Below are 57671 nucleotides of genomic sequence, written 5' to 3' on the forward strand. Positions count from 1 at the left end.
TTTATGCTTTAGAGGCTGAGGGAAAGCTCAATTCTTTATTACAAGGCATATGATATTTGTAAATTACATATTCTTAAGACCGTTTTGCAAGAAGGAGATAGTTAACGCCCATGTCTTTTGAGCGATTCCAGCTGTCGTTTAATGGGTTATAAGTAATACCTATCTCATCAACGACAGTCAGAGCGTTTTTTGATAAGAAATTTTTAAGTTCTAGAGGTTTTAGGAATTTTTTATAATCATGGGTTCCTTTAGGAAGCCAACGTAGAATATATTCAGCGCCTACAATAGCAAGCCCCCATGCTTTCCATGTGCGGTTGAGTGTTGAGACAAACATCACCCCTTGTGGTTTCAGCATTTTTGCTGTAGCTTCTATGAAGAGATTAACGTCAGCGACATGTTCAACAACTTCCATATTAAGGATGATATCAAATTTTTCTCCTTCATTGGCAAGTACTTCTGCTGTCGTCGTGCGGTAATCAATGGAAAGATCATTTTGGGCTGCATGGGTTTTTGCGACTTCAATATTCGTTTGTGAAGCATCAACGCCTACAACTATAGCACCAAGACGTGCCATTGGTTCAGATAACAAGCCTCCTCCACAGCCAATATCAAGAATTTTCAAATTGTGAAAGGGCGTAAGTGAAGAAGGGTCACGATTAAACTCTAAACAGATTTTTTCTCTGATGTAAGCAAGGCGCGTTGGGTTAAATTGGTGAAGAGGTCGAAATTTTCCTTGTGGATTCCACCATTCTGTAGCAATACGTGAAAAATGATCAATTTCACTTTGATCAATAGTTGTTTGTGTTTCATCGATCATGTTGCCTTCCTTTATTTTTAATGATCAGGTCAAGTAGATTTTATACAAAGTCAAGAGAAATTAATATAATCATAATGAAACTTGCACAAATGATAGATATTCGCTATGTCGAGAAAATGGTTAGTTGATACAGCATCTAATTCTCATTACTGTTTGAGATAAGAGATGTAAAGGTAAGAGTGTTATTAATGGCGCGCATTGTCATGAAATTTGGTGGAACGTCTGTAGCAAACATTGAATGTATTCATAATGTTGCAAGGCATGTCAAAAGAGAGGTTGATGCAGGCAATGAGGTTGCCGTTGTCGTATCTGCGATGGCTGGTAAAACGAATGAACTTGTTCAGTGGACAAGTGATGCTTCCTCTATGCATAGAGATGCTCGTGAATATGATGTTGTGGTTGCTTCTGGTGAACAGGTTACGTCAGGTTTGTTGGCTTTGACACTTCAAGAAATGGGGGTGAATGCACGTTCATGGCTTGGTTGGCAAATTCCTATTCATACAGACAATGCGCATGGCCGTGCACGTATTACTAATATTGATGGATCTTTTTTAATCGAGTGTTTTCAGGAAGGTCAGGTTGCCGTTATTGCTGGTTTTCAGGGGTTATCTCCGGATAACCGGATTTCTACCTTAGGGCGTGGGGGATCAGATACAAGTGCTGTTGCTATAGCCGCTGCTGTACAAGCTGATCGCTGTGATATTTATACGGATGTGGATGGTGTTTATACAACGGATCCACGTATAGAGCCGAAAGCGCGTCGTTTACCAAAAGTAGCTTTTGAAGAAATGCTAGAAATGGCTTCTCTTGGTGCAAAGGTTTTACAGGTTCGTTCTGTTGAATTGGCAATGGTTCATAAGGTTCGTACCTTTGTGCGTTCAAGTTTTGAGGATCCTGATGCGTTAGGCATGGAGGATCCAATGAGTTCTTCTGGAACACTTATTTGCGATGAGGATGAAATTGTGGAACAACAAAATGTTACTGGTATTGCTTTTGCTAAGGATGAAGCACAAATTTCCCTTCGTCGGCTTGCCGATCGTCCAGGGATTTCGGCAGCAATTTTTGGTCCCTTGGCTGAAGAAAGCATTAATGTTGATATGATTGTGCAAAATATTTCTGAAGATGGCTCAAAAACTGATATGACTTTTACTGTACCATCATCAGATGTAGAAAAAGCCGTTACACTTCTTGAAAAGAATCGCAAAGAAATTGGATTTGATGTTCTCCAGTTTGAAAGCGATCTCGCCAAGGTATCTGTGATTGGTATTGGAATGCGTAGCCATGCAGGTGTTGCCGCTACAGCATTTAAGGCTTTGGCTGAAAAGGGTATTAACATTCAAGCAATTACGACCTCAGAAATTAAAATTTCTATTTTGATTGATAGTGCTTACACTGAACTTGCGGTTAGAACATTACATGCTGTTTATGCACTTGATAAGGGATAAGTATTTTTTAGTTTCAACAGAGTTTCAATAACGTAAAGCTTTAATATATATTAATAATTTTTGTTAAGGATATTTATATTTTAACTTAAATGGAATATTTAATACAGCAGGACTCTCTCATTTTAAACTTGTTCATGATGAATTTAAAATGGTCACTTATACATTACAAGAGAAAGATGTTTGGGTAAAAAACTGTTTAAGAAGGGATATAAAATATGCCGTCTATAAACGTTTTAGAGCCTATAGAGTGAGATGGAGAAGACTTTACGATAAGCCTTAATAGAACTAAGGAACAATGCACTGCGTTTATTCAAAGAATGCATGTTACATGAGGGACAGCCTCGTGAATACAGATTTAATATTATAAATCTTAGAGAAATGGGAGCTCATTGGATTAGTGACGGAATTACCAAAATAGAATTGATGATGTATTTTCTAGAGATGTTTAGTTTGTCATCAAATGATTGTTTATGACTTTATGTATATCTTGAAAATTTAATTTTTTCCGTATTACGAGGCAATAAAAAATATATCTCTATAGATAATATTTATGTTGCACTATAAGTTATAAAATTACCATGTCTTATGCGTTTATAGCTTCTTCAGAAGTACTTTTCATAAAATAATGATAATGTTACAGTGTGTTTCTTTTATGATTTTATTACTTAAATTTTTTTCATGTCTATTTCTCTTTTTTGAATTATGATTAAGATTTTCAAAGTTTTTGATACCTCCATATGTTCTTTAGGTTAACTTTCTTCCCTTAACTACTCTATTATAAGTATTTTCTGTGTCATACTGCCAATCACACATGAAATACATTCTTTCGTTTTTGCAGTATATTGTGCTAGTTTCTTATCATGTTTACATATTTTGCAAATGGTGGTCTTTGTAAGTAAAGCTCTTCTTGTGAGAAATATAGCCATATTATTTTACCCTTCTTGTATTTTATGTGGCGTTGTACAATTTGAAAGTCTCGGAAATATTGCTTTTTAAATTATCTATGAAGAGTATTTTATGATATCAAGAAATATAGAGCGTGCTCTTTAAACAAAAAGAAAATAAATATCAAATAAGAGCGGAAAAAGGGGAGAACAACGATATATATGCTCTATTTTTCCACCAATCATATGTTTTAGAATAGTCTAAATGACTAGGATTTTCTTTTTTTCCGCGAGTTAATTACGTAAACTAGAGTGCTCCCTATGGAAGCATGCTTCAAGTTTAATTCTTTCATGGAGTGAGACAAGCGATGTGTCGATGATAAAAAACGGGAATATTTTTCCACTCCATTGTCAATTTAATAGTGATGTTATGACGTTGTTATTCCAAATAAATCTTTTGTTTTTTGTTACCTGTATCAATATCTAATGTCAGAGCAGATGCATATTTGATGGTATATTGAGACGGATAAGGGGCCTACGAGCAACTCCTGTTTTTGTATGCCAGATAGGAATAAGGATGTTGCGTATACCTGGTGGGGTAATTTCTGAAATGGAGATAAAACCTAATTGGGTGAGAATATGAAGCCATAAAAGTGAAAACCAACTTCCATTTTACAACTTCCTTTTAATTCTGCTTTACAATTTTCAAAGGTATTGACAGCAATATCTTTTAAATAATGGATATTACACATTGGTTCACGTTTTTGTTTATTGCGTTATTTAAATCGTATATACCTTTCACGTAAAACAAAACGCTATTATAGTGCCAATTTACGTGCTTGTTTTGAAAAAATATCTCTCAAGTCCATTTCACGGCACCGACCATGAATGGTATAACGGTAAAGCCATTGTGCGCCCCATCTCCTTCTTAGATCAAAGGTGTCAGTTGGCCGTCATCATTTAATTTTTAGTTTTTGTGTTGAACAACTCTTGTATGGATATGGTGAAGCAGTCTTCTTTCTTCAAATAATCCATATTTCTCATCGGCTTGTGACGTGTAAGAGAATAGTCTTGATTGATTTATCATGTACAGATTTGAAATGAAGAAATCATACGATATTTGAACTCCATTCAAGATTTATAATGATAAATTAAATATTTTTTATCCAAAAATAATGTGCTTTTAAGCAGATAAAAATTAAAGTTATTTAGAATACCGCAATAAAATCAGTAACGAGGAGGGTGGTTTATTGAAAAAAAATAAACCATGGAATTACTTAACTGATTATTGAATTTTGCTTATTCTTATCTGTTTCGTATGATTAAACATAAGATATTGATTCATAATAATTAATTTTTTTATAGTGAATAATAGTCCTGACGAAAGGCAGCTTTTCTGAAACCACGAAGCCTTTTATATTGAAACAATTAAAATCATTTCTGTGCATATCATGAGTGGAGCTGGTGCATGAGTAAAAGAATATTGAAGAAAGGAATAAAAATATCTCTTATAAGTCTTTTTAAGAGTCAAAGGTGTTGTAACATTAGAGGCTCGTAAATAGTATGATGATGTTAGTTTTCTCCTTCATAAGTGTAAAGATGAGGCGAGACAACAGCTTTTACATTAAATATCGTCCGAACCCAACAAATGAGCGAAATCGCTTTTTAAAAGTTCTGCATAAAAATGTATTTTCAGTTAGTTTGTTAGGAACTATGAGAAATTCCTTTATTGCGCTTAATATAAATAAATCCATATCCCAGACCGATAAGGGCAGATAAACCTGAGCCACAAAGGACCCCAATTTTTGCCGCATCAAGCAGAATAATATCTTTAAAAGCGAGCATTGAAACAAAAATAGACATTGTAAAGCCAATTCCTGCTAAAAAACCAATGAGTAAAACACCTGTCCAGGTCATATGAGGGGGTAGGCGGCATAGTCCTGATTTTACAGCTATATAACTGGCAGTGATAATACCAAGAGGCTTACCGATGAAAAGACCAATGACAACACCCAGAACAATCAAGAATGATTTGTCAGAAGAAAGATCAAAGTTTGCAAAACTTACTCCTGCATTTGCGAAGGCAAAAACTGGCATGATACCGTATGCAACCCATGGATGCAATGCTTTTTGAACACGTGTTACTGGGGCAATCATGGCCCGTTGTCCTTTGCGCATCTTTTTCAATGCTGTTGAAATATGATGCAGATCTGTTTTTGTATTTTTTTCTTGAAGAATTTGCATAGCGTTACTGAGCATGGTGAGTGGCGCTACAAGAGTACGGGTAGGAAGAACGGGAGTCATCATCCCTAAGATTACACCAGCAAGCGATGGGTGAACACCTGTTACCATTAAACCCCACCAAATGATTGCACCAGGTAAAATGTAAAGCCATGCTGATGCAAGCCCGATCCACTGAAAAAATAGTACCAAAGCAATACCTACTCCTGCAATCATTAAACCGCTAGGATCAATGTTTGTTGAGTAGAAAAAAGCAATAATAAGAACAGCGATAATATCGTCAATAATTGCTAATGATAGAAGAATAATATGAAGATTAGAAGGAATTTTTTTTCCTAGAAGAGCAAGAATACCTAGAGCAAAGGCAATATCTGTTGCTGTTGGCACAGCCCAACCGCGGATATGTCCCTCGTTAAAATTGAAGATAAAGTAAATAATTGCAGGAACACAAACGCCCCCTATTGCAGCAACAATTGGTAAGATTGCTTGTTTAAAATCGGCAAGAGCACCTTCATGAATTTCGCGTCGAATTTCCATTCCTGCGACGAGAAAGAAAATAGTCATAAGGGCATCATTAACCCAGAAATGTAAATCCCATGAAAGAGTGAAATGACCCAAATTAAAGCCAAGAGGTGTATGCCAAAAAGATTCATAGAAAGCAGCATATTTAGAATTGGCAAAAATAAGTGCAGCAGCAGCAGCTAATAAAAGAACAACACCACTAAGAGCTTCAATATGGAGAAAACGCTCGATAGCAGAAAGCGCTTGATTGGTGACACGAGAAGCGCGATTAGGCAGGCGATTTGAAGATAAATCAGACATGAACAACTCCAAGAATCGACAATTTTAGATTCTATATTCTCTGTATAAATGACTCTGTGTGATACCCTCTGTATCATATAAAAGAAAAAAGAGGAATAAAGTTCTTAATTTATAGGTAAGATCATCATGTTTAAAGCACAAAATGTTTAAGGTGATGTTTCATTTTTAATAGTGAGATGTACTTTGCTTAAAGCCTTGGATAGATCATTTTGTAGAGCAGATTCGAGATCAACTATTGCGAGACCTTTATTATCGTTTGCTTTAATTTTAACGATCAATGTTTGTGAATTTTTAGCAAATTCTCCTAAGGATTTTGAAATTTTTTCTGCTTCGTCATGATTTTTTATCAGAATTTTTGGGGTCTGCGTCATCATTAGATAGAAATCGTCATAAAGTTCCTTTTTTAGATCATGTTGGCTGTCATTAAGGTTTTGCGCAAGATAAGAAAAAAGCTTATCAATGAAACCTGCATCCGTATATTGTATATTAATTTCATTGATGCCAAGGTCTTGAGACGCAGCAATCATTATATTTTTCTGACCAGAAAAAAGCTTTTCATCAACATCAATAACCTTAGCAGATATGTTCCCAGATCCAACGTTTTTCATATTGAAAGACATTGTATCAAGAAAGAGCATACGTTTTTTTTCATCGTAAGAAATATCAATTTTTCCTGAAACATTAAAGCGCTCAAGATTGATTTTTTTAAGCAAATTTAAGTCTTTTTCATTCATTTTTTTAGGTAAAACGGAAAGGTTATTGAGAGAAAGAAAAAGCTTTTTAGGGATAGGCTGTTTCCACAAACTTGGTTTGAATTGGAATGATTCGAGCGTTGCTTTCAACTGCGGTATATCAACAGTGATATTATCAACTTTGGCATCCGCTGAGGTAATGGCGAGCAGTATGTTTAGAAGAAGACCATTTTGTGCTACTTTTTCAGCGATTTTATTATTCTCTTTTCTTGCATTAAGATAAGCTTTGATTAATTTTTCAGGAGTTTGTTCAAGCGGTTTCATCTTTAAACCAGATGTTTTAAACTGTCCAAGGAAGAAAGAGCTGTTTTTTTCTGCCTCTTCAAAAATATCGACACTTATATTATTCAAAGAAATGGGGCCAGTAACGGTTTTACCTTGATTGAGAGCATTGTTTTTTCCAAAAATGATAGAGTAGGCATAGTTGATATCGATATCATGGGCTTTTATTGTATCACTTTTAGCCATAAGTTGCATCTGTTTGGCACCATTTGCTACGACCGTTTTAAGATCCATATTTTTGATACTAACTGAATGGATATGGTTATTTCTAAAATCAGAAAGCTGGAAATTCTTGATTTCAACCGTTTCTGTTCGGTTATTTTTATTTTCTATAGAAAGTTGTATATTGGGAGCAATAATTGAGGAAAGCTCAATACGCATCATTGATTGTAAAAGACGTGATGTTATCGTTCTATCCTTTTCTTTTAAGGATACATTCCGAAGAGAAATTTGGGGAATTTGCACATGAATATTATTATGCTTTAAATCAACATTATAAAATGTAAAAGTTCCGGGAATAAAGGAAAGAGGAGGACGGGCAGAAATGGCACCAATTTTAAGTGATGTACCAGCTGGAACAGGTAATGTCACATTCTTCAAATTGATTTTACCTAGAATGCTTACTTCAGATGTTTTGGCTTTTATGGAATGACGGGCTATTTCTTTTCTTACAAAACTGTCAAGATAGGGTTTTGCAATATAAAATCCACCAACAATTATAATTGCCAAGATAGCAACAAATCCAATAATGCAAGTGAGCCAATATCTGAGGTTACTTTGATACCCACTATTAAGATTGACCATTCTTTCTTCTTTCATTTTTACCACTCTTTGAATTGAGAGTGAAGATAAATTCTTTTAAGCAACGACAAAGGTTTAAATATAGCGTGTACCAGTTTCAACAATTATCTACTCTCTATATTAGAGTTATTCTCATCTTTTTTACAATATAGCTTTATCAACTTTTATCAATTTTCTTTGGGTTCAGCACTTTATAGAAAAGCACGCATAATAAGGAGAGGCAAGTTTATGCGCATCATAATTTTTTATCACTTTAAAATTATCCTAAAATATTTCGATGTCTGCTTTTATCTTGCTGCTGTTTATAGGAATATTTAAAACATAAAAAATATGTTCTTGTTCATTATAATTTAATGGGGAGAGGTAAGTGTTATGACAGAAAATCAAATAATGGCTTTTTCGATCATTGGTCTCATGATGGTTGTTTTTATTTGGGATCGATTTCGTTATGATCTTGTTGCTATTTGTACTTTATTAATAGCTTGTGCCCTTGGTCTTGTCAGTCCGAAGGAAGCTTTTAGCGGTTTTAGTAATGATATCGTTATTATCGTGGGGAGTGTGTTTGTTGTCAGTACTGCTGTATCTCGCTCTGGTATAATGGAATTTATTATCCAACGGATATGGCCAGACGTGAAATCGGTGCGTCTTCAATTAGCTTTTTTGGTTCTTTCTGTTGTCGTATTATCAATGTTTGTTAAAAACATTGGTGCTTTGGCGATTATGCTTCCGATAGCTTTTCAGTTTGCACGTCGTTCTCAGGTTTCTCCTTCTGTCTTTTTGATGCCCATGGCCTTTGGTTCTTTGTTGGGGGGGCTTATGACACAGATAGGAACATCTCCCAATGTTGTTATTTCAGCGATGCAAGAACGTTTAGTAGGAACACCTTTTACTATGTTTGATTTTACACCAGTTGGTGCGGTTGTTGCGACGGCTGGTGTTGTATATTTGGTCTGTTTTTATTGGCTTTTGCCTGTGCGTGTGCGTTCAGGTGTATCGTTTGATGATGCCATTGATATTCGTAATTATGTTGCAGAAGTACATATTCCAATAAATTCACCGATTGTGGGAAAAAATATTGTTGATTTGGTTAAGCCATCAAGTGGTGATGTTATGGTGATTCAAATCATCAGAAACAAAGTATCTATTTCACCATTACCAGATTTTGTTTTGTCTGAAAATGATATTATTTTGCTGGAAGGATCACATACAGGGTTAGATAGCGTGATGAACTCTGCTCGTTTAGAGTTTTTTAAGGGGGGAACTATTGTTGCAGGTGATAAGGACAGTGATATTATTGAAGCAGTCATTACCCATAATTCACCTCTTATCGGTATTAGTGCGAAAGAGTTTTCTTTATTTGATCGCTATAATGTAAATTTGCTTGCGTTAAGTCGTCAACATGAAAGGGTGCGGGGAAGACTTGATGATATTATTTTCCATCTTGGAGATGTGATTGTTTTGCAAGGACAGGATGCAGTTATTCCAAATTTATTAAGAGAATTGAAATGCTTGCCCCTAGCAAAACGAAATATTGTGTTTGGAAATTTACGACATGGTTTCATCTCTTTAGCTGTTTTATTTATAGCAATTATTTTTACAGCTTTTCATATTGTTCCAGTTGCTTTTTCTTTCTTTTCTGCTGCTGCTGCAATGGTGATCTTTCGTGTTTTGCCCGCGCGTGATCTGTATCAGGCATTAGATGGCCCAATATTAGTGCTATTAGCGGCTCTTATTCCAGTGAGTGAAGCGTTAGAGAAAACAGGATGTACGGATCTCATTGGTCAATGGCTGAGCCAATTGGCAATATTTTTCCCGCCATCCGGTGCTTTAGCGCTTATGTTGGTGACAGCTATGTTGGTCACGCCATTTTTGAATAATGCAGCAACAGTGATGATGGTAGCACCAATTGCGTCAAGTTTTGCTCATTCCCTTCATTATAAGCCTGAAGCTTTTTTGATGGCTGTTGCAATTGGTGCGGGCTGTGAGTTTCTTACACCTATTGGACATCAAAGTAATATGCTCGTGATGGCGCCAGGAGGATATCGTTTTAGTGATTATCCACGTTTAGGTGCTCCATTGGCGGTGTTGATCGTTATTATTGCTGTTCCAATGCTTATGTGGGTTTGGCCTTTACAATAGGATATTTTTAGAAACTTTAAGAATCAATTATAAAAGGTTGTTAATCGTATGAAGATAAGTTGAAGGGATATACTTTATATAAAGAGCTTTAACTGAAGATTTGGAATTATACCACACTGTAATCATGGCGCTTCGGTATTTTTGATACAGATAAAAATTTATCTATTTGGTTTTAGTAGATATTCATGGAAATTTACTGTTTATTCAAGTTTTTTCAAGAATTGGTTTTTCTATTATAATTGTATAATCCAATACAACCAACGATTGCGGTTGAAGACTTTAAAAGATTATTCCTCTATATAATGGAGAGAAAGTTCGCTTGAGATGATAGGCAATCATGATAAATATTAAGGCAGTGAATTTTTCATAATATGTAAAAGCTGTAATGTGAACAAATAGGGTGCTTACATCATTTTCGATTAAGACTGTTGCAAAAATCTGATTGAATTGGCTACATATTGATTTAAAATAAATAAACGAGCAATTTAAAGATTTTTAGTTAATTAGGGCTACCATCTTTATCCATTTATGCGTAAAAGCACAGGTGAAGTAACTTTTTTCAGGGTATGATATATGTCGTATGATAGTTTTATTGCTGAAGTGAATGCAGAATTTCGTCAGGAAAAGGCGCTTGCTTTTTGGAGACGGTATGGTTTTTCAATTATTGGAGCGGCTGTTCTTTTTATATTCATGATAGTTGCTTATCAAGTTTATCATCATACACAAATAAAGAAAGCTGGTTATATTGGTGATGCATTTGTAAAGAGTCTTGATCTTGCGGATACACGTGATTTTGATAAAGCGATAAAGCAATTAGAAACTGTTAAAACCTCTCATTTTGGGGGGTATCCTTTTCTTGCTCGTTTACGTGAGGCTTCTTTACTCATGGAGAAAGGTGATATTATTAAGTCAGTGGAGATCTTTGATTCTGTTGCAGCGGATGAGAAAGCACCGCAGATTTTGCAGAAAGTTGCAAAAATTCGGGCGGCTTATATTCTGGTTGATACAGGGACATTAGCTGATGTTGAAAAGCGCATCAAAGATATGGCAAGTGATACCGATCCTATGCGTATGTCTGCAAGAGAAGCTTTAGGCTTAGCTGCTTATAAGGCGGATAAAATGGATGAGGCGGTTTATTATTTTAAGAAAATTTCTGAAGAAGGTTCTTTGGGTTTAAAAATAACAGATCGGGCTCGAATGATGCTTGAGCTTATACAAGCTGAGGGCAAGGCAAATAAGGAATAAATCGATGAGCCTTACCATTGCTATCGTTGGTCGTCCCAATGTTGGGAAGTCAACACTATTTAATCGTTTGGTTGGGCAAAAATTGGCTTTGGTTGATGATAAGCCTGGTGTAACACGTGATCGGCGTATTCATGCGGCAAAACTTCAAGATCTACGTTTTGATGTGATTGATACGGCTGGGCTGGAAGAAGCAGGTGATCATACACTTGAGGGGCGTATGCGTTCTCATACAAAAGTTGCAATTGATGAAGCGGATCTTATTTTATTTGTATTTGATGCAAAGAGCGGAATAACACCAAGTGATTTAAATTTTTCTTCATTGGTTCGCAAATCAGGAAAGCCAATTGTGCTTGTTGCCAATAAGTCTGAGTCAAGAGCGGCAACAGGAGGAGAGTATGAGGCGTGGTCATTAGGTTTGGGGGAGCCATGCCCAATATCGGCTGAACATGGTTTGGGACTTAGTGATCTGCGTGATGCAATTATAGATGCTGTTGGGTCAGAGCATGTTTTTGGCAACAACAAAGAAGAAGATAGAATGATACAACCTGCATCTGTTGGTGATGATGTAAAGGATTTGGAAGAAGAGGAGCTTATTTACGATGAAAGTAAGCCCATTAGGATTGCAATTGCGGGGCGTCCCAATACAGGAAAATCCACTCTTATCAATAGTATGTTGAAACAAGAGCGATTGTTAACAGGACCAGAAGCAGGACTCACGCGTGATTCTATTTCTGTAGATTGGGAATGGCGTGGTCGTCATATTAAACTTTTTGATACTGCAGGTTTACGTCGAAAGTCGAGAATTCAAGAAAAATTAGAAAAACTATCTGTTGCAGATACTTTGCGTGCTATTCGTTTTGCAGAAGTGGTGGTCATTGTTTTTGATGCAACGATACCTTTTGAAAAGCAGGATTTACAAATTGCTGATCTTGTGATTCGTGAAGGGCGTGTTCCAGTTATTGCTTTCAATAAGTGGGACCTTATTGAAAACAGTCAGACCACATTGATTGATTTGCATGAAAAATGTGCGCGATTTCTTCCTCAAGTTCGTGGTTTGAGAGCTGTTCCTTTATCAGGACAATATGGTCAAGGGATTGATAAACTGATGGAAAATGTCATGATGATGCACCGTGTATGGAATCGTCGCATTTCGACGGCTAAATTGAACCAATGGCTTGGAACTGTTGTGGCACATCATCCACCTCCTGCGGTTTCTGGACGTCGACTTAAGGTTAAATACATCACACAGGTTAAGACACGTCCTCCTGGATTTATGATTTCCTGCTCGCGCCCCAAAAGTATGCCTCAGTCGTATTTGCGTTATCTTGTCAATGGGTTACGTGAAACATTTGATATGTCTGGTATACCCATTCGCATATCATTACGAGCCTCTGATAATCCTTTTGCGACACGTTCTAAGAAGAAATGATAACTCTTTAATTTTTTAAGTGAATGAAATCTATACTTAAGAATCTTAAAAATAAGTTTTTTCAATGATCTTTCTTTTCATAAAAGAAAAAGTTTTATTTGCTAAAGTTTTAATTTTATTGATAATCATTTCATGAGAAGAGTTTAATAAGGAGTATTTAAGAAAGAGTACATAATCCTCTTAATGGGTTATTAAAGTGCAAGAATAGATGCAATATGAGGGTAGGGGAATGTAATTATGATGCTTGTTTGAAAAGCAGCATTAGATTATCGTTTCATAAAAATAAAGCTTATGAATAAGCGCTTTTGCTTACGATAGTTTGTCTGAATAAAAAGCAAAAATATTTGCTGAATCTACGGATATTCAATTGTAAAGAGCGAAATTCATAAAAGTGGATTAAAATTGTATAAAGTAGTATGGTAATCGTATTTAAATTTTATTGTGTTTTATTGGCTTAATCTATTTGAAATTTTGGATTTATTAATATCTTGTATTTAAAGGACCTTCTCTTAATACCCTCAAGCTCATTTCGTGATGTGGTCTGTAATGGCGGATGTAAAATACTTTGCGAATAGGATCATACAGAAACCATTGATTATTATCATTTTCATAAAATAAAAAGTGCCAGTTTATTCGAATAAAAGGAGAAAACCAACGCTCTCATACTGTTTTTAGCTTTCTATGTTCTCTTTCAAAACTAGGACTGATATAACATTGGGAGTCGGAAAATAAGATGGTATTAGTTTACACCTTTTGTTAAGCGTAAAAATGGTTGTTCTATGAGTTTTATATTATTCACGTGAACTTTTGTTATACATTCACGGGTGCTGTCGTGAAATCGGTTTAGGTGCTTGGAATATCTTTTTAAGAAAGCATGTAAATTGAAAAATACGTTATTTCTGCAATAAAATTTATATGATAACTTGTGATAGATTTCTTTTAGTATCTTGACGAATAAATTCGGGAACAATATGATGCACACGGTTTTATGAAATGTATTCTTATGTTGCTTTTTAATTAAGGAGCCAATGATGGCGATGGGCGAGAAACCCGTTATGAGCCGTAAGGAGGCTGAAGAGGAAAAGCAAGGAGAGTGTCTTCATTCAGAGGATTTGGAATGTCGTAGTAGGAACTTAAGCGTAGCTTTAGTGCGCAAGCAAGCATTAAAGAAGCGGGAGCATAGGAATAAGCGGGAAAAATCACAAGGAAGGATGGCAGGTGCAATTAAGCTTTCCAGTGAGTTTCTGGCAAGTATTATAGTTGGTATTGTTTTGGGGTTGGGGTTTGATAAGTTAGCAGGTTCATGGCCTTGGGGATTGGTATTTTTTCTCTTCTTTGGATTTGCTGCTGGTGTATTGAGTATTCTTCGGTCTGTGGGGTATGTTTCCTCCAGTCAATTAGGAAAAAAAGGCGTATTGCGCCAAGATAAACAAAATAAAGGGGCCAATGAGAGGTCCGATAAATGAGGTTGAAGTGACAGCGCACGCTCCAGATCCTATTCATCAGTTTGAGGTTTTAAGGCTGATTAAGATTTCCATAGGAAATATGGATTTATCGTTTACAAATGTATCATTGTTTACAGTTCTCACGGTTGTTGTAACTTCTATTTTTCTCTTTATTTCATCATCGAGTCGTGGATTGGTTCCAACGCGGATGCAGTCTCTTTCGGAAATGGCATATGAATTTGTAGCATCGACTCTGCGGGAATCATCTGGTGTGCAGGGAATGCAGTTTTTTCCTTTAGTTTTTTCTCTGTTTACTTTTATTTTGGTTGCTAACTTTATTGGTCTCTTTCCTTATTTTTATACGGTTACGTCTCAAATCATGATCACGTTTTCGTTAGCAATGGTGGTAATTTTGACGGTGATTGGTTATGGCTTTTATAAGCATGGGGTCAGTTTTTTGAAACTGTTCGTTCCCAGTGGAGTTCCTGTTGTGGTTTTACCTCTGGTGACAATGATTGAGGTTATTTCTTTTCTCTCCCGTCCAATTAGTCTTTCTCTTCGTCTTTTTGCGAATATGCTTGCTGGTCATATTACGCTTAAAGTGTTTTCTGGGTTTGTTGTTTCAATGATTGGGGTAGGAATTGTAGGTGTGGGTGGTTCGATTTTACCGCTTATTATGACTGTAGCAATTACTGCTCTTGAGTTTTTGGTCGCATTTCTTCAGGCTTACGTCTTTACGGTTTTAACTTGTATGTATCTTAATGATGCAATTCATCCAGGACATTAATAGAACTGGCGGTTTTCCGTCGAATAATGCAATTTCGCTTTAAAGGAGAATAACATGGAAATGGTGCTTGCAGCAAAATATATTGGCGCTGGTCTTGCTTGCTTTGGTATGGCTGGAACAGCTTTAGGACTTGGTAATATTTTTGGTAGCTATCTTTCTGGTGCATTACGAAATCCATCAGCAGCAGATAGTCAGTTTGGACGTCTCGTCTTTGGTTTTGCTGTAACAGAAGCTTTGGGAATTTTTTCATTGCTCATTGCTTTATTACTTCTTTTTGGGGTTTAATCATTATCAAAAGGGTATATCTGTTCTTGCATGAGGAAAGATTTACCCTTTTAGGCTCTTAACTAGAGAGATGCCAGAGAGATGTTTGTCAGTTATCATCGGTTATAGAGTGCTTTAATAAGCTATTTAAAGGATGAAAGAAGATGTTTGTTTCAAGCGCTTATGCACAGAACACTGAAACGTCGATAGAACATATTAAAAAGGTAGCAGAGCATGCAAATCGTGTGTTTCCGCCTTTTGATTTTGTGCATTTTGGTTCGCATTTTTTCTGGTTGGCAATTTCTTTCGGACTTTTTTATCTTTTTATCTCCCGTGTAATTGTACCACGTATTGGCGGTGTTATTGAAACACGGCGAGATCGAATCGCATCTGATTTAGATCAGGCAATGCGCATGAAGCAAGAAGCAGACATTGTTGTTGAAACTTATGAGCGGAAATTAGCAGAAGCGCGTTTGAACGCGCAGGCTATAGCGCAGGTAGCTAGTAAAGAATTAAAAGAAAAGGCAGAGCTTAAACGGAAAGAAATTGAAGAGAGTCTAGAGAAAAAACTTGCAGATGCTGAAAAACAGATAACAAAAATTCGGGATAAAGCGATGCAAAATGTTGGTTCTATCGCTGAAGAAGTAGCTCTTGAAATTGTGAAAAAATTGATTGACGTTGATATCAGCAAAGAGGCTGTTCGTTCAGTTGTTAAAACTGCGGATTATTGAGGAAGACAAAGATGACTGATACTTTTTGGGCATTTGTTGGGTTAGTTCTTTTTTTGGCTCTTTTAGTCTATTTCCAAATTCCACAGAGGGTTATACACCATCTTGATACGCGTGCGAAACGTATCAAAGATGAACTGGATGAGGCTCTGCGTCTTCGTGAAGAAGCACAAGAAATATTGGCTGAATATCAACGCAAACATGCAGAAGCAGAAAAAGATGCGCAAGAAATTATTGCAGCAGCAAAGCATGAAGTTGAATCTGTTATTGCTGAGGCCCGTGCAAAGGCAGAAGAATATGTAAAAAACCGCAATAAATTGGCAGAACAAAAAATTGCCCAAGCAGAAGCGGATGCAATACGCATGGTTTCTTCATCAGCGATTGATTTGGCAATTTCTACAGCACGTACCCTTATTGCAAGGGAAATAGATTCTAACAAGGCAGATGAACTTATCAAAGAGTCTCTTGAGAAAGAATCATTTATCAAAATGAAAACATATCTTAATTAATGATATTTGAGAGATAAAGAACAGTCTCTTTGGTTGCATAATTTTCTCAATATTAATTAATAAAAGTCATAAAAAAGAAAAAATTATCTTCATTGTTTTTATCAGTTAATAGGGTATTTTGATTTTAAATGACAAGTTTTGAGAAGTCTGCAACCGATTGTGTAACAATGTGAGTATGTTTGAGAAGAGCAAGACGGTTAGCACGAACATCAGGTTTTTTATCATTCACCAATACTTTTTCAAAAAATATATCAATCAATTTTCCAAGTGGCGCTAGCACACTGAGTGCAAATGATAAATTTGTTGCATTGATGGGAGCAAGAACCTTTCTTTCTACTTCACAGATTGCATGATAGAGCTGCTTTTCTTCTTTCTCGATAAAGAGCTCAGGATTAATTTCATTCGCTATTGTTGTGCTTTTTTGAAATTCATTTTCAAGAATATTGGCAGTACGTTTTACAGAGGCTACAAAGTTCATTCCATCATGGGTATTGATAAAAGCGATAAGCGATTCGACACGACGTGCAACCAATAAAAAATCATCAGAATCTTTATTTAAAACGGCTTCAAGGGCATCGTAACGAGCGCCTTCCTCTTTTAGATGGATTTTCAGACGGTCATGAAAAAAGAATAACAGATCTGATAAAATATATTCTGTTTTTTCTGGAAGCAGATTCTGCAATTGTGAATTTTCTCTTTGAGAGATTTCATATTTATTTTTTTGTTGTAAGAAAAGATTCGTTGCTAACTGGAACAGCGGCATAAGATTGATTTTCCAATCTCGCGAAAGTACAAGCCTAATAATTCCCAATGCTGCTCGTCTTAACGCATAGGGATCTTTTGAGCCCGTTGGTTTTTCATTAATGAGCCAAAAGCCAACGAGCATGTCAATTTTGTCGGAGAGCATAACGGTTATAGCAAGTGGTTCTTGTGGAAGACGATCTGTTGGTCCTTGAGGTCTATAATGGTCTTCGATTGCTACAGCTACGCGAGGATCTTCCCCTTGAAGAAGGGCGTATTTTTGCCCCATAACACCTTGTAGTTCAGGAAATTCTCCGACAATTTCTGTTTGCAAATCAGCTTTTGCAAGGATGGCTGCACGTTTTGCTAAAAGAGGATCTGTTTGTATCAAAGGGGCAATTTCTTGTGCGAGTGCAGCAATGCGTTCTACCCTTGCTCCTTGTGTACCTAATTTAGCATGAAAAGTTACATTCAAATGATCAAGTCGCGCCATTCTTTGATCGAGAGGTTTTTTTATATCAAGTTGAAATTTTTTTATAGAAGATTCCAATTGTTGAAGATCAGGCAAATCACGCTGATCGGTTTGCCAAAAATGAAGTGCATCAGAAAGACGGGCACGGACAACCTTACTATTTCCTTTCGAAATTTCTTTGCCTTCATCATTTGCAAGAATATTAGAAACGAGAATAAAATGATGAGAAAGTTTTACTTTTTCTCCTTGTTTGCGGGTGACAAAACATTTTTGATTGGCTCGAATGGTCAAGCGAATAATTTCTGGAGGAATATCAAGGAATGATTTGTCAAAATCACCCATCAGGATAACAGGCCATTCAACAAGACCAGCAACTTCTTCTAGGAGGGGATTATCTTGAACCAGTTCTAAACCGTTTGCAAAGCAGAGATTTTGGGCATCAGCTAAAATAATATTCTTTCGTCTTTCGGCATCCAGAATGACTTTATGGGTTTCAAGTTGAGTAACATAGTCATCAAAGCGGCGCACTTGAAATGGCTCTCCATCACTTAAGAAACGATGACCATAAGTTAAATTATTGCTTTTAAGAGAACCAATTGTAAACGGAATAACATGTGTTTCACCAATTTCTGGTCCGAAGATGCAAAGAATGTTTTGTAAAGGTCTAATCCACTTCAAAGTACCACTTTGTGCTGAATCTTTTCCCCAACGCATAGATTTCGGCCACGGAAAGTTGCGGATAATATCCGGTAAAATATCGGCAATAATTTCTTCTGCAGCTCGACCTTTTTTAACAATTTTAGCAATATAAAAATGACCTTTTTTATCATCATGTCCAATATGCGCTTCAGAAACATCATTTAATCCTGTTGCACGTAGAAAACCATCAATTACATGCTGTGGTGATTTTATACTGGGACCTTTGCGTTCTTCATGGACATCTTTGGAGCGTGTGGAAAGTCCGCGTATGTCCAATGTTAGCCGACGAGGTGTCCAATATTCACGAGCAGCTTCATAGATCAATCCAGCATTCACAAGTTGATCTGTAACAGATTTCTTAAGATCAGCAGCAGCTTTTCGTTGCATACGTGCGGGGATTTCTTCACTGAAAAGTTCAAGAAGAAGATCAGACATTAGGCTTCTCCAGTATATATTTGTCCAGCTTCTGTGAGTAAGAAGGCTTCCCCACAACGGCGCGCGAGATTACGAACGCGAAGAATGTAATTTTGTCGTTCGGTTACAGAAATAACGCCACGTGCTTGCAAAAGATTAAAGATATGGCTCGCTTTAATACATTGATCATAGGCAGGAAAAACACAGCGATGGAATACATTTTCTTTATTTGGTTTTCCAGCATCAAGAAGTGCGCTGCATTCGCGTTCTGCATCGATAAAGTGCTGATGGAGCAGTTTTGTATCAGCAAATTCGAAATTATAATATGAGTATTCCTGTTCTGCCTGTAAAAAAATATCTCTATAACTTATTTTGTTTTCTCCCTCCAAACCATTAAAGTTAAGGTCATAGACGTTATCAACCCCTTGGATATACATCGCTAGACGCTCAAGACCGTATGTGAGTTCCCCTGAAACTGGAGCGCATTCAATGCCGCACACTTGTTGAAAATAAGTAAATTGAGAGACTTCCATTCCATCGCACCAACATTCCCATCCAAGCCCCCAAGCACCAAGAGTGGGACTTTCCCAATCATCTTCAACAAAGCGAATATCATGCAGTTTTGTATCAAGCCCGATAGCTTGTAGCGACTTTATATAAAGTTCTTGTAGATTGAGCGGAGAGGGTTTGAGAAGCACTTGGAATTGATAATAGTGTTGTAAACGATTTGGATTCTTACCATATCGGCCATCTGTTGGACGTCGAGAGGGTTGGACATAAGCAACTTTCCAAGGGCGTGGCCCTAGAGAGCGTAATGTTGTTGCTGGATGAAAAGTCCCAGCTCCGACTTCCATATCGTAAGGTTGCAAAATTGCACATCCATAGTGTGCCCAATAATTTTGCAAAGTTAAGATTAGTCCCTGAAAAGAACGTTTGGGGTTAAGATGTTCAGGCAGTTTCACGCTTTATACTCTTTATATTGGACTAAACAAAAAAACAAAGTAATTTTAGTTTCTCTATTTATTATTCATGTGGTTTATGGTTAAGCATCGTTTATTGCAAACCAAATTTCAACTTTTCTTGAATTTGTTCAGAATTTTCTGGTTTTCCGTCAATTGCGTGGTTCCATTGAAAGATTGCTTCACGTTTACGTCCAACTTTCCAATAGGCATCCCCTAAATGATCATTCAGTGTTGGGTCTTCAGGTTGTAATCTGACAGCATTTTCTAATATTTGCACTGCTTTATTATATTCTTTTAGTTTATAATAAGCCCACCCTAAAGAATCGAGAATATGACTGTTGTGAGCTTGCAAAGCAGAGGCTTTTTGTAGCATACGGAGCGATTCTTCAAGCTTCTCACCACGTTCCACAAGGGAATAGGCTAAATAATTAAGAACCTGCGGTTGATTTGGAAAAAATTCAAGTGATTTTCGCAAGTCAAGTTCTGCTTTTGGCCATTGCTTTAAACGTTCAAAAGCAATACCACGCTGATAAAAGAGTTTCCAATCGTCCTGCTGAAAGTTTTTTATCTTTGTAATAGCGTAGTCTAGAGTTTTAATAGCCTCAAGAAATTTATTGTCCTGCATATAAAAAGCAACGAGCGTTATCAAAATATTACGATCATTGGGAAATTTTTTATTTAACAATGTGAGTAATTTTATTGCTTCTTTGTAATTGTTGTTATTGGCAAGAAGGAATGCAAGATGAAGTTGTCCATCTTTATAATAAGGAGATTTAGGGGATAAAGCGCGATAAAGTTTAATTGCTTGATGTGGATCGTTCAATTTAGCAGAAATGTGTGCGAGCTGAAACAGTGTTGCGTCATTTTGAGGGTATAAGGCGAAAGATAATTGCTTAAAAATACGTGCAATTCGCCCTGAGTTTTTGTAGTTGAGGGCTGTTCCAAAATTATATAATACCTCGGCTGCTCCTTGTTGAGGTGTTTTAATAACTCTCTCTAAGAAAGAATTTTTTTCAATTTTTTCTTGAAAGTTTTTAAGGACTTCTCGACCTGACAACATTTGTTCGCCATGCTGGATTGTTTGAAGAGCTTGGTTGCGCATATTATGGCGCAATTGGAATGAGGCATAGGCTATGATAATACGCTCATAAGTATTAGGAGCGATAAGAGTTCCCTGTTTGTTACTCAGTGCTTTAATGAAATATTTTTTTGCATCCTTTGGCCGTTCTGCAAGGTCGCTCATAAGTGCTAGATGATAAGATATAAAAAGATCATACCAGACAGGACCTTTGAGTTTCTTAAGATCATCGATTGCCTGAGATTTTTGTCCAGATCCAAATGTAATCCAAGCGCCGATGAGTTCAGGTATTGGATTATTGGACGTAGGCAGTTCCTTTAATTTCAGAAGAGCCTTGGCATTCTTATAATCTTTTTTGATGAGACTTTCTACTGACAAAGTTAAGGAAACAAAGGGAGTTATAACATCGTTCTCTTTGAGTTTTTGGGCTTGTTGGACAGCTTCTTTAAAGTTTCCGACCGAGAGCATAGCTTCAAGGAGCTCTTTTTGTGTTTCAATGTTATCAGGTTGATAAACCAGTGCTTGTTTAAAATAATTGATAGCAAGTTCTGTTTTATTTTCATGATTTGCAACCCTTCCAGCTAAATAAGCACCTGTAAATGAGCTTGTATGAGTTGCTGCACTTATTTTACTGTAGGTGAGGGATGGCATCAGCATGATACCCACGATAAAGAGGGCAAAAAGTCGAGATACCGTTGCAGAGCACATGGAGCTAATCCTTTTCAAGATAATCAATTGATGGTGTTGTTTATAGATCATATCTCATTACTTTGTTGAGAAATACTGCGATTCTTGCAAAGAATTCAATTTACGCGCGCAATACAAAATTCAACAGTCTCAACGAGAGCATTATAAGCAAGATTTTCATTCATGGGAACAAGAGCATCAATTGCATATTTTCCATAGATGCGTGCTTGTTCTATTGTATCTGTGATACTATCATACTTTTCCATTAAGTGTTGTGCGTGTGCGAAGGATTCATCATTATTATTGTCATCTTCAAGCGCTTTTTTCCAGAAATCTTTTTCTACCATATTTCCACGCTCATATGCGAGAATAACAGGCATTGTGATTTTTCCTTCTCTAAAATCATCCCCTATATTTTTTCCTAAGTTTTGAGCACTACCGCTATAGTCAAGTGCATCATCAATTAATTGGAAAGCTAAACCTAAGGATGTTCCATATTCACGTAATGAAGAACGCTCTTTATTTCCATAGCCAGCAATAATGGGTCCTACTTCAGCGGCTGCTGAAAAAAGTGCTGCTGTTTTTGCATCGATGATTTTGAGATATTCTGAAGGGCTGGTTTTTATATTTTTTGCGGCAGAAAGTTGCATAACTTCTCCTTCAGCAATAATTGCAGCAGCGTTGGCTAGGACAGAGAGCGCTTCTATGGAACCGACATCGACCATCATTTTAAAGGCCTGCCCCAATAGGAAATCACCAACAAGTACACTTGCTTGATTCCCCCAAATCATACGTGCTGTAGATTTTCCACGTCGTAAATTACTTTCATCAATCACATCATCGTGTAGTAATGTTGCTGTATGCATAAATTCAACAGCTGTTGCGAGTTTTATATGCCCGTCACTTTGATAACCGAACATATGAGCAGAAGCGAGCGTAATCATTGGGCGTAATCGCTTTCCACCTGATGAAATAAGATGGTTAGAAATTTCAGGGATCATCTCAACCTCTGATTTTGCCATAGAGAGAATAAATTGATTTACGCAATCCATATCTTTTTGAGTAAGATTGACAAGAGATTGAAGAGAAATTTGATTATTTCTTATTTGTTTTGGTTTGATAGCTGCACTCAATGTGTTTACTCCTAGAGTATTGCAATGGACATATATAAAATTTACTTTATTCATTAGCATAAAGGGGGTTTGGTTTTGACTCAAGCTTTTGATGTCGTTTAAAAGTGTTAGCTTGGAATGTTATTGGCAAGAAATGTTCTTTAGCGAGTGTAATCTTATTGTTATAAAATAATAAAAAATTTAAAATAGCAGCTGAATGGCAAAAATGCAGTTTATAAAGGTGAGCATTAGGCTTTTAAATGGATAAAGCAGCGAATCAGAGTGGTGAAACAATTGACAGTTTTCACCGCGGGAAATTTTATTTGGTTCAACCCCATAAATATGGTCATCGTTCTGGAATGGATGCGATGTTATTAGCTAGTTTGGTTCCAAGTGATTTAAAGGGCAAGGTTGTTGATTTAGGTGCAGGTGCTGGAGCTGCGGGTTTGGCTGTTGCTTCGCGTTGTCTGAAAGTTCATGTTACCTTAGTTGAACGTTCAGCTTTTATGGTATCTTACGCTCAAAAAACGCTTATGCTAAAACAAAATAAACAATTTGCTAGCCGAATTTGTTTGCTAGAAGCAGATGTTACCTTCAAAGGGAATGCCCGTATAAAAGCAGGTTTGATAGATAATAGCTTTGATTTTGCGATTATGAATCCACCTTTTAATAATCCCACCGATCGTAAGACACCTGATAAACAAAAATCTGAAGCACATGTTATGTCTGAAGCGATGTTTGATAACTGGTTGCGGAGTGCAGCAGCTATTGTTAAGCCAGGTGGATACTTAGGGCTCATTGCACGTCCACAATCGTTGACAGATATCTTGCATGCTTTAGAAGGGCGTTTTGGTGGTATTTGTATAATTCCTGTGCATGCCCGTGCGAAAACAGCAGCAATTCGTCTTTTATTTTACGCAAAACGAGGAAGCAGAGCAGCTTTATCTATTTTACCGGCATTGGTTATACATGAAGGTAATGACCATACTTTTTCACCCCGAGTTGATGCAATTAATAATGGATATATAAGCTTGTGGGAACTTTTCTAATAGTATCTTGTGTTTTTTAGTTTATTATTTAAAGTCTACACTTTGTTGTTAGGGAGGTTTGACTTTGGGTGAAATTATATTTCTGCTTGTAATGTGGGGATTGATTGGCGCTTTTGGATGTTATCGCGTTCTTCCTTTTTGTTGTCCTTGCCTATTTAATTGTTCTTAATTTATAAGGAGATTTTGTTTTGATGGATTTTATTAAAAGTTTTATTCCACGCCGTTTTTCTTCCGATAAACTTGAAATTCCTGTGGTGCGCCTTCAAGGAGCAATTATGGATTCATCAGCATCTATATCTCGTACCCTTTCCCTCAGTAGGTGTGCAAATCTTTTAGAGAAGGCTTTCGCACACAAAAAGTCACCGGTTGTTGCACTTATTATTAATTCTCCTGGTGGTTCGCCTGTACAATCGCGTTTTATCTTTAAGCGCATTCGTGACTTGGCAGAAGAAAAAAATAAAAAGGTTCTTGTGTTTATTGAAGATATTGCAGCATCTGGTGGTTATATGATTGCTTGTGCAGGGGATGAAATTTTTGCAGATCCTTCTTCAATTGTTGGTTCCATTGGAGTGGTTTCAGCTTCCTTTGGTTTTCCGGAACTTTTGAAGAAAATTGGTATCGAACGGCGTGTATACACAGCAGGAAAGAACAAAGTTACATTAGATCCATTTCAGCCAGAAAAAAAGGCGGATATTGAGCATTTGAAATCTCTCCAACTTGAAGTGCATCAAACTTTTATCGATTTGGTTAAAGAACGGCGTGCTGAAAAATTATCAGATGATTCGAATCTCTTTACAGGAATGTTTTGGAGTGGAAAACAAAGCGTTGGGCTTGGTCTGGTTGATGGATTGAATGATGTACGTTCTGTTATTAAGGAGCGCTTTGGTAATGATGCAAAACTTCGACTTATTATGCCTCCAAAAAGTTTTTTAGGACCTAAAACGCCTTCAGGAGTGACTGCACATACGGTTTATACAGTCGTTGATAGTGCATTGATGGCAGCAGAAGAGCGAGCGCTTTGGCAGCGTTATGGTTTGTGATGGAAAGGATCATTCAAGCCAGAGAGATTTTATCTAAAAACAGATGCTAGAAGGAAAAAGGCTTGCAATGATACGAATGAGAACATGTCGTTTATTTTGTATGAGAACTCTTTATATTTATTGTTTTTTTAGAAAACGATTAAGAATATTCCAAGCTGTTTATAGGGCTCGTGCTAAAAGTATGGGTAAAAGGGGGGAATTTTTAAAAGAACCCTATGTAAGTGAATATTACGTCATATGATATCAAATGTACAAACTTCGTTCCAAAGACATTCCTATTTATTTACACCTATTAAATTGAATTTAGCTCTACATGTTGTGGGGCAACGTGCTGATGGGTATCATTTAATAGAAAGTTTGGTTTATTTTAGTCTTAGCGGTGATTGTCTACACTATGCACCTTGTGAAAATAATCAGTTTGTTTTGACGGGGTCGTTTGCAAAAGGGCTTGTTTCTCATTTAGACAATTTGGTTATTCGCGCAAGGGACTTTATGCATAAGACTTTTCCGGAATGTGCTCAACCTGCTTTTTTTCGGCTTGTAAAAACATTACCTGTTGCTTCAGGCATTGGTGGCGGCTCAGGTGATGCAGCTGGGGTTATCAGCATGTTGCGTCGGCAGTGGAATCTTGATTGCTCTTACGAAGAATTAGCAAAAATGAGCTTAGTTCTTGGTGCTGATGTTCCCATGTGCCTTTGTGCATTAGAATATCAGCAGCCGCTTTTGGTTAAAGGAATTGGTCAAGAGATGATACGACTAAAAGAAGCTTGTTCATTAGCAATGGTATTGGTTAATCATGGACAAGAGATTTCAACACAAGCTGTTTTTAAAGCGTTAGAGAAGCGTCATAATCCTTCTTTAAAAATTAATACAGACGCTTTAAAGAGTGTTGATTCATTAGTTGAAGTTTTACAAGAAACGCGTAATGATCTTTTTTCTCCTGCATTAAAAATAGCACCTCAGTTAGCTGAAGTGTTATCTATATTAGATGAATGTGGGGCTCTTTTTTCCCGTATGTCTGGAACGGGAGCAACTTGCTTTGGCATTTTTAAAAATAAACAAACGGCGCAACAAGCAGCTCTTTTTATCAAATCAATGCACCCAAATTGGTTTGTAAAACCTATCATGACTTTAGGAAATATTTGATAAATAAATATAAAAGCTTTTATTTCATCATGATTTTATTATACATAATGAAAGAGGGTAACCAAAGAAATGTGTTTTTTATTTTTTGTGCAAGAATTCGTGGAATGTTTGAAGAGCCATTTAAAACTGTAATGCTTGCAAAAAATGATCAGGCTACAGAAATAGATGTATGTTTGTTGTATTTGTGATGTATCAAAGATGTTTAATTTGCCGCTTCAACCAAATTTTTCGTGCGAATTTGATTTGCAAAAACAGGGTTTTTTTCATATAGCAGGTGTTGATGAAGTAGGACGGGGGCCTCTCGCTGGACCTGTGGTAACAGCAGCGGTTATCTTGGATAAAGATCGTATTCCTAATGGGTTAAATGATTCAAAAAAACTTTCTTTTCTCCAACGAAATAGACTTTATCATGAAATTTTGCAAAGTGCATTAGCGGTTTCAGTCGCCAGTCTTTGTGCTCGTACAATTGATCAATCCAATATTAGAAAAGCAACTTTAGAAGCAATGCGTCGCTGTATTATAGGATTAGTCATTCCAGTCCACTATGTCCTTGTTGATGGGCGTGATATTCCTTCTGAGTTGTCCTGTCCTGCAATGGCGTTGATTAAGGGCGATCAGCGTTCGGTTTCAATTGCAGCCGCATCCATTATTGCGAAAGTAACGCGTGACCGGATGATGGAATGTGCAGGACAAGTTTATAAAGGGTATGGTTTAGAGAAGCATGTAGGTTATGCAACGCTAGCGCATCGTACAGCTCTTGATAAATATGGACCAGTTATAGGATTACATCGTTATAGTTTTGCACCACTAAAAGAGTGTAAAAAAGGTAATTAAAATCAGTGATTTACTACAAGAGTAAAGGGTTTTATAATTCATTGATTCTATTATGTTTTTTGAGTGTCTATCCCTAACCTTTTTGAAGCTTTTTATCACTTATTCCTATCTATTTTTTCCAGATATAGAATCAGATATTTCTAACATGGGCTTAACTCTTATTTGTTATTAACCGTATAGCAATGATATATGACAAGGGGCGGTAATGGCAATTGTGAGTTTTAAATATAAGGGCTTAAAATTATTTTATACAACAGGTTCCACAAAAGCTATTTGACCAGATCACTTAAAAAATTACGCGTTATCTTAACGGCTTTAACAAGTGCTACTACGCCTGAAATGTTGAGAGCGCCTGCCTTTAAAATACACCCTCTTAAAGGTGAACTTACAGGGTACTATTCTATATGGATGAATGGAAATTGGCGTGTTACTTTTCGCTTTATAGGAACAGATGTGGAGCTTGTTGATTATCAAGATTACCATTGATGAAAGGAACGAAAATAATGATGCATAACCCCGCACATCCGGGCGAAGTTCTAAAAGTAGCTTTCTTAGACGAAATGGGGATAACAATACAAAAGTTAGCTAATCATCTCCATATGACAAGAGCTTCTCTATCAAGAGTGATTAACGGACATGCCTCTATGAGTACCGAACTTGCAGTGAAATTAGAACTAGCTGGTTTTAGTAAAGCGAAATTTTGGCTGGATATGCAAACAAATTATAATTTATGGCAAACAATGCAACAGACACAACCACCTATTTCTCCTCTGGTTTCTGAAGCACATCAAACGTCGCTTTGATTTCGTTTATAATTTTGACGGGGCTTTAGTTTTTTAGCTTCCGCCCGTTGCTCTAACCTTTTTGAAGTTTTTTAATGGCTTCTATTGCAAGGCGTTTTCTATCGGCTGTTTTGGTATAAAGAGATGCCATTTTATCTTCTGTCCAGCCAAAAAGCGCTTTCATTTGCGAAACCGTAGCACCAGCATTGGCAGCACGTTTTGCTGCTAATTTTCGCAATCGGTGCGCTGATTTTTTAATACCCGCCGCATTACATGCTTCACGAAAGAGGTTGCCAAAACTTTCTTTGACAAGCTTATTTCCACCTTTACCACAAATGAATGTTTGATCACCTATGGGACCAATTTTAAGGGTTTCCTCTAGTTCTGGTAAAATAGGAAAAAAAACATCTGTTTTAAATTGGCTCTTTCTGTTTTGAGATAAATGATATTATCTTTGACGTCTTTCCAGCTGATACGAACGGTGTCATCACGGCGCGCGCGCAAGCCTGTGAAAGAAGAACATCAATCCAGACGCGTTCATGTGTACCGTGTGACCAATGGTGATAATATTTGTCTATGTCCTCTTCTAGCCATGGCAGCAATCCCCCACTGTTTAAAGATTTTGGTGCTTTTATATTAAAGGCAGGATTTCTATTTAAAAGGGCATTATCAACCGCCCAATTAAAGAGATTGTTTAAAGAGGTCAAAAAATATTTTGCCGCTGCGAGAGTAGCTCGCCTTCTGTCTACGGCGTCAAGGATGTGGTGCTTTTATGTGCACGATCAGCAATATTTTTAGAAACATTGTTCAGAATTCTATACTTAATTTTTTAGTAGTTTCTAATTGATTATGCCATTGCATGCTTTGTAAATACTGATGCAATAACTAATCGAAAGAGCCTTTTGTAAGTCTGTTTATTTTCTTGGAGATGCCATTTTGCGCTTGTTTAATAGCCAGCGTATATTTGCTCTGATGGAAATCAATGGACTGTCATAAATTTTAGCTTTTCCACTAATAAATGTACCACCGAAAACTTGTGCATTGGCAAAAACACGAGCGTTTCCGTAAACATGTGCATCCCCAAAAACTTTGGCATAACCATAGACTTTTGCATCATCACTTATCCAGCAATTGCCATCATGACCTAGATTGTCTTCTTTTTGTATAAAAGCGCCAAGATCACCTGCCTTTACATCTCCAAAGTCTCTCAAAGCAAGGATGCAGTAAAGTGTAATGTATCCACCAACCTCAATTGTTTCATCAGTCAGTTCATATTTCTTTTCCTTGATTTGCGCAGAATTCACCCGTAGCGTGAATCATGCATCACTTAAAAGTTATTAGGAATGGGTAGGGGGCTGGGAGGCATATGGGCACTCACATTTTTTTAAAATATGCAAATTTATTTTTTTAGATGTGCTTAATTTCATATTTCCAATCAGGCAATGGAATGAGAGCTAATGCGAGTTGTCCTCTATGACACATGCATACATTAGCTTCAAAACAGGTGATTGCAACGCGCTTTTTGTTTAAAAAAATTTGATATAATTTGTTTATTGCACAAGAATTATCCTTGAGAGTTGTATTTTGATAATCTTCAAAAAGGCGATCATAATCTTTTGTGTTTTCAAATTTCTTCGTTTTTCAGAGGCAATTCCAAGTTCAGGCATATGCCATATATTCAATATCAATGTTGTTTACAACTTTCTCTAATTGTCTTTTTGAAAATCCGTATTTTCTGCTTATTGGATTTTTACGAATATCATACAAAAGTTTAATATTATTTTTGATAAGTTGATTGAAATAGTCCTCAAAGGATTTTCTTTCATAGCCAATGGTAAAAAACAAAGCTCTCATCTTTAGCAGGCTGTATGATGATATGTTTGATGTTACACACGTTTAATTTCCTTAGTAAATAGGTGGGGGGCTTTATGAGCGCCTCTTTCCAAAAGGGATAAATCCTCTAGCGATTATCATAGTGTTGTGGAGCAATCAGGTATCAAAGCGGGTGAAGGCGGCTTTAATATCATTGTTAAAGACAAAACGACCCTAACCGGAGGCATCATTGCCAGCACCGCGCCGGCAGATAAAAACAGCCTGACCACAGGAAGCATTAGCACCAGTGATATCAGCAACAGTGCCCATGCTAAAGCCAGCAGCCATGGGTTTAGCCTTTCTGGGAATGACACGATAAAAAACATTGCCAAGAATGTTTTAAATCACGGCAAAGCCAAGGATGCAGCAGAAGGGGAAACCAAATCTGCTATCAGTGATGGGACTATCATCCTTACTGATACAACTGGACAGAGGGCGATGGGGCAAGATGCTGGACAAATCATTGGCTCTCTCAACCGCAACACCGCAGCAGCACACCAGGCAGTAGGACAGCTAGATGTTGCACCGCTTGAGGGAGCAGTGCATAATCGCGTAGATATGATCAATGATTTATCGGATGAAGGATTGGGATACTGGGACAAAATACGCGAATTCGCATATCTCAAAGAGCATCCTGAGGGTGAGGTTTTGCATGATGAAAATGGCAATGTCCTCTATGCAACAGATAAAAATGGAAAACCTATCAAAGACAGTTATGGAAGACAAGTCCCTCTGTATCGTTATTTAACGCCTGAAGAAGAAAAACATTTACAAAAAGGTTCTGATGGCAAGGTTCATATGTTTTACAATGGTATTTTTACCTCACCAGATGATGCTGCGCGTTATACTGTCCAGTTTGTTGACAATGATCATGGTCCCCTTTATTTTACATACTTCCCAGAAGCTGAAGACTGGGAAGTGGAAGTAGGGATAGCGATTTTTCAGAAGTTTCTGGAAGGTAGATTTTTTTTTGGATTGACCAATTCAACCAAGAAATTCTAGGATATAATGTATCTTTATGGCAATACAGGATTGCATGATGATGCCCATAGTCGTGGTACCATAACAGCAGGAAATGGATCATATAATTTAGTAAAGCATGGTGTTCTCGGTATAGCAAAGGAAACAACGGTTAATTTCTTTGGTCCAGCTTATAATACTCAAGACATGGCAGATACGTTATATATCTTAAAGGATGGCAAGCAAACCACTGTCGGCTTGGAAAACCATGCAGATGATTTTGTTGGTGTAGTATTTGGTGGAAATTCCGCTACTTTTTACCAAAGACCCTTTGGTAGTAACGCAGTTAAAGAGGCAAAGAAAGTACTATTTAGTTATCCCAGCCCTCATGTTTGTTATGCAAATGTGGATCGAGCATGTAGACATAATTATGGTTCATCTCACCGTATACAAATTGATTCAATTAATTCATGGAGCAAAAAATGAAACAAACCTTAAAATTATTAAGTGTGATAACTCTATTGAGTATAGCTGGGTGCCAGTTTAATAAACTCCCACATCTTCTATAGGGGCATGGGAAAAACCAGGAGCAGATTTTACAGAGGTAGCAAAAGCATTATTAGAATGTGGTATGCCAATTCCTTATGATAAGGATCCAGAAAGCTCAACTACAATGCAAATGCAACCATTGATGCTTGCATGCTCCAAGCGGGATTTCGCTATAAATATGATGTGGGGGGAGGCTGGTGTGGAAATCATAAAGCCGAAAACTTGCCCATTTGTCGTCCAGGTGCTATCATATCACAGCGCAGTGTCAAGAAGCGCTTAAACAGCCCTTATTGTAAAAAATATAAAAATGCACCTGAATGCAAACCTTAAGTCTTTCTTGTGATGATCAACAATCCGCCATCCTTGCCTTCGCTTGGAATGGCGGGATTATTTACTCAACCAATCATCTCAATATTGTTCACCGTTGTTTTAATGAAGCGATGACAGAAAATATCAGCAGGCTTATGAGCTTTTTATCGTAAATAAATCCATTAAAAGAGGGGAAGAATGAAGAAAATCTTAAAACTGTTGAGTTGTATAGCTCTGTTAAGTATCACTGGATGTGTTAACTCAATTCCCTCACTTTCTCCAGCATTATGGAGAAATAAAATACTTTTAGAATGTGGAGTACCGGACCTTAATAAGGTTGTGGCGCTAGATTTGAATCAATTTGCCAGTATTGAAATGTGTATGGCGCAATCAGGTTTTCGCCCTAGCTTTACAATACAAGATTGGTGTGAGAACCATAAATCAGACAACCTTCCCATATGTCGTCCTGGTGCTGTCATGCCTCAGCGAAGTGTTGAGAGACGCTTAAATAGCCCTTATTGTAAAAAGCATTCAGAACAACTTGAATGCCAGCCTTAAGTCTTGCTTCAGCAGAGAAAGCCTTGTCCGTCCTTACGAAAATTTCGCTTGTAACGTGCAAGCAAGTGATTTTAATTAATACAACATGGAACAGATTTTAAATGATAGAATCCTACAGAATTAGTTTTTTCATTCAACATGAAAACAATAAGTTATCTTTATAAATCAATGTGATGTGGCAGGATGAAGATGTTTATGCAAAGAATCTAAAAGTTTTTTTGCGAGTGTTTGAATAATTTCTTTGTTTTTCTGAATTTTAGATACAAAATACTATTGCTAAAGTACTAAAAGTAGATCATGCTGGTAAATAGATGAAACTTTGATGGCGCTTGGTTTTAAAAAAGGCAATATTTGATTTCACTGTTTGCGCTGGTATTGATTTTGCAATAACAGATAATAGTTTATTGTATGCAGAATACTGTTATTTAGATTTTGGTAAAAGAAATTTATAAAGAATATTATCATTAACAGTTATGCGAAACTTTAATGAAAATGAATCCAACTTTAATACACATAATTTTAGTGTGATTTAGTTTACAAATTCTTATTGAATGCAAAATTAAAAGTTTAAGAAGCCTTATTTGCAAAAATTCTTTATTTTTTTGTGAGTGTGTCATTTTTGCTACAGATCTTTCAGAAAAGATGCTCTATATGAATTTCATTTTGGATATTTGGAGAGATTTTATGAATACAAAACGTTTAATAACAGCGTCTATTTTTTCTTTAATTTCAGCGTCTACAGCACTAGCTGCTGATGTTATGATTCCTCATCAGCCAGCATCATCGACTGCTTCTACCATTGTTGCACCTACTTTTTCATGGACAGGTCTTTATTTAGGTGTCCAAGCTGGTGGTTTTTCAAGCAAAGCTGATATGGCTCTTGTTGGTCAAGAAAAGAGTTTACCACTGGATAAAGAGTTCTCTCCTAAACTTTCAGGGTTTGCAGGTGGTTTTTATGCAGGTTCTAATATTGATCTCGGTGACAACTTTATTTTTGGCATCGATACGGATTTAATGGTATCTGGAAAAAAACACACAAAGACCATTACCATAGGAGCGGCTGATAACACTACAGTAGAAAATGCAGTCGTAAGATCCCGCAGATCCGCAAAACCACAAATATCTCCAACCTCACAAGCAACAGAAGGAGTACAAACGCAAAAAGACACCTCAAGAGCACCTGCAGGTACAGGAACTACAACAGTAGGGACTCCAACAGCAGGATCCACGTCAGAACAATCTGTTGCAGCGCAATCCAGTCAAGCACTAACTAGATCAGTAAATACAGTTCAACAACCACAAACAGGAGCAACACAATCAAATAAAGCAGCAACAACTAGAAGTTCTGGCAATGTCAATTCAACAGCAGAAAAAACAGTGGTAGTGGGAAGGGAAAATTCAGGAGTTTCAACACCACCATTAAAAACGCCATCTGCATCGCCAATACCACAATCAGCATCCTCTAGACAGACGGTGAGTTCAGTGCAATCGCCATCGTCCTCATTGGAAAGATCAGGTACAGGACCGACATTGGTAAGCAGGGTAAATGGATTAAAATCACCTGCACCTAAATCAATATCCTCTACCACAGGAGCAAGCTCACCAGAGCAGTCAACGCTCCTATTGGCAAGATCAGACACAGGAGATCAACCATCAGTAGGAGGAACAAATGGAGTAACTGCGTCTGCAAAATCTGCAGAAACATCATCTGTATCAGCAGGGGCTGTACAAGTGCAAGCTAATCCAATAAAATCGGTTGCTGTAAAACCCGCGCCCTCTATCTCATCAACGGGAACAGAATCAAGTCAGCCAGCAGCAAAAGCACCTGCATCGGAACAATCATCATTAAAAGAAAGAACAGTACCGAGCGGAGGGACATTTGTCCTCGCGAGATCAGGATCATCTTCTGAAACAGCAAAAGCTTCCAATGGAACAAGCGGAGCCCAATACGGAGGTCATCATGGCACCCATGGTAGCGGAAATGCTAATCCACATGCTTCTCGTTCTCATGGTGGACAGAATATGGCTGGACACGGTGCACAAAGTACACAAGCGGTGGATAAGAACGCTTCCAGTGTATATGGTATAGAACAAATAAAAAAGATGGCTTCTGAACTTGGTCTTGATCAAGAGGATGCAGTTGAAACTTTAAGTCATACTTTCAAACAAAATTGGGGTGGTGCTACACGGGTACGTATTGGTTTTGCTGCTGATCGCTTTATGCCTTATCTTGCTGGTGGTATTGCTTATGGGCAATTCCAAGACACTGTATCAATATCTGTTAAGGATGAGGATGGAAGAGTCGTTTCTTCTAAGAACTTAGCTGATGAAACAAAAACCATGATTGGTTACACACTTGGTGGTGGCGTTGATTTCTCGCTTCTAGATAATGTGATTGTACGTGCAGAATATCGTTACTCTGATTTTGGTAAAAAGAAATTTGCAAAGGAAAAACTTGAAGTTAACTACAAAACCAATGATTTCCGTGTTGGTGTAGCTTATAAATTCTAATTTTTTAAAGAGTAAATTTCTAAGAGGCTCCACTGTCAGTGGAGCCTTTATTTTTTTTTAAGATCACTTTTTGGTTTCTTTTCTTGTGAATTTCATGATAAAGCCCATAGAGTGTGATGATATATTTTCCTGATCGCTGCTTAATACGAATGATAAGCTCGGCTTTCCCTATAGATAAAAACCAGAGTTGCAGGGTTCAGGGAAGTTATGCAAAAATGAAATCGTAAAAGTGGACAGGGATATTTCACAATGGCTGTGAAAAATGAAACAATAGATTATTCAAAAACTCTTTATCTCCCACAGACAAATTTTCCTATGCGTGCAGGGCTTCCGCAAAAAGAGCTTGAATTGATGGCGCGTTGGGAAAATATGGGGCTTTATGCGCAATTGCGTCAACAAGCAAAAGATCGTCCATTTTATATTCTTCATGATGGTCCGCCTTATGCAAATGGTCATATTCATATCGGGCATGCTTTAAATAAAGTTCTAAAGGATGTGGTTGTTCGTTCATTCCAAATGCGCGGTTTTAATGCAAATTATGTACCTGGTTGGGATTGCCATGGGCTTCCAATTGAATGGAAAATTGAAGAAAAATATCGAGCACAAGGAAAAAATAAGGATGAGGTACCTCTTAACGAGTTTCGTCAAGAATGCCGTGAATTTGCACAGCATTGGGTAACTATTCAAAGTGAAGAATTTAAACGCCTTGGTGTTGTGGGAGATTTTAATACGCCTTATACTACAATGGCTTTTCATGCAGAAGCACGCATTGCCAGTGAATTGATAAAATTTGCTATGTCAGATCAGATTTATCGTGGTTCCAAGCCAGTGATGTGGTCTGTTGTGGAACGTACGGCTTTGGCAGAGGCTGAGATTGAATATCATGATCATGAATCAGAGGTGCTTTGGGTTAAGTTTCCTGTTTTTGAAGCAAATTCTGATGATTTATATGGTGCTCATGTCGTCATTTGGACAACAACACCGTGGACGATTCCAAGCAATCGTGCAGTGAGTTATTCTTCGCAAATTTCTTATAGTATTTACGAAGTTGAAAGTGCTGAAAATGATTTTGGTCCTCAAGTGGGAGAAAAGCTTCTCTTTGCAGACGCTTTAGCGATGAGTTGTGGAGAAAAAGCCAAACTTGTTTTGAAGCATTTGCGTGTTATTTCTTCTGAAGAGTTGAAAGCTCTTGTTCTTTCTCATCCACTCAAAGGTTTAGCTGGAGGGTATAATTATAAAATTCCATTGCTTGATGGTTCGCACGTAACAGAGAGTGCTGGTACAGGTTTTGTCCATACAGCACCAAGCCATGGGCGTGAGGACTTTGAAATTTGGAATGATTATAAGTCCTTACTGGAGCAAGCGGGGATTGATTCATCTATACCGTTTCCTGTTGATGATGCAGGGTTCTATACGAAAGATGTTCCAGGTTTAGGACCAGATCGTGAAGGAGGACCTGCACGTGTTATTGATGATAATGGAAAAATGGGTGATGCCAATAAAGAGGTCATTAATGCTTTAATTAAAGCAGATCGATTGTTTGCACGGGGGCGTTTAAAGCATTCCTATCCCCATAGTTGGCGTTCAAAAAAACCCGTTATTTTTCGCAATACACCGCAATGGTTTATTTCAATGGATAAAGATTTTGGGGATGGTTCAACTTTACGTAGTCGGGCTTTGGAAGCTGTTTCAAAAACGCGTTTTGTGCCATCTTCTGGACAAAACCGCCTAGCTTCTATGATAGAAGATCGTCCTGATTGGGTTCTTTCTCGTCAGCGTTCTTGGGGTGTTCCTATTTGTATTTTTGCAAATGAGGATGGTGTTATTCTAAAAGATGAAGGTGTGAACGAGCGTATTTTACGGGCTTTTGAAGCAGAAGGGGCAGATGCATGGTTTGCTGAAGGAGCACGTGAACGTTTTTTAGGTGAGCGTGCACATGAGCCTTGGGTACAGGTTTATGATATTTTGGATGTTTGGTTTGATTCTGGAGCCAGCCATAGCTTTGTGTTAGAAGATCGGGCTGATTTGAAATGGCCTGCTGATGTTTATTTTGAAGGTTCAGATCAACATCGCGGATGGTTCCAATCTTCTCTTTTGGAAAGCTGTGGTACGCGTGCTTGTTCTCCCTATAAGTCCGTGATCACACACGGTTTTACTTTGGATGAGAATGGTAAGAAAATGTCTAAATCTTTAGGCAATACGGTTGTTCCGCAAGAGATCATTAAAACATCTGGAGCTGATATTTTTCGTCTCTGGGTTATGACAACCGATTATTGGGAAGATCAGCGTTTAGGCAAAAAAATACTTCAAACAAATGTGGATTCATATCGTAAACTACGCAATGCAATTCGTTGGATGCTAGGAACTTTAGCACATGATGATGGAGAAGAAATATCTTATGGTGCACTGCCGGATCTTGAAAAATTTATATTGCATAGGCTTTTTGAACTTGATCAGTTGATTAATCGCGCTTACGATGAATTTGATTTTAAAAAGATTATGCGTGCATTATTGGATTTTTCAATCATTGAGTTATCGGCATTTTATTTTGATATCCGCAAGGATTCTCTTTATTGTGATGCACCTTCATCAAAAAAACGCAAGGCTTCCTTGCAGGTTGTCCGTGAGATTTTTGAGCATATGGTCACATGGCTTGCTCCAATGTTACCTTTTACTATGGAAGAAGCTTGGTTAGAGCGTTATCCAGGAAGCCAATCGGTGCATTTGGAACAATTTCGCTCTGTACCAGAAGAATGGCAAAACCAATCTTTGGCTGAGCGTTGGAAAAAAATTCGGCAGGTCCGTAAAGTTGTGACAGGTGCTTTAGAGCTTGAACGTGCTAATAAGCGTATTGGATCCTCTTTGGAAGCTGCGCCTATTGTTTTTATTTCCAATCTGGTTTTACGAGAGGCATTAGAAAATGTGGATATGGCGGAGATCTGTATTACCAGTGCGCTCACAATTACGCAGGACACGATACCTTCTGATGCTTTTACTTTGAATGATGTTGAAGGTGTTGGTGTATATCCAGAGAAGGCATTAGGAAAAAAATGTGCTCGATCATGGCGTTATACACAAGATGTTGGAAGTGATCCAGCTTATCCGGATGTATCTGCTCGTGATGCAGCTGCTTTGCGGGAATTGCAGATTCTTGGCAAGATTTAAAGTTTTAGATCAAAGGAAAGAAATGCAAGTAAATTTCTCATATTGATGAATATAGTTTTTTGTGGTACGAAAAAAATTCCGTTGTTTTATCTGCAGGGGGGAAATTTGTGTATGGACCGTTCTCTCATAAATAACGGGAATATTAATCAGCCATACACCTAGGAAATGGAATAGGCAGTGAGAAAACGTGAAATAAAAATATTTCCAATAGGAATTTTAGGGATGTGCTTTGTTTTAACGGGATGCAATTTATCCGCTCCTACCTATGGTACCAATAAACCAGTTTCAATACAGTTTTTTGAAGATGTTGCTAATATCACTTCATTAACACCAACAAATAACAGCAGCCAGATTGTTATGAAACCTCATCCAAAACTTGTAATACCAAGCCCTAGTTCACGCAGATTTTTGCCGGTACCACAACAAGATAGATCTGTCAATGAAATGGCAGCATCGAAGAAGCATCAAGGAAATACTCCTTTTCCTCACAAAGGATCGTCAGTTAATGGCGTTGGTTCAGAAAATCCTTCACAGTTGAATGCGAAGCAACGACAGGAATATTTACGTCGTCAGAGAGCACAAGTTGGAAGTTCAAAATACCGTCGCTATCTCACTGAACCACCTTTAAGTTATCGCCAACCGGCAAAAACCGCACCTATTGGTCGATAGGGAAAAGACAAAATATTTAAAGTAAAGTATTTTTCCAATTACTTATGATACCAAGCTCTCATTCGCGCGCAGTTATAATGCTGCTGTAGGAGGGGGGTATTCTCATGAAATAGCAATATGACAACAGCATCGAGAGATTCCTTATGCGTTTCCTTAACACGAAACATTTCTCAAGCTCATTTTACAACATTGCTCATGTGGCTAGTATAACGTAAAATCTATTGTGCTCCAATACTTTATGCTTAGGAAGGAGAAAGTGGATACCATCATTTTATTTTACAGACTCCAATGTTGCGATAATTTTTGCATTTGAGAGCTTTCATAAGAGACATTTTTAGTCTTTTCTAAAACGTTCTTTATCCAGACGATAATTCCGCTTATGATGTGCAAGAAAGTGATTTTTACTGTTTCAATGTAATTTGAAATGAGAGCATATCTACGATATTTTGGACTTTATATTTTATATACAAAATAATGAATTATTCTTTTGAATGAATGTACCATCTAATAGAAACAATATGCAGAATTAAAAGAGAGAAAAAATGCTTCGAAATAGCTTTTGCTATATATATCAGAAGAATTAACAGTCTTTTTTGAGAAGTAGGATAGTTTTTAAAGAGTGAAAGTTATGGAAGAAGAATTATTTTTAGTATCGCTTTTGTACAAAAAAGTCTTTAAGTAATTGAGCTGCTTCTTTTTCCTTGAAACCAGAATAAATCTCAGGTTTGTGATGGCAGGTTGGTTGCTGATAAAAACGTGGGCCATTTTCTATAGCACCTCCTTTGGGATCATTTGTTGCATAATAGAGACGTCGTATGCGTGCAAATGAAATGGCAGCGGCACACATAGCACAAGGTTCAAGTGTTACATAAAGATCGCAATCAGGAAGCCTTTCGTTTTGCAATGTTTCGCAAGCCATACGGATTGCGCGTATTTCTGCGTGTCCTGTAGGGTCATATGCAGATTTTATAAAGTTACCAGCGCGTGCAATGATAGCTTTTCCACGTGTAATGACAGCACCTACGGGAACTTCATCTTTTTTTGCAGCCTCTTGCGCTTCTAAAAGGGCTATTTCCATGGGCGTCAAAGTCATAATATTCTTTCTACTGAAGGTATAGAAAATCTAAAGGTTATCTCGATAAGGAATGCTATGGAATGAATAATTTATTACGCTTTTATAATGAAAAGAACACCTCTATTTTTTAAAGAGTTTAAAACAAACTTGCAAGTCGACAGATACATTATTGTCGTTAAAGGATAGAAAATGATAAATGATTATGCTACTTCATTTTTCAGGATAAGCGGTATGGTGCATGTGAATAATTTTCTGAACATACTTGCAAAGATTGGTTTGAAACGCAAATGAATGAAAATAATGAGAGTGAACGAATTGCTAAAAGGTTAGCGCGTGCTGGTATTGCTTCGCGTCGAGATGCAGAAATGATGATTGTTGCAGGTCGTATTTCTGTGAATGGTAAAGTCGTGACAACGCCTGCTTTTAATGTTAGCCGCTCTGATGTTATTAAAGTTGATGGCAAACCTTTACCTCCTATAGAACGAACGCGTTTATGGCTTTACCATAAGCCAGCAGGTCTTGTCACCACGAACCGTGATCCTGAAGGCAGACCTACAGTCTTTAGTAATTTACCAAAAGGAATGCCGCGTGTTCTTTCTGTTGGAAGGCTTGACATTAACACGGAAGGGCTTTTGCTTTTAACCAATGATGGTGGCTTAGCGCGTGTATTAGAGCTTCCTGTAACGGGGTGGGTCCGCAAATATCGTGTCCGTGCTCATGGAAGAGTCAAGCAGAGCGCGTTGGATAACCTTAAAAATGGTATTGCGATTAATGGTATTTTTTATGGTTCGATTGAAGCATCAATTGAACGCGAACAAGGGTCGAATGTATGGCTTTCTGTCGCTTTGCGAGAAGGAAAAAATCGTGAAATAAAGAATGTTTTAGGGGCATTGGGATTATCAGTTAATCGATTAATACGTGTATCTTATGGTCCATTTCATCTCTCTGATTTAGAAGAAGGAGCCGTGCAAGAGTTAAAAGGGCGGATGTTACGAGATCAGTTGGGGGAGCGTTTAATTATGCAAGCCAATGCAGATTTTGATGCTCCTATTCTTAAGCCATTTTCAAATTCTGCAGTTGTTGCAGAAAAGCAAAGCCAGAAAGATCTTTCTGTTGCAAATGATGGTTGGGTTTTCTCAAGTGAAAGGGCGATACGACGCCGACCAAGAGATGGTTCTGTTGAACATAGTCGCGCACGATTAAGTACAAAGTCTCATGAGAATGTAAAGAAGGAGAAAAGTGAAGAAGGAAAAGCAGAGCGTTTTCTACCGCGTTCTCGCCGTGCTAATGTTTGGATGGCTCCTGGTGCACGTCCGCAAAGTGCACGTAGAAAGCCTTCCTATAGTGAGGAGAAATCGCATGATCATAAGAGCGATTTGGATGGTAGAAAGTCCTTTCATCGAGGCAAGGAAAAACTAAAAGAAAATCCGTCATACAAAGAGAAGAGGGAAAGTTTTGTTCAAAAACATGGCAAAATATCTTATGACGAGACGCATCCCTTTGGTAAGAAAGATCGCTTTTTAAAGGATAAAGAGAAAATGATAAAAGGTGGTCATGATGAGCATTCTTTTGAGAGAAAGAAAAAGGTAAAATCGTTTGGTGGTGCTATGAAAAAATCTAAACCACATAGGGACGGTGCAAAAACTTCGAAGCGATTTGGAGGTCCACGTGCGGATCATAGGCGGTAAATTTGCTGGGCGTGTTTTGTTTTCGCCTGTTAATCAGTCGATTCGCCCAACGAGTGATCGTACACGTGAAAGCCTTTTTAATATTCTTTCTAGCCGTGAAGAAGAGTTTTGGACCAATAAACGCATTCTTGATCTTTTTGCTGGTACTGGTGCTTTAGGCATCGAAGCACTTTCGCGTGGAGCAAAGGCGGCTGTTTTTGTTGAAAACTCGGTTGAGGGGCGTGGGTTGCTTCAAAAAAATATAGAAGCCTTTGAATTACAGTCGATAGGACGGATTTTGCGTCGTGATGCGACCAAACTTGGCAATATTGGCACAATGCTGCCATTTGATGTTATCTGCGCTGATCCTCCCTATAGCCGTTGTTTAGGTGAACGTGCTTTTGTAGAAGCTTTGCGAGGAGGGTGGGCAAAAGCTGATACACTCTTCATACTTGAAGAAAAGAAAGATACAATGATTTATTTACCTGACGTCTTTTATCTAGATGATGAGCGTTTTTATGGTGAGACAGCAATACGTCTCTATAAATTACGATCGCTTACATCTTGAGAAAGTTCTTGTTTTTATCCGATAGGATGAAAAAATGCTTTTTCACAGTTTTCTTCATTTTATATGGTTTTTAAAAGGTTAAGCAGAAAATCAATAAAAGATTCTAATGTTAAAGGAATTGATGAATTTTTATTAGCTTTAATACAGAAGGATGTTTTTTCTCCAATAGGATATATATTCCTCGATAATAGTTATGATCTTTTTTATCTAATTTCTTTCTGCCATACCTTAATCATCACATTTCATCAACAGTTGAAAGCTTTAAGCTATGCAGTCTGCATTGATATCTTATATGATGCGTAACTTCTATTTTTGCTATTGTCTAAACTTAAAAAAGATATTTTGTTTAGTATTGAAAATATTGTTCATTTATCCTGAATACTTGTGTGTTTAGTTTAGTAATATCGCTTGTTGAGTTAGTCATTACATATTAAGTAAATCTGAGAGTATTAAGTATCTTATCGTGGTGCAGCTTTAAGGATACTTTTTTATATTATTCTTTATCACTAAAGATAAGTAATTTGTAAAAAAGGGGAGATTATCGTGTTTAATTGGATATATAGTGAAGAGATTAGTACAGAAGCAAGTGCTGAGCAAATTTGGGCTATATGGGAAGATGTGGCATCATGGCCTTGCTGGGATAGTGAACTTGAGTGGGTAGAACTTTCTGGTCCTTTCAAAGAAGGCGCTATAGGACGCATGAAACCTAAAAAGGGACCTACAGTAACTTTTACACTTGATAAAGTTATAAAAAATGTTTGTTTTTCTGATTATGCTAAACTTCCTTTTACACGTATGAGTTTTAATCATGAATATATTTGTTCAACAAAATCGGGTTCTTCAAATAACAAAATTCGTCATACTGTAACCATGTCTGGTTTATTTTCTCCTTTCTTTGGAATGATTATTGGGTCAAAAATTAAGTTACATCTTCGCGATGCAATGATTGAAATGAGCAGACGTGCTCTTACTGAAAACAAAAGCATTTTGTAAGGGGGTGCATTTATAAAGAAGTTAATACCTTAAAAAAGGTGCAGAACTCTTAGCCTTGTTAGAATGAAATCAGTTATGAGTATATAGCAAATTGATGAGCTATGATTTGGTTTTAGTTAGCTGTTGAAATCGATTCAAATCATCTTACGGGATTAATTTTGCGCTAAAAATCTTATGAAATTCATTGAATTTTTTATATATAAAAGCTTATAAGATGCTCTCTTCGTTGAAAATGAGAAAGTTTCAGAAGCTCATTGCTTCTCTTATGATGTAGGCCCATATCGTCATGATATTTGCTGGTTTCTAATGTTGCGATAGCTTTTGCATTTAAAACCTTCATAAGAGACATTTTGATTTCTTCTTAAATGGTTTTCATTCATACGCTCCTTACTTATGATTTGCTCGCAAATAGTTGTGATTGACTCAACATGAATAGGTTCGAAACAGAGAGAATTTTATGATATTAGGCTTTTTTATACAAATTACAAAACAATAAATTATAAGTATAAATCAAACTGTTAATTTTATTGAAAGATTACAAGATAATTTCTTGATTACTTTTAAATATAAAAATGAGTTCTTTATGATATTACGTCCATTAGGGTAAAGAAGTTTATGACTGCTCATTTTGTTGAAACCATAATAGAAGGAAATATTTTTTACTCTGTTTAAGTTTTGTTTCATTTACAAGAGTGCCGTCTCATTATGAGAGAGTTTATAGAAGCAAAGAAGTGTATACAAATATAAGGTATTTTCTTGATTCTTGCTTGGAAATTAAAGAATGCTATAGGAAAGATATGAGATAAGTTTTTTACTACCCAGAGGAAGGAAGACCTGTGATTTAGATCATTTTATGCTTTTCGAATTTTTGAGGATTTTGGCTTAAATTCAAGTGTTATTGCTAAGACTTTTGTTAATTGCCAATTGTTCTGTTGATTTGATTGTCAGTGGAGATTTGGCTCCTAAAATGATAAGGGCCCCATGAGAAATCTTGAAACTAAAGAGATTTTACGGCATATACGGCATATTACGTCTTTTCATAAAGAAGCTAAAAGGGAAATGATTTAATGCATTAAAAGAAAAAGAATGCATGAATGTGCATAATCTTATGAATCAATACACAAGAGTTATATTCTGATTTGTATAAATTTGTCAGAATGCTTATCAATGTAAATAATAAAATATTTTAGGGAGTCTATAATGACTGACAAAAACCAGATTGAGAAAGCTGTTTCGCTGGTTGAAGCAGCAAAGCGTTCTGGGGCAGATGCTGCTGATGCTGTTATTGTTCATGCTCATTCTACCAGTGTATCAGTTCGTTTTGGGAAAGTCGAATCGACAGAAGCAGCAGAGAGCAATGATTTTACTCTAAGGGTTTTTGTTGGAAAAAAAGTAGCAAGTGTTTCTGCTAATTTAGGATCTTATCCGCAAGAACTTGCGGAACGTGCTGTTGCGATGGCTAAAGCTTCTCCCGATAGTTTATTTGAAGGTTTGGCAGATAAAGAGTGTTTGGTTAAGTATCCTAAAGATCTTGATCTTTTTGATGATTTTGTACCCAGCAGTCATTTTTTAACAGAAGATGCTTTAAAAACGGAGGCAGCAGCTCTTGATGTTAAAGGTGTAAGCAATTCTGGTGGCGCTGCAACAGCTTATGGCCGTAGTGGGTTTATTCTTGTGACCAGCGATGGTTTTTGTGGAGCCTATCGCTCAAGTTGTTTTTCACGTTCTTGTAGTGCTCTTGCAGGTGAAGGAACACAGATGGAGCGGGATTATGATTATACAACAGCCTTACATTTTTCTGATTTAGAGGCAGCAGAAACTGTGGGAAAGAATGCAGGGCTTGGTGCTGTTCGACGTTTGGGTGCAGTTCGTGCGGCGACTGGGAGCGTTGATGTTATTTTTAATCCGCGTACGGCTCGTGGAATTGCAGGGCATATCGCATCTATGGTCAATGGAGCCTCTGTGGCTCGAAAAACGAGTCTTTTACAGAATTTCCTAGGCAAGGAAGTGATGAAGCCTAATGTTAATGTAACCGATCAACCTTTGCGATTACGTGGAAATGCTTCTCATCCTTTTGATGGAGAAGGGGTAGAGGGGCAAACACTCAATATTATTAAAAATGGTATTTTAAAAAATTGGCTTCTTTCATCATCTACAGCACGTGAATTGGGACTTAAAACAAATGGACACGGTATGCGTTCGGCATCATTAGTGCAGCCGACCAGTACAAATTTTGCTATTGAACCGGGTTTAGTATCACCTTGCGATATGATAAAAGATTTGCGAAATGGATTTTATGTGACCGAATTATTCGGTCATGGCATTGATTTTATTACTGGTCAGTATAGTCGTGGGGCTTCCGGTTTTTGGATTGAAAATGGTGAAATTGCTTATCCGGTAAGTGAAGTAACGCTAGGTTCTGATTTGCTTCATATGTTAGCACATTTAACACCTGCCAATGATATTGATCGGCGTTATAGTACAGCTGCTCCAACATTGTTAATTGAAGGGATGACACTTGCAGGAAAATAACACGCATCATTCTTCTGATTTAAATCTTTTGCGTGATGTTTGTCGAGAGGCAGGAGATTTAGCAATGCGGTATTTTGGATGCACGTTGGATGTCTGGATTAAAGAAGGTAATTCCCCGGTTAGTGAAGCAGATTTTGCTGTTGATCATTTCTTGAAAGAGAGGCTTCTTGGAGCTCGTCCAAATTATGGATGGATTTCAGAAGAAACAAAAGATAATCGAGAAAAACAAGATTATTATGAGCGCTCTTTTGTTGTTGATCCTATTGATGGAACGCGTGGTTTTCTTTCTGGCAATCCTTATTGGTGTATTTCGGTTGCTATTATTGAGAATGGGCGTCCTATTGTGGGCGTTTTACAATGTCCGGCTCAAGGAGATGTTTATACAGCTGTAACGGGTGGAGGGGCAACATTAAATGGGATAAAACTTCCTCGTTTAGCCTTTCAGGTTCATCGAAAATATAAAATTTCACTTGATAAATCGCTCGCACAAAAATTACCAGATGATTTTCTCAATCAAGTCAGTCTTTACCATTATCTTCCTTCTCTTGCTTATCGTATTGTTCTTGTTGCTCAAGATGAAATTGATATCGTATTAGTTCGTCCGAATTGTCATGAATGGGATATTGCCGCTGCTGATCTTATTTTGCAGGAGTGTGGAGGGTGTTTTTTATCGCTTGATGCCCCTTTACTATCTTATGGAATTGAACCTTACCAGTATGGACTTTTAATTGCTGGTAAAAATAATTGCTGTCAAGATATGATAGATGTTGTTCGTCAAACAAAGTTAGTTTAATCATGTAAAAGCGCGCTAAAATAATCTAAATGATATGGAGGCACATATGACTGAAACCAACGAAAAAAAACAATATTTACATCTTGTATTTGGTGGGGAATTAAAAAATCTTAACAGTAATCAATTTAAGAATCCTGATGATTTAGATGTGGTTGGTATTTTCTCAGATTATCAATCCGCTCAAGAAGCATGGCAGGCAAAAGCACAAAGCAGTGTAGATAATGCATTACAACGTTATTACATTGTAGATTTGCATCAGTTTCTTGATGCTGAGTTAGGCGATGCAGAATAAAGCTTGAATATTGGGTCATTATAACCTGTAGATTGCTTCATGCTTTTGTTTAGTCGTCCTTTTCATAGGTACGTTCTTTGGGTAAAATAGAATGCCGTAAAAAAGAATATGCTTGTTGTTTAAAATTCATATGTTTTCTTAAGAAAACATCTCCCAAAACACCCAAGCCCATTTCATAATAGTGTCTGTGCAAGGTATAAAATCCATTATTGCACCACCATCTTTACGCTTAATAAAAATGCAAGACAGTTTCTATCAACCTATTTACAACAGCAATATTATCATGACAGCTATCACTCGAAGTCTATGATTATATTGTGAATAGTCACTCTGCTTTTGAATGGGGTATGAGACACTAATGCGTTAAGATTAATAAAAAGAGTAGCATTATTAATGATAGCAATTATTACTCTGTTGAGATTATTAGCACTCGTTGCTTATCTATTGGAATTTTTTCAACGAGTTATTACTATAAGCTTAGAAACCATGAAAGTCGTTAGAAACTTTACCAAAATTAGAAATTTAGAGAAACTGAATAGATTTATGAAGTTAACTTACCTCAGAAGGGTTTCTTGAGTACTCATTTAAAACTAAAATCTATAAGTTAATCATTTTGTGTTGATTATATACAATCTTAAAAGGAATAATATATCATTGCGACCTCCTGAAAAGAGAGGATTTAAAATTTTGAAAACTCTTATTTAAATTGCTTTAAGACTTTTAAGAAATTCTCTATTAAACAAGATTAGATTTTTCTGGATTAACTTTAAGAGATTATATCACAATTTAAAATGAGAACTCTATACTATTCAAAAGTTTTTAAGATTAGTTTGACATATTCATTTTATTGAAATGAAATAATAGAGATTGAGCTTTCTTTTAAACACATTTTATTTGTTGTATTTATATTAGGTTGTAATGTCTATATGGGTTATTTTTTGAAAAATTGACAATACCTAACATATGTAAAAATAAGCTTTTTCTCTAAAATACCAACGTGCAAAATTCAAAGTCTCATTAAAATCATAAGAAGTATTTATTCAGTGAGTTGAAAAAATTGATACAATCTATGTCATAGGTTTATCATTTATATTTTAAAAATTATAATCGACTGAAATGTAGTTTTGTTATTTTTGAGTAAGATTTTTTATAGGGTGCAGAATGAAGTGATAAAATCGATATAAGTTACAAAATTTAATTAAAAGAGATTTAAATAATGTGTATATGTATTGAATTTTCTCATGGATTAAGCTTTTTTTATTTAAGATATGGATGATATTAAAAAATATGGATGCAACCAATAGTGTTGATGAATCTTTTAACAAAATAAGTATATAGATATCTTAAAATAGCTGGATGAGGTGATTTTAAATGGTAGAATTAAAGGCACATACGGCTCTTTTAAGCTATCGGATAATTGGTTTTTGCTTATGTCCTGTTATTCCTTTTTATTTGTTCTTTCGTGCTATTCGTGGAAAAGAAGAGTGGTGTCGCAAAAAAGAGCGTTTAGGTAAAAGTTCTCATGTACGCCCCCAAGGTTCATTAGTTTGGTTGCATGCAGCAAGTGTTGGAGAAACACTTGCACTTTTTCCACTTGTAAATTATATTTTATCATTGAAAATCAATGTATTAATGACAACAGGGACTGTGACCTCTTCTACTCTTGTGAAAAAACATTTTGGTGATAGGTTGATTCATCAATATGCTCCTTTGGATTTAGATTTTGCAGTGCGCCGTTTTATTAGTCATTGGAAGCCTGATCTCGTCTTGATTTGTGAATCAGAAATTTGGCCCCTTCGTATTAAAGAACTTGCAAAAATGCGTATTCCGCAGATTTTGGTTAATGCCCATATGTCTGAACGTTCTTTTAAAGCTTGGCAAAAACGACGCGTTCTTGCCAAACATATTTTTAAGGATATTGATTTGGCGATTGGTCAAAACGAAAGAGATGTAGCTTATTACCATACACTTGGCGTAAAATCTGTTACGTTTTCTGGTAATCTCAAGGCTGATGTTTTTCTGGTTGAAAATCAAGAATTGCTTGCACGTTATCGTAATGCTATCGGCAATCGCCCAGTTTGGGCAGCTGTTTCAACGCATGAAGGGGAAGAGGAGATTGCTTTTGAGGTCCATAAAATTGTTAAAAATTATTTGCCAGATTTATTAACAATTATTGTACCTCGTCATCCTGAACGTTCAGAAGATCTTATCAGAAAATGCGATAATAAGGGGTTAAGTTTTATTCGTAGGAGTAGAGACGTTGTTCCAAACATGAATACCGATATTTTATGGGGAGATACCATTGGAGAAATGGGACTTTTTCTTCGCTTATCGAAAGTTTCTTTCGTTGGTAAATCGTTATGTGGAAATGGTGGACACAATCCATTGGAATTGGCTTTGCTTGGTTCCGCTATTTTGACAGGGCCTCATGTTTCAAATTTTCAAGAGATGTTCAAACAATTTCTAACGCATGATGCAGCATATATGGTTCAAGATACAAAACAGCTTGCTATTCAGGTGTATAAGCTTTTAACAAATGAAACATTGCGGCAAGAAATGGTTGATAAGGCTCATGAAGTGGCAACAGGTATGGCAGGTGCACTTGAGCGCACATTAAAGATTTTAGATCCATTTTTACAACCCCTTGTAATACAAACGGGTTTACGTCAGCGTCAGGGTGGATATGCATATTAATGCGCCTCATTTTTGGTGGAAAAATAAAAGCTTTTTGCGTTTTTTATTAACTCCAATTTCATGGGGTTATGGTTATTTTTCACGTCGTTTTATGGCAAGACAGCCTCCCGTGATTGATCTTCCAGTTTTGTGTATTGGAAATTTTACATGTGGTGGTGCGGGTAAAACACCAGTTGTTATTGCTTTTGCCAAAGTGGCTAAAGAACTTGGTTTTGTTCCTGGTGTTGTATCACGTGGTTATGGTGGATCAGTTAAAGGGGTACATCTTGTAAATGAGAAATATGATACTCCACATAAGGTCGGAGATGAAGCACTTTTACTTGCACGGCATGCTTTTGTAGCTGTATCACCTAATCGTTATGCAGCGGCACAACGGCTTAAACAAGAGGGATGTAATCTTATTTTAATGGATGACGGATTTCAAAGTCGCCGTCTTTATATGGATTATGCGTTACTCGTTGTTGATGCGATGCGCGGTTTTGGTAATGGAGCTGTCTTTCCAGCAGGACCTTTGCGTGTACCATTAAAAACGCAGTTTTCTTTTATGGATAGTGTTTTATTGATTGGTCACTCCAATGCGCCTGATAATGTCGCTTTTCTTGTTTCGCGTACTGGAAAGCCTTTATATCGTGCTCATCTTAAAGCTAGTGCCTCTGATGAGGTTTCAGGAAAATCATTTTTGGCATTTGCTGGTATTGGCAATCCAGATAAATTTTTTAAATCTATTAAAGAATTGTCTGGTGATGTGGTGCAAACTTACATATATCCAGACCACTATTTTTTCACAGATAAAAATTTAAAAAGCCTTATACAAAAGGCTAAAATGCACAATTTATGGCTAGCAACAACAGCTAAAGATTATACCCGTATACAGACAATTCACATGCAAAAAGATTTGAAAAATCTTATTATCTTTGATGTGAATGTCGATTTTGTTCAAAAAGACTTCTGTCGTATGGTCCTTGAAGAGGTCATAACCCGCTTTAGAAAACGTTCCCTTGAATTTTCTTGTCTAAAAGGCAAAGGCTAAATTTATAGCTTTCGAGGGGTTATTTTTCTTTTGTTTTTAACAATTGCTTGAGATATGGGTTGCACTCAAGTTCGCGCTGATAGGAGATTTCACAACTAGCATATGCTTCTTGGCGGTGATGATTCCAATATTTTAAATCATCTATAGGGATTTTTTGCCCGCTAACAGCACAAATGGTATAGGTACCATATTCTATAATGTCATATCCGTTATTAGAATAATGAATTTTTGCTTCGCGTTCACCATTGGGAAACATGACAACTCCTTTTTACTTGATACAAGAGATACAAGAAAAGTGCCATAAAATATATTATAAAGTCGAGAGTTAATTTTAAAATATTTTTCTTGTAAAAATGATGAAGGGCTTATTTTCTGCCAAAAAGCCGTTCTATATCTGCCAATTTGAGTTCAATATAAGTAGGGCGTCCATGATTACATGTACTTGTATTAGGTATTGCCTCCATTTGTCGTAATAGTGTGTTCATTTCTTCGGGGCGTAAAAGGCGCCCTGACCGTATTGAGCCGTGACAGGCCATCGTTGCTGCAACATAATCAAGCATTGCTTTTAAATTATTTGTTGTATCATACTCAGCAGCCTCATCTGCGAGATCTTTAATAAGGGCTTGGACGTTGATCTCTCCTAACATGGAAGGTGTTTCACGCACAACAATTGCTCCTGGTCCAAATGGTTCTATTCCTAATCCAAATTTCTGCAAAGCATCTTTATGCGTTAAAAGGCATGTTGCATCCTCTTCAGAGAGTTCTACAATTTCAGGAATAAGTAATAACTGTGAAGGAAGTGGTTTGGAATAAAGTGCATTTTTGAGTGCTTCATAAACCAATCGTTCGTGAGCTGCATGCTGATCGACAATGATCAAACTATCTTGTGTTTGGGCGATAATATAGTTTTTATGGATTTGTGCTCTGGCGGCTCCTAATGGATAAGATAACTCTTCTGATGAAGATGTCGTGCTTGGAATGTATGCATCCCCACTTGGTGTATTTAAGCCCTCCATAATAGGAGCGGCATCTTCTTTTAAATCAAAAGAGTGAGTACTATCCAATGGTTTTTGGACCATTGAAGCACTGGTAAAATGATGAGGTTGTGAACTGTAAGAAGAGAACTGGTGCGTGTTCTTAAAACTGCCTAATGGTTGTTGTGCCAATGATTGTTGTGTTTGAAATGCAGCAAGCATTGCTTCAGAACGGGTTGAAGTAGGACGAATACCAGATTGCTGCAATGCTTCACGAATAGCTCCAACAATCAAACCACGAATTAATCCTGGATCACGGAATCGTACATCAGCTTTGGCTGGGTGAACATTAACATCTACCTCAGCAGGTGGGAGGTCAATAAAAAGAATAGCGACAGGATAACGATCTCGTGTCATGACATCAGCATAAGCGCCTCGGATAGCGCCCCATAGAAATTTATCACGCACGGGACGTCCATTAACATAAGCAAATTGATGAAGGCTGTTATTTCGGTTGAAAGATGGCAAACAGGCAAAACCTGTTAAGCGCACCGCTTCGCGTTCAGCATTCAGCGCAATGCTATTAGGGGCGAATTCTTTTCCCATAATCTGCGTAATACGTTGTAATTGTCCTTGAATATTATTTTCTGTAGCAGACAATTCCATAGATGTTCTGTCTAGTCCTGAAAGAGAAAAGCGGATATGTGGAAATGCGATAGCAATTCGCTTAATCATATCGCTAATAGCATTTGTTTCAGCCCGATCAGTTTTCATAAATTTTAATCGTGCTGGCGTGACAAAGAAAAGATCACGAACTTCAACAATTGTTCCAAGATTCGCAGCAGCTGGTTTGGGTCCTACAATTTTTCCTGCAGTAACGGAAATTTCAGCAGCGCTCTCAGCATCTTTTGTTCGTGAAATGAGTTTAAGTTTAGCAACAGAACCAATAGAGGGGAGGGCTTCTCCTCTAAATCCAAGGAAGCAGATATTGTGTACGTCATCGGTAATCTTTGAGGTACAATGGCGAGAAACTGCTAAAGTTAATTGATCTGCAGGAATTCCATAACCATTATCACTCACCTTTATAAAATTTTTTCCACCATTTGCTGTAATAATTTCAATGCGTGTTGCACCAGCATCAATAGCGTTTTCAACAAGTTCTTTGACAACATTTGCTGGTCGTTCAATAACTTCACCGGCGGCGATTTGATTAATAATATTTTCGCTAAGATGGCGTATAATCATAATAAATTCTAACAGGAATCTTAAGGGTTCTATAGAAAATTATGATAACATCATTTGCGAGACATTCAAGAATAAGAGAACATGAGAGGTATTATTTTTACAATACCTCCTATTTTATTTTATGTTAACAAGTCGGTTGGAAAAAACATAAAAATAGTTTTTATCACTTTAAAATAGCTTGCACCAGTTTATCATCTAGGTCAAAAAAGAAACAATGTAAAAAGGGAAGGCAATATATATGGCGCGTATAAGCGGTATTTTAGCAGATAGTGATATACAAGCTTTGATTGAGAATAACTTTCTCAAGGCTCAGTGTCCATTTGATAGATCTCAAATACAACCAGCAAGCCTTGATCTTCGTTTAGGGGAGAAAGCTTATCGTATACGTGCTTCTTTTATGCCGGGACCTGATACAAAAGTTTTGGATAAGCTTGAACGGTTAAAGTTGCATGAGTTTGATTTACGAGGTGGAGCCGTTTTGGAAACGGGGTGTGTTTATATTGTTCCTCTTTTGGAAAGTTTAGCTTTACCAGAATTTTTATCTGCTGTTGCCAATCCCAAAAGTTCTACAGGCCGATTAGATATTTTTACACGTGTCATTACGGATAATGCTCAAGAGTTTGATAAAGTTTGTGCTGGTTATCATGGTCCACTTTATTTGGAAATTAGTCCACGCACATTTCCAATTTTGGTGCATACAGGCTCACATTTATCACAGCTTCGGTTTAGAAAAGGGCAAAGTTATTTAAATGAAATAGAGTTGCACACTTTGCAAAGGCAAGAAACACTGATATCGGATGATTTTCCTAATATTAGTGTTGGTGGTATTGGTCTTTCCATTAATTTAAAGGGAGACGAAAACGGGCTTATAGGTTATCGTGGTAAACATCATACAAGTGTTATTGATATTGATAAACGTGCCGTTGCCCACGTTTTAGATTTTTGGGAACCTCTTTTTGATCGTGGTCAAAGGGAGTTGGTTCTTGATCCTGATGAATTTTACATTTTAGTTTCACGAGAGTCTGTTCATGTGCCTCCGCTTTATGCCGCAGAAATGACACCTTTTGATCCTTTAGTGGGCGAGTTTAGGGTGCATTATGCAGGCTTTTTTGATCCAGGATTTGGGCATAAGGAGGCGGGGGGAAAAGGAGCAAGAGCGGTTTTAGAAGTGCGGAGCCATGAAGTTCCTTTTATCTTAGAGCATGGTCAAATTATTGGCCGTTTGGTCTATGAGCATATGCTTAATCAACCATCAACCCTTTATGGACATGATGTTGGATCACATTATCAAGCACAGGGTTTAAAGTTGTCCAAGCATTTTAAATGAGTTGGGAACCACGAATTTTGATAACATGTATGCAGAAAGCGTATTTTAGATAAAAGAAAATTTTGTGCTTCGCAAAACCGGCGTCATGCATTCTATTTTTAATTTCCAAGGTTATCTCATCTCTTGCATTTGAGAGGGGATGAGAGGCATTTTTACTTCTTTTTTCAAGAGGTTCTATCTATACGAACTCCATTTATGATGTGCAAAAGAATAGTTTTGATTATTTCATCATGACAAAATTTACAATGAAAGAATTTTACTATATTCAATATGTTGTTCATATTTATGATAATAAATCAATAGGTTAATAAAATTCAATATAACAGTAGCTACTCACTTTTCAAAGTAAATATGCGAGATTGGATGCTGCAATTGACTCAATTTTTCTAGAGTGTAATAACCAGTATATTTTATTCCGCATAAAAATTATCCTTAAGCGTTAATAAATAAGTTTCACTCCAGTTTAGTAACAATTATTTTCAATAAACATTGTTCTAATTTTAGTAACTCATTTATAGCCTCAAGATATAATATTGCTAGAAAATTATTCAATTAAATATGAAGGTTTCTATTGGTATGAACATTAAAAGTTTTTATGCTTTATATGAATTAGGCACTATAAACTTTCATGAATAAGTAACAGATCTCAGTTTTGAATATTGATATAAGAAGATTTCTGCATGTATGCGACAGCTTTATTTCCAGTATTAATAAAGGATTTTTTCATCTTTTGGGGGAGATTATGATTTATACTTAATGACACTCTATATTCTTAATAACTGATAATGTAAGGATCTTTGGAGGGAGAAGCGACTTTAAATTATAACTAATTAAGCTACGGAGCAATCGCTTTCGAAAAGGGATTGCTTTAAAGAGAGTATAACATTTTAATTGCACATGAAGAATATATGAGTAGATACGTTATTAATGATACTTCATACTGTGAGATTTTAAATTTGGATAAGAGCAATAAAGACGTTGTTTTTATCAATTAGTTTTTTTAGAAAGTTGCAGTCTCTGTTGCTTCTATCTATTCAATAGAGTGCTTTGGGAGAATAGCGAATAGGTAGGTACATGGATTCGCTTTTATGCGTTTTAGGATGTTTTCTCTTTTCATTTAGAAACAATGGTGCCATCAATGATTATTTCTTCAACACTTGATTATCGTAAGGCAGCAAAGCGTCGTCTTCCTCCCTTTCTTTTTCACTATATTGATGGTGGGGCTTATGCTGAAGAAACGATGCGACGTAATTGTACAGATCTTCAAGCACTTGCATTGCGTCAAAGGATTCTAAGGCAAGTTGGTGAAGTTGATCTTTCAATCAAGCTTTTTGATCAGACACTTGATTTACCGATTGTACTTGCGCCTGTTGGGCTAACGGGCATGTATGCACGTCGTGGAGAGGTAAAAGCAGCGCGTGCCGCAGCGGCAAAAGGGATTCCTTTTACTCTATCCTCTGTTTCAGTTTGTCCTATTGCGGAAGTGCAAGAAGCGGTTGGAGGTGCATTTTGGTTTCAACTTTATGTTCTCAAAGATCGCGGTTTCATGCGTGATGCACTAGAACGGGCTTGGTTGGCTGGTGTACGCACGTTGGTTTTTACAGTTGATATGCCAATTCCTGGTGCACGTTATCGTGATGCGCATTCGGGAATGTCTGGTCCTTATGCTGGTTTACGTCGTTTTTTACAAGCTTTGACTCATCCATATTGGGCTTGGAACGTTGGTGTTATGGGGCGCCCTCATGATCTTGGAAATGTCTCTGCTTATCTCAAAAAGAAAATTGCATTGGATGATTACGTTGGTTGGCTTGGTGCAAATTTTGATCCATCAATTGGTTGGCATGATCTACAATGGATTCGCGATTTTTGGAAAGGAAAAATGATTTTGAAAGGTATTCTTGATCCAGAAGATGCTCGAGAAGCAGTAAAATTTGGTGCGGATGGTATTGTTGTTTCTAATCACGGCGGACGTCAGCTTGATGGTGTATTATCAACAACACGAGCATTGCCTGCAATTGCGGATGCTGTAAAGGATTATTTGACTATTTTAGTGGACTCAGGTGTTCGTTCTGGTCTTGATGTTATACGCATGATAGCACAAGGTGCGGATGCTGTTATGATTGGCCGTGCTTTTGTTTATGCGCTTGCAGCAGCAGGTAAGAAAGGTGTTATGCATCTCCTTGATCTTTTTGCCAATGAAATGCGGGTAGCTATGACACTGACTGGTACTCAGATAATCAAAGATATTACACGCAAGAGTTTAGTAAATATAGATGTTTTTAAGCAATGAAAGCAATATGTTATACTTCTTTCAGAAAAAGAAGGTCTTTTTATAGAGGAGCATAATTATATATTTTAAAAATATGTTGATAGTTAAAGTTAAATAGAAAAGATCAATAAGCTCCTCTATAAAATCACAGAAAATACTCAGTAACTACAATAATATTAAATATTATTGATAATAATAAACACGAAAAAAAACAATAATAACATTGCATACATATTTTATTTACTTTATTAAAATCTCATTCTACGGATAAAAAGGAACAAGTGCTGATATTAAAGGTAAAACAACTGTTGATATAGAAAAAATAGCTATAAATAATGCTGTGAGCATTTTTCCCTCCTGTATATAAAAAACATTAAAATATAATATATTAATTACTTCTTTTCCACATTGGCATAAAACGTAAATTTATAAAATCCATTTAGTTTTATTTTAATATAGAATAATATTAATTATTACACATAAATAAAATTATTAAAAATGTCAATATGTATTTATTTTAATCTATAATTATAATAAAAAATGTATCTAATAAATAATATTTCTATAATCTATATATTATTTATATTAAGTTCATTGGATAATATATTATATGGATATGATATTGTTTTTATGGAGTACGTTTTTAAGCAATGAAAAAATATCCGTACTATCTTTAAAAAAGCTCGTTTACTGAGAGCAAAACTGCGTGAATTAATATGCTTTTCTTTCTTATTTTCTTGTATTTTCAATGATTTATGATGTTTTTGAACTGGCAAGCATATTAGGAAGCAGTTGAATATTTTTTGTATAGTATGTCATTTCTAACACTATTTATGCGTTCTCGATTGATTTTATAACTTGTTAAAATATCCAGTTCATTTTTATTGCAGATGGGGATGGTGGGGGGCCTAATGATACAAATGGGCATAGAATGTTTTGTTCCATAAGCGATTTAACAATTGCATCTCCAAGCTTCTCCTTTGATACTATGCTCTTCATAGACAACAACAGATTGGTGAGATTGGCATAACTCTAGCACTGATCTATTATCTCAAAGTTGAATTGTTGGCACACTTGTAAGCGTTGGGATAACTTCATGTTTTTTGAATCTCTTTAGCAACATCAAGACAAATCTGAACAGTTTCTTCAGTAGCAAGTAAGAGAACATCTTTTCCTTTTTTAAACAGAGGTTTTGCTGATATCAATTTTTGAAGCATTTTTATGAATATTCATAACAGCACGCTTTCCTAAACCTATATAAATAGGTACAAGATTACTCAGAGTAGAAAGAATTACAGTTTCCATTTGATCGAATTTCTACTCGTAAGTAATTGGATAATATTTACTTTATCGCTGAATAAAAAAGAAAAGTTTTTCTCTCTTTAAATAGAGGATGGATTGTCATCTAGCCAATAGGGATAGTTTGCGAGAAATTTGTTCGATGCAAAACGACTTAACATTGCAGTTACTTTTTATCATTTGAAGCTGTGAAAAGAAGGCTAAGATAGATGAAAGAATGTAAAAAATGATGGATACATTTTAAGTTAAAAAATTATCATTCTGTTAATTCCACACCAGTTGCTGCTGATATTGGTAACAAAAGAAATTTGATCAAAAAAATATCAAAATTATTTGAGGACATTCCTCATGGCATGTAAACTAAACCTTTTTGTTGGTATGAGTGATATTTTCTTTGAACAGAAATTGATTCTATCTCCTGAAATCAGCAATAATCTCTCAGGTTATGTCGTAAACTTTTTAGGGATGTTACAACGCCACTATCGTCCTTTTATGAAAAATTTAGCATTTCAGATGAGCAGTTGTGAGGAATTTCAACGTTTAATACAGCAAGATCCAGAAACTCTCACGGATTTAGAACGGGCTTCAAGATTTTTATATTTACAGCGATTAAGTTTTAGAGGGAATGTAAATCGTACGATGAGAGTAGAAAACCATCGTAGCGCGCGGGGGGCTTAAGCCCTTCCAATTTGAATGCGTGCTAAAACTTATTTT

Annotated in this window: 45 protein-coding genes and 4 pseudogenes (1 of these 49 only partly in view); 35 read left to right on the forward strand and 14 right to left on the reverse strand. The window is 36.7% G+C overall.

The genetic code is table 11. The features are described from left to right. Positions 1 to 53, forward strand: partial view of a glutaredoxin 3 gene (gene grxC / locus ACFINY_RS04065; protein ID WP_375612081.1) — the final stretch only. The gene continues 202 nt to the left of window position 1, outside the view; only the last 53 of its 255 coding nucleotides appear in the window; its start codon lies off the left edge, out of view; it ends in the stop codon at positions 51 to 53. 20 nt (positions 54 to 73) lie between these two features. Here the strand turns inward: grxC and ubiG are convergent, their stop codons facing one another. Further along, a complete protein-coding gene (gene ubiG, locus ACFINY_RS04070; RefSeq protein ID WP_375612082.1) occupies positions 74 to 817 on the reverse strand; it encodes a bifunctional 2-polyprenyl-6-hydroxyphenol methylase/3-demethylubiquinol 3-O-methyltransferase UbiG in 744 nt (247 codons plus the stop codon). A 188-nt stretch (positions 818 to 1005) separates the two neighbouring features. On the opposite strand from ubiG, the gene ACFINY_RS04075 reads away from it, so the two are divergent. Then, positions 1006 to 2262, forward strand: a complete 1257-nt coding sequence (locus tag ACFINY_RS04075) for an aspartate kinase (protein WP_375612083.1) — start codon at positions 1006 to 1008, stop codon at positions 2260 to 2262. Positions 2263 to 4850: 2588 nt separating this feature from the next. Here the strand turns inward: ACFINY_RS04075 and nhaA are convergent. Further along, a complete protein-coding gene (gene nhaA, locus ACFINY_RS04080) occupies positions 4851 to 6209 on the reverse strand; it encodes a Na+/H+ antiporter NhaA (protein WP_375612084.1) in 1359 nt (452 codons plus the stop codon). 146 nt (positions 6210 to 6355) lie between these two features. Beyond that, on the reverse strand, positions 6356 to 8062 hold the full coding sequence (locus tag ACFINY_RS04085; RefSeq protein ID WP_375612085.1) for a hypothetical protein: 1707 nt from the start codon (positions 8060 to 8062) through the stop codon (positions 6356 to 6358). Positions 8063 to 8416: 354 nt separating this feature from the next. Here ACFINY_RS04085 and ACFINY_RS04090 point away from each other — a divergent pair, with 354 nt between their 5' ends. The 8 genes from ACFINY_RS04090 (at position 8417) to ACFINY_RS04125 (ending at position 16590) form a co-directional block, all read left to right on the forward strand. Next, positions 8417 to 10183: an SLC13 family permease gene (locus ACFINY_RS04090; RefSeq protein ID WP_375612086.1), complete on the forward strand. Its 1767-nt coding sequence runs from the start codon at positions 8417 to 8419 to the stop codon at positions 10181 to 10183. 573 nt (positions 10184 to 10756) lie between these two features. Next, on the forward strand, positions 10757 to 11428 hold the full coding sequence (locus tag ACFINY_RS04095; RefSeq protein ID WP_375612087.1) for a tetratricopeptide repeat protein: 672 nt from the start codon (positions 10757 to 10759) through the stop codon (positions 11426 to 11428). A 4-nt stretch (positions 11429 to 11432) separates the two neighbouring features. After that, positions 11433 to 12857: a ribosome biogenesis GTPase Der gene (der, locus tag ACFINY_RS04100; protein WP_375612088.1), complete on the forward strand. Its 1425-nt coding sequence runs from the start codon at positions 11433 to 11435 to the stop codon at positions 12855 to 12857. A gap of 1031 nt (positions 12858 to 13888) precedes the next feature. Beyond that, on the forward strand, positions 13889 to 14323 hold the full coding sequence (locus tag ACFINY_RS04105; RefSeq protein WP_375612110.1) for an AtpZ/AtpI family protein: 435 nt from the start codon (positions 13889 to 13891) through the stop codon (positions 14321 to 14323). Positions 14324 to 14330: 7 nt separating this feature from the next. Next, complete coding sequence (locus tag ACFINY_RS04110; protein WP_375612111.1) at positions 14331 to 15089, forward strand: F0F1 ATP synthase subunit A; 759 nt, start codon at positions 14331 to 14333, stop codon at positions 15087 to 15089. A gap of 54 nt (positions 15090 to 15143) precedes the next feature. After that, positions 15144 to 15374, forward strand: coding sequence for a F0F1 ATP synthase subunit C (locus tag ACFINY_RS04115; RefSeq protein ID WP_005773968.1), 231 nt, complete (start codon positions 15144 to 15146; stop codon positions 15372 to 15374). A 143-nt stretch (positions 15375 to 15517) separates the two neighbouring features. Continuing rightward, positions 15518 to 16084 (forward strand): F0F1 ATP synthase subunit B, encoded by a 567-nt coding sequence (locus ACFINY_RS04120; RefSeq protein WP_375700868.1) that lies wholly within the window; start codon positions 15518 to 15520, stop codon positions 16082 to 16084. A gap of 11 nt (positions 16085 to 16095) precedes the next feature. Then, the gene (locus tag ACFINY_RS04125; protein ID WP_375700869.1) at positions 16096 to 16590 is read left to right on the forward strand and encodes a F0F1 ATP synthase subunit B; all 495 of its coding nucleotides are present in this window, start codon (positions 16096 to 16098) and stop codon (positions 16588 to 16590) included. Between the two features lie 124 nt (positions 16591 to 16714). Here the strand turns inward: ACFINY_RS04125 and glyS are convergent, their stop codons facing one another. The 4 genes from glyS to ACFINY_RS04145 form a co-directional block, all read right to left on the reverse strand. Continuing rightward, positions 16715 to 18937 carry a glycine--tRNA ligase subunit beta gene (gene glyS / locus ACFINY_RS04130; protein WP_375700870.1) on the reverse strand — a complete coding sequence of 741 codons (2223 nt, stop codon included), beginning with the start codon at positions 18935 to 18937 and terminating at the stop codon, positions 16715 to 16717. Next, positions 18937 to 19878 (reverse strand): glycine--tRNA ligase subunit alpha, encoded by a 942-nt coding sequence (locus ACFINY_RS04135; RefSeq protein ID WP_375606430.1) that lies wholly within the window; start codon positions 19876 to 19878, stop codon positions 18937 to 18939. The genes glyS and ACFINY_RS04135 overlap by 1 nt, the downstream gene beginning before the upstream one ends. Before the next feature lie 91 nt (positions 19879 to 19969). Beyond that, positions 19970 to 21664, reverse strand: coding sequence for a tetratricopeptide repeat protein (locus tag ACFINY_RS04140; protein WP_375612092.1), 1695 nt, complete (start codon positions 21662 to 21664; stop codon positions 19970 to 19972). Positions 21665 to 21759: 95 nt separating this feature from the next. Next, entirely contained in the window at positions 21760 to 22836 is a 1077-nt protein-coding gene (locus ACFINY_RS04145) for a polyprenyl synthetase family protein (protein WP_375612093.1), read from the reverse strand. A gap of 179 nt (positions 22837 to 23015) precedes the next feature. Here ACFINY_RS04145 and ACFINY_RS04150 point away from each other — a divergent pair, with 179 nt between their 5' ends. The 6 genes and pseudogenes from ACFINY_RS04150 to ACFINY_RS04175 all read left to right on the forward strand — a co-directional run bounded on the left by ACFINY_RS04150 (position 23016) and on the right by ACFINY_RS04175 (position 27627). Beyond that, on the forward strand, positions 23016 to 23804 hold the full coding sequence (locus ACFINY_RS04150; protein ID WP_375612094.1) for a tRNA1(Val) (adenine(37)-N6)-methyltransferase: 789 nt from the start codon (positions 23016 to 23018) through the stop codon (positions 23802 to 23804). A 191-nt stretch (positions 23805 to 23995) separates the two neighbouring features. Beyond that, positions 23996 to 24844, forward strand: coding sequence for a S49 family peptidase (locus ACFINY_RS04155; RefSeq protein WP_375612095.1), 849 nt, complete (start codon positions 23996 to 23998; stop codon positions 24842 to 24844). A gap of 237 nt (positions 24845 to 25081) precedes the next feature. After that, positions 25082 to 25990 (forward strand): 4-(cytidine 5'-diphospho)-2-C-methyl-D-erythritol kinase, encoded by a 909-nt coding sequence (locus ACFINY_RS04160; RefSeq protein WP_375700871.1) that lies wholly within the window; start codon positions 25082 to 25084, stop codon positions 25988 to 25990. A 198-nt stretch (positions 25991 to 26188) separates the two neighbouring features. Beyond that, positions 26189 to 26824 carry a ribonuclease HII gene (locus tag ACFINY_RS04165; protein WP_375646061.1) on the forward strand — a complete coding sequence of 212 codons (636 nt, stop codon included), beginning with the start codon at positions 26189 to 26191 and terminating at the stop codon, positions 26822 to 26824. Between the two features lie 205 nt (positions 26825 to 27029). Then, positions 27030 to 27310 (forward strand): annotated as a pseudogene (locus ACFINY_RS04170) (type II toxin-antitoxin system RelE/ParE family toxin). 17 nt (positions 27311 to 27327) lie between these two features. Beyond that, the gene (locus ACFINY_RS04175; RefSeq protein ID WP_183194585.1) at positions 27328 to 27627 is read left to right on the forward strand and encodes a HigA family addiction module antitoxin; all 300 of its coding nucleotides are present in this window, start codon (positions 27328 to 27330) and stop codon (positions 27625 to 27627) included. Between the two features lie 52 nt (positions 27628 to 27679). Here the strand turns inward: ACFINY_RS04175 and ACFINY_RS04180 are convergent. From ACFINY_RS04180 to ACFINY_RS04190, 3 genes and pseudogenes are all read right to left on the reverse strand, one after another. Further along, positions 27680 to 28569: pseudogene (locus ACFINY_RS04180) on the reverse strand (tyrosine-type recombinase/integrase); the annotation flags it as partial. Beyond that, a complete protein-coding gene (locus ACFINY_RS04185; RefSeq protein WP_375612098.1) occupies positions 28521 to 28910 on the reverse strand; it encodes a hypothetical protein in 390 nt (129 codons plus the stop codon). The gene ACFINY_RS04185 and the pseudogene ACFINY_RS04180, both read right to left, overlap by 49 nt. A gap of 103 nt (positions 28911 to 29013) precedes the next feature. After that, positions 29014 to 29460, reverse strand: a pseudogene (locus tag ACFINY_RS04190) (DUF488 family protein). Positions 29461 to 29586: 126 nt separating this feature from the next. Here ACFINY_RS04190 and ACFINY_RS04195 point away from each other — a divergent pair. The 8 genes and pseudogenes from ACFINY_RS04195 to ACFINY_RS04230 all read left to right on the forward strand — a co-directional run bounded on the left by ACFINY_RS04195 (position 29587) and on the right by ACFINY_RS04230 (position 38199). Next, a complete protein-coding gene (locus ACFINY_RS04195) occupies positions 29587 to 30480 on the forward strand; it encodes a hypothetical protein (RefSeq protein ID WP_375612099.1) in 894 nt (297 codons plus the stop codon). 30 nt (positions 30481 to 30510) lie between these two features. Beyond that, positions 30511 to 30924: a hypothetical protein gene (locus ACFINY_RS04200; protein ID WP_375612100.1), complete on the forward strand. Its 414-nt coding sequence runs from the start codon at positions 30511 to 30513 to the stop codon at positions 30922 to 30924. Next, positions 30921 to 31317: pseudogene (locus ACFINY_RS04205) on the forward strand (hypothetical protein). Before ACFINY_RS04200 ends, ACFINY_RS04205 begins: the two are co-directional and overlap by 4 nt. Further along, complete coding sequence (locus tag ACFINY_RS04210; protein WP_375612101.1) at positions 31305 to 31469, forward strand: hypothetical protein; 165 nt, start codon at positions 31305 to 31307, stop codon at positions 31467 to 31469. The pseudogene ACFINY_RS04205 and the gene ACFINY_RS04210 overlap by 13 nt, the downstream one beginning before the upstream one ends. Positions 31470 to 31494: 25 nt before the next feature. Next, positions 31495 to 31854 carry a hypothetical protein gene (locus ACFINY_RS04215; protein ID WP_273724680.1) on the forward strand — a complete coding sequence of 120 codons (360 nt, stop codon included), beginning with the start codon at positions 31495 to 31497 and terminating at the stop codon, positions 31852 to 31854. Positions 31855 to 32538: 684 nt separating this feature from the next. Then, positions 32539 to 34365 (forward strand): outer membrane beta-barrel protein, encoded by a 1827-nt coding sequence (locus ACFINY_RS04220; RefSeq protein WP_375612102.1) that lies wholly within the window; start codon positions 32539 to 32541, stop codon positions 34363 to 34365. 249 nt (positions 34366 to 34614) lie between these two features. Next, positions 34615 to 37530 carry an isoleucine--tRNA ligase gene (ileS, locus tag ACFINY_RS04225; RefSeq protein ID WP_375612103.1) on the forward strand — a complete coding sequence of 972 codons (2916 nt, stop codon included), beginning with the start codon at positions 34615 to 34617 and terminating at the stop codon, positions 37528 to 37530. Positions 37531 to 37707: 177 nt separating this feature from the next. Continuing rightward, positions 37708 to 38199, forward strand: a complete 492-nt coding sequence (locus tag ACFINY_RS04230; RefSeq protein ID WP_375612104.1) for a hypothetical protein — start codon at positions 37708 to 37710, stop codon at positions 38197 to 38199. Between the two features lie 646 nt (positions 38200 to 38845). Here the strand turns inward: ACFINY_RS04230 and ACFINY_RS04235 are convergent. Continuing rightward, positions 38846 to 39292, reverse strand: a complete 447-nt coding sequence (locus ACFINY_RS04235; protein WP_273790416.1) for a nucleoside deaminase — start codon at positions 39290 to 39292, stop codon at positions 38846 to 38848. 269 nt (positions 39293 to 39561) lie between these two features. Here ACFINY_RS04235 and ACFINY_RS04240 point away from each other — a divergent pair, with 269 nt between their 5' ends. The 8 genes from ACFINY_RS04240 (at position 39562) to lpxK (ending at position 49843) form a co-directional block, all read left to right on the forward strand. After that, on the forward strand, positions 39562 to 40962 hold the full coding sequence (locus ACFINY_RS04240) for a pseudouridine synthase (protein ID WP_375612105.1): 1401 nt from the start codon (positions 39562 to 39564) through the stop codon (positions 40960 to 40962). After that, the gene (rsmD, locus tag ACFINY_RS04245) at positions 40943 to 41509 is read left to right on the forward strand and encodes a 16S rRNA (guanine(966)-N(2))-methyltransferase RsmD (RefSeq protein ID WP_375612106.1); all 567 of its coding nucleotides are present in this window, start codon (positions 40943 to 40945) and stop codon (positions 41507 to 41509) included. Before ACFINY_RS04240 ends, rsmD begins: the two co-directional genes overlap by 20 nt. A 543-nt stretch (positions 41510 to 42052) precedes the next feature. Next, entirely contained in the window at positions 42053 to 42502 is a 450-nt protein-coding gene (locus tag ACFINY_RS04250; protein ID WP_375629733.1) for a hypothetical protein, read from the forward strand. 1200 nt (positions 42503 to 43702) lie between these two features. Then, the gene (locus ACFINY_RS04255; RefSeq protein ID WP_375700872.1) at positions 43703 to 45034 is read left to right on the forward strand and encodes a TldD/PmbA family protein; all 1332 of its coding nucleotides are present in this window, start codon (positions 43703 to 43705) and stop codon (positions 45032 to 45034) included. Further along, entirely contained in the window at positions 45021 to 45827 is an 807-nt protein-coding gene (locus tag ACFINY_RS04260; RefSeq protein WP_375700873.1) for a 3'(2'),5'-bisphosphate nucleotidase CysQ, read from the forward strand. Before ACFINY_RS04255 ends, ACFINY_RS04260 begins: the two co-directional genes overlap by 14 nt. Positions 45828 to 45873: 46 nt before the next feature. Further along, positions 45874 to 46119, forward strand: a complete 246-nt coding sequence (locus ACFINY_RS04265; RefSeq protein WP_375616897.1) for a DUF4170 domain-containing protein — start codon at positions 45874 to 45876, stop codon at positions 46117 to 46119. 1371 nt (positions 46120 to 47490) lie between these two features. Further along, positions 47491 to 48813 carry a lipid IV(A) 3-deoxy-D-manno-octulosonic acid transferase gene (gene waaA, locus ACFINY_RS04270; RefSeq protein ID WP_375700874.1) on the forward strand — a complete coding sequence of 441 codons (1323 nt, stop codon included), beginning with the start codon at positions 47491 to 47493 and terminating at the stop codon, positions 48811 to 48813. After that, the gene (gene lpxK, locus ACFINY_RS04275) at positions 48803 to 49843 is read left to right on the forward strand and encodes a tetraacyldisaccharide 4'-kinase (protein ID WP_375700875.1); all 1041 of its coding nucleotides are present in this window, start codon (positions 48803 to 48805) and stop codon (positions 49841 to 49843) included. The genes waaA and lpxK overlap by 11 nt, the downstream gene beginning before the upstream one ends. Positions 49844 to 49862: 19 nt before the next feature. On the opposite strand, the gene ACFINY_RS04280 is transcribed toward lpxK, so the two are convergent. Both ACFINY_RS04280 and mutL read right to left on the reverse strand, forming a co-directional pair. Further along, positions 49863 to 50099 carry a DUF2093 domain-containing protein gene (locus ACFINY_RS04280; protein WP_375608064.1) on the reverse strand — a complete coding sequence of 79 codons (237 nt, stop codon included), beginning with the start codon at positions 50097 to 50099 and terminating at the stop codon, positions 49863 to 49865. A 109-nt stretch (positions 50100 to 50208) separates the two neighbouring features. Continuing rightward, positions 50209 to 52062 (reverse strand): DNA mismatch repair endonuclease MutL, encoded by a 1854-nt coding sequence (mutL, locus tag ACFINY_RS04285; RefSeq protein WP_375613514.1) that lies wholly within the window; start codon positions 52060 to 52062, stop codon positions 50209 to 50211. Positions 52063 to 52300: 238 nt separating this feature from the next. Between mutL and ACFINY_RS04290 the strand changes: the two genes are divergently transcribed. Both ACFINY_RS04290 and lldD read left to right on the forward strand, forming a co-directional pair. Beyond that, positions 52301 to 53389 (forward strand): 2'-deoxycytidine 5'-triphosphate deaminase, encoded by a 1089-nt coding sequence (locus ACFINY_RS04290; RefSeq protein ID WP_375645986.1) that lies wholly within the window; start codon positions 52301 to 52303, stop codon positions 53387 to 53389. 1138 nt (positions 53390 to 54527) lie between these two features. After that, positions 54528 to 55679, forward strand: a complete 1152-nt coding sequence (lldD, locus tag ACFINY_RS04295; RefSeq protein ID WP_375612383.1) for an FMN-dependent L-lactate dehydrogenase LldD — start codon at positions 54528 to 54530, stop codon at positions 55677 to 55679. Positions 55680 to 56837: 1158 nt separating this feature from the next. On the opposite strand, the gene ACFINY_RS04300 is transcribed toward lldD, so the two are convergent. Further along, complete coding sequence (locus ACFINY_RS04300) at positions 56838 to 56963, reverse strand: hypothetical protein (RefSeq protein WP_375612384.1); 126 nt, start codon at positions 56961 to 56963, stop codon at positions 56838 to 56840. Positions 56964 to 57305: 342 nt separating this feature from the next. Here ACFINY_RS04300 and ACFINY_RS04305 point away from each other — a divergent pair, with 342 nt between their 5' ends. Then, entirely contained in the window at positions 57306 to 57635 is a 330-nt protein-coding gene (locus tag ACFINY_RS04305; protein ID WP_375612385.1) for a hypothetical protein, read from the forward strand. The last annotated feature ends 36 nt before the right edge of the window (positions 57636 to 57671 follow it).

Origin of the sequence: Bartonella sp. AA23NXGY (assembly GCF_042197165.1) — a bacterium.
Lineage (GTDB): Bacteria > Pseudomonadota > Alphaproteobacteria > Rhizobiales > Rhizobiaceae > Bartonella.

Excerpts from the sequence above, each read along its gene's own strand:
- ACFINY_RS04215 (WP_273724680.1), top strand. The coding sequence starts at position 31,495 with ATGAAGAAAATCTTAAAACTGTTGAGTTGTATAGCTCTGTTAAGTATC.
- ACFINY_RS04210 (WP_375612101.1), top strand. The coding sequence starts at position 31,305 with ATGCAAACCTTAAGTCTTTCTTGTGATGATCAACAATCCGCCATCCTT.
- ACFINY_RS04125 (WP_375700869.1), top strand. The coding sequence starts at position 16,096 with ATGACTGATACTTTTTGGGCATTTGTTGGGTTAGTTCTTTTTTTGGCT.
- ACFINY_RS04120 (WP_375700868.1), top strand. The coding sequence starts at position 15,518 with ATGTTTGTTTCAAGCGCTTATGCACAGAACACTGAAACGTCGATAGAA.
- ACFINY_RS04235 (WP_273790416.1), bottom strand. The coding sequence starts at position 39,292 with ATGACTTTGACGCCCATGGAAATAGCCCTTTTAGAAGCGCAAGAGGCT.
- ACFINY_RS04300 (WP_375612384.1), bottom strand. The coding sequence starts at position 56,963 with ATGGAAACTGTAATTCTTTCTACTCTGAGTAATCTTGTACCTATTTAT.
- ACFINY_RS04155 (WP_375612095.1), top strand. The coding sequence starts at position 23,996 with ATGGATTTTATTAAAAGTTTTATTCCACGCCGTTTTTCTTCCGATAAA.
- ACFINY_RS04265 (WP_375616897.1), top strand. The coding sequence starts at position 45,874 with ATGACTGAAACCAACGAAAAAAAACAATATTTACATCTTGTATTTGGT.
- ACFINY_RS04085 (WP_375612085.1), bottom strand. The coding sequence starts at position 8,062 with ATGAAAGAAGAAAGAATGGTCAATCTTAATAGTGGGTATCAAAGTAAC.
- ACFINY_RS04075 (WP_375612083.1), top strand. The coding sequence starts at position 1,006 with ATGGCGCGCATTGTCATGAAATTTGGTGGAACGTCTGTAGCAAACATT.
- ACFINY_RS04240 (WP_375612105.1), top strand. The coding sequence starts at position 39,562 with ATGAATGAAAATAATGAGAGTGAACGAATTGCTAAAAGGTTAGCGCGT.
- ACFINY_RS04165 (WP_375646061.1), top strand. The coding sequence starts at position 26,189 with ATGTTTAATTTGCCGCTTCAACCAAATTTTTCGTGCGAATTTGATTTG.
- ACFINY_RS04305 (WP_375612385.1), top strand. The coding sequence starts at position 57,306 with ATGGCATGTAAACTAAACCTTTTTGTTGGTATGAGTGATATTTTCTTT.
- ACFINY_RS04140 (WP_375612092.1), bottom strand. The coding sequence starts at position 21,664 with ATGTGCTCTGCAACGGTATCTCGACTTTTTGCCCTCTTTATCGTGGGT.
- ACFINY_RS04220 (WP_375612102.1), top strand. The coding sequence starts at position 32,539 with ATGAATACAAAACGTTTAATAACAGCGTCTATTTTTTCTTTAATTTCA.
- ACFINY_RS04105 (WP_375612110.1), top strand. The coding sequence starts at position 13,889 with ATGGCGATGGGCGAGAAACCCGTTATGAGCCGTAAGGAGGCTGAAGAG.
- der (WP_375612088.1), top strand. The coding sequence starts at position 11,433 with ATGAGCCTTACCATTGCTATCGTTGGTCGTCCCAATGTTGGGAAGTCA.
- ACFINY_RS04175 (WP_183194585.1), top strand. The coding sequence starts at position 27,328 with ATGATGCATAACCCCGCACATCCGGGCGAAGTTCTAAAAGTAGCTTTC.
- ACFINY_RS04160 (WP_375700871.1), top strand. The coding sequence starts at position 25,082 with ATGATATCAAATGTACAAACTTCGTTCCAAAGACATTCCTATTTATTT.
- ACFINY_RS04095 (WP_375612087.1), top strand. The coding sequence starts at position 10,757 with ATGTCGTATGATAGTTTTATTGCTGAAGTGAATGCAGAATTTCGTCAG.
- waaA (WP_375700874.1), top strand. The coding sequence starts at position 47,491 with ATGGTAGAATTAAAGGCACATACGGCTCTTTTAAGCTATCGGATAATT.
- ACFINY_RS04150 (WP_375612094.1), top strand. The coding sequence starts at position 23,016 with ATGGATAAAGCAGCGAATCAGAGTGGTGAAACAATTGACAGTTTTCAC.
- ubiG (WP_375612082.1), bottom strand. The coding sequence starts at position 817 with ATGATCGATGAAACACAAACAACTATTGATCAAAGTGAAATTGATCAT.
- ileS (WP_375612103.1), top strand. The coding sequence starts at position 34,615 with ATGGCTGTGAAAAATGAAACAATAGATTATTCAAAAACTCTTTATCTC.
- lldD (WP_375612383.1), top strand. The coding sequence starts at position 54,528 with ATGATTATTTCTTCAACACTTGATTATCGTAAGGCAGCAAAGCGTCGT.
- ACFINY_RS04290 (WP_375645986.1), top strand. The coding sequence starts at position 52,301 with ATGGCGCGTATAAGCGGTATTTTAGCAGATAGTGATATACAAGCTTTG.
- lpxK (WP_375700875.1), top strand. The coding sequence starts at position 48,803 with ATGCATATTAATGCGCCTCATTTTTGGTGGAAAAATAAAAGCTTTTTG.
- ACFINY_RS04090 (WP_375612086.1), top strand. The coding sequence starts at position 8,417 with ATGACAGAAAATCAAATAATGGCTTTTTCGATCATTGGTCTCATGATG.
- ACFINY_RS04145 (WP_375612093.1), bottom strand. The coding sequence starts at position 22,836 with ATGCTAATGAATAAAGTAAATTTTATATATGTCCATTGCAATACTCTA.
- ACFINY_RS04255 (WP_375700872.1), top strand. The coding sequence starts at position 43,703 with ATGACTGACAAAAACCAGATTGAGAAAGCTGTTTCGCTGGTTGAAGCA.
- ACFINY_RS04115 (WP_005773968.1), top strand. The coding sequence starts at position 15,144 with ATGGAAATGGTGCTTGCAGCAAAATATATTGGCGCTGGTCTTGCTTGC.
- glyS (WP_375700870.1), bottom strand. The coding sequence starts at position 18,937 with ATGTCTGATCTTCTTCTTGAACTTTTCAGTGAAGAAATCCCCGCACGT.
- nhaA (WP_375612084.1), bottom strand. The coding sequence starts at position 6,209 with ATGTCTGATTTATCTTCAAATCGCCTGCCTAATCGCGCTTCTCGTGTC.
- ACFINY_RS04280 (WP_375608064.1), bottom strand. The coding sequence starts at position 50,099 with ATGTTTCCCAATGGTGAACGCGAAGCAAAAATTCATTATTCTAATAAC.
- mutL (WP_375613514.1), bottom strand. The coding sequence starts at position 52,062 with ATGATTATACGCCATCTTAGCGAAAATATTATTAATCAAATCGCCGCC.